Origin of the sequence: Klebsiella sp. 1SOBk5mer, assembly GCF_046603115.1 — a bacterium.
Taxonomy (GTDB): Bacteria; Pseudomonadota; Gammaproteobacteria; order Enterobacterales; family Enterobacteriaceae; genus Klebsiella; species Klebsiella quasipneumoniae.
The window spans coordinates 1-56,302 of sequence record NZ_JBKIUU010000005.1; the positions used below are offsets into that span (position 1 = coordinate 1).

Annotated in this window: 54 protein-coding genes, 1 rRNA gene and 2 pseudogenes (1 of these 57 cut by a window edge); 21 read left to right on the forward strand and 36 right to left on the reverse strand. The window is 59.2% G+C overall.

Annotation, left to right across the window (positions count from 1 at the left end; all coding sequences use genetic code 11):
• From rrf to ACLH1U_RS12855, 3 genes are all read left to right on the forward strand, one after another.
• Positions 1-104: ribosomal RNA gene (gene rrf, locus ACLH1U_RS12845) — 5S ribosomal RNA — on the forward strand; the annotation flags it as partial.
• A gap of 383 nt (positions 105-487) precedes the next feature.
• Positions 488-685, forward strand: a complete 198-nt coding sequence (locus ACLH1U_RS12850) for a DUF2574 family protein (RefSeq protein WP_085551445.1) — start codon at positions 488-490, stop codon at positions 683-685.
• A 322-nt stretch (positions 686-1,007) separates the two neighbouring features.
• Entirely contained in the window at positions 1,008-1,325 is a 318-nt protein-coding gene (locus tag ACLH1U_RS12855; protein WP_004204117.1) for a hypothetical protein, read from the forward strand.
• A 41-nt stretch (positions 1,326-1,366) separates the two neighbouring features.
• On the opposite strand, the gene ACLH1U_RS12860 is transcribed toward ACLH1U_RS12855, so the two are convergent.
• The 4 genes from ACLH1U_RS12860 to trpS form a co-directional block, all read right to left on the reverse strand.
• A complete protein-coding gene (locus ACLH1U_RS12860) occupies positions 1,367-2,491 on the reverse strand; it encodes an ABC transporter permease (RefSeq protein WP_072421087.1) in 1,125 nt (374 codons plus the stop codon).
• Positions 2,491-5,235 carry a ribosome-associated ATPase/putative transporter RbbA gene (rbbA, locus tag ACLH1U_RS12865; protein ID WP_219804034.1) on the reverse strand — a complete coding sequence of 915 codons (2,745 nt, stop codon included), beginning with the start codon at positions 5,233-5,235 and terminating at the stop codon, positions 2,491-2,493. Before rbbA ends, ACLH1U_RS12860 begins: the two co-directional genes overlap by 1 nt.
• Positions 5,232-6,299 (reverse strand): HlyD family secretion protein, encoded by a 1,068-nt coding sequence (locus tag ACLH1U_RS12870; protein WP_072422436.1) that lies wholly within the window; start codon positions 6,297-6,299, stop codon positions 5,232-5,234. Before ACLH1U_RS12870 ends, rbbA begins: the two co-directional genes overlap by 4 nt.
• Before the next feature lie 305 nt (positions 6,300-6,604).
• Positions 6,605-7,612, reverse strand: coding sequence for a tryptophan--tRNA ligase (gene trpS, locus ACLH1U_RS12875; protein ID WP_411299285.1), 1,008 nt, complete (start codon positions 7,610-7,612; stop codon positions 6,605-6,607).
• A 500-nt stretch (positions 7,613-8,112) separates the two neighbouring features.
• Here trpS and ACLH1U_RS12880 point away from each other — a divergent pair, with 500 nt between their 5' ends.
• From ACLH1U_RS12880 to ACLH1U_RS12895, 4 genes are read left to right on the forward strand one after another with little or no spacing between them, the layout of a single operon-like run.
• Entirely contained in the window at positions 8,113-9,096 is a 984-nt protein-coding gene (locus tag ACLH1U_RS12880) for an autoinducer 2 ABC transporter substrate-binding protein (RefSeq protein WP_023291822.1), read from the forward strand.
• Between the two features lie 50 nt (positions 9,097-9,146).
• Positions 9,147-10,631, forward strand: coding sequence for a sugar ABC transporter ATP-binding protein (locus ACLH1U_RS12885; protein ID WP_023291823.1), 1,485 nt, complete (start codon positions 9,147-9,149; stop codon positions 10,629-10,631).
• A complete protein-coding gene (locus tag ACLH1U_RS12890; RefSeq protein ID WP_023291824.1) occupies positions 10,624-11,595 on the forward strand; it encodes an ABC transporter permease in 972 nt (323 codons plus the stop codon). The genes ACLH1U_RS12885 and ACLH1U_RS12890 overlap by 8 nt, the downstream gene beginning before the upstream one ends.
• Positions 11,592-12,548: an ABC transporter permease gene (locus ACLH1U_RS12895; protein ID WP_048296584.1), complete on the forward strand. Its 957-nt coding sequence runs from the start codon at positions 11,592-11,594 to the stop codon at positions 12,546-12,548. The genes ACLH1U_RS12890 and ACLH1U_RS12895 overlap by 4 nt, the downstream gene beginning before the upstream one ends.
• 41 nt (positions 12,549-12,589) lie before the next feature.
• On the opposite strand, the gene ACLH1U_RS12900 is transcribed toward ACLH1U_RS12895, so the two are convergent.
• Positions 12,590-13,372, reverse strand: a complete 783-nt coding sequence (locus ACLH1U_RS12900; RefSeq protein WP_048336338.1) for an NAD(P)H-dependent oxidoreductase — start codon at positions 13,370-13,372, stop codon at positions 12,590-12,592.
• Positions 13,373-13,458: 86 nt separating this feature from the next.
• On the opposite strand from ACLH1U_RS12900, the gene ACLH1U_RS12905 reads away from it, so the two are divergent.
• Positions 13,459-14,367 carry a LysR family transcriptional regulator gene (locus tag ACLH1U_RS12905; RefSeq protein ID WP_411299286.1) on the forward strand — a complete coding sequence of 303 codons (909 nt, stop codon included), beginning with the start codon at positions 13,459-13,461 and terminating at the stop codon, positions 14,365-14,367.
• A complete protein-coding gene (fosA, locus tag ACLH1U_RS12910) occupies positions 14,361-14,780 on the forward strand; it encodes a FosA5 family fosfomycin resistance glutathione transferase (protein WP_104467282.1) in 420 nt (139 codons plus the stop codon). The genes ACLH1U_RS12905 and fosA overlap by 7 nt, the downstream gene beginning before the upstream one ends.
• Positions 14,781-14,790: 10 nt before the next feature.
• On the opposite strand, the gene ACLH1U_RS12915 is transcribed toward fosA, so the two are convergent.
• Both ACLH1U_RS12915 and ACLH1U_RS12920 read right to left on the reverse strand, forming a co-directional pair.
• Positions 14,791-16,641: a UvrD-helicase domain-containing protein gene (locus ACLH1U_RS12915; RefSeq protein ID WP_019724785.1), complete on the reverse strand. Its 1,851-nt coding sequence runs from the start codon at positions 16,639-16,641 to the stop codon at positions 14,791-14,793.
• Positions 16,642-16,946: 305 nt separating this feature from the next.
• Positions 16,947-18,359, reverse strand: coding sequence for a PLP-dependent aminotransferase family protein (locus ACLH1U_RS12920; RefSeq protein WP_023291829.1), 1,413 nt, complete (start codon positions 18,357-18,359; stop codon positions 16,947-16,949).
• Positions 18,360-18,535: 176 nt separating this feature from the next.
• Here ACLH1U_RS12920 and ACLH1U_RS12925 point away from each other — a divergent pair, with 176 nt between their 5' ends.
• The 4 genes from ACLH1U_RS12925 (at position 18,536) to ACLH1U_RS12940 (ending at position 21,457) form a co-directional block, all read left to right on the forward strand.
• Entirely contained in the window at positions 18,536-18,700 is a 165-nt protein-coding gene (locus ACLH1U_RS12925) for a DUF1127 domain-containing protein (RefSeq protein ID WP_023319656.1), read from the forward strand.
• 164 nt (positions 18,701-18,864) lie between these two features.
• Entirely contained in the window at positions 18,865-19,329 is a 465-nt protein-coding gene (locus tag ACLH1U_RS12930; protein WP_023291830.1) for a MarR family winged helix-turn-helix transcriptional regulator, read from the forward strand.
• 6 nt (positions 19,330-19,335) lie between these two features.
• Complete coding sequence (locus ACLH1U_RS12935; RefSeq protein ID WP_023291831.1) at positions 19,336-20,403, forward strand: HlyD family secretion protein; 1,068 nt, start codon at positions 19,336-19,338, stop codon at positions 20,401-20,403.
• Positions 20,393-21,457 (forward strand): DUF2955 domain-containing protein, encoded by a 1,065-nt coding sequence (locus tag ACLH1U_RS12940; protein WP_411299287.1) that lies wholly within the window; start codon positions 20,393-20,395, stop codon positions 21,455-21,457. The genes ACLH1U_RS12935 and ACLH1U_RS12940 overlap by 11 nt, the downstream gene beginning before the upstream one ends.
• On the opposite strand, the gene ACLH1U_RS12945 is transcribed toward ACLH1U_RS12940, so the two are convergent.
• The 8 genes from ACLH1U_RS12945 to ACLH1U_RS12980 form a co-directional block, all read right to left on the reverse strand.
• Positions 21,454-21,708 carry a DUF3343 domain-containing protein gene (locus tag ACLH1U_RS12945; RefSeq protein WP_044525274.1) on the reverse strand — a complete coding sequence of 85 codons (255 nt, stop codon included), beginning with the start codon at positions 21,706-21,708 and terminating at the stop codon, positions 21,454-21,456. The two genes, ACLH1U_RS12940 and ACLH1U_RS12945, sit on opposite strands and share 4 nt — an antisense overlap.
• Positions 21,705-22,472, reverse strand: coding sequence for a putative 2-hydroxyacyl-CoA dehydratase activator YjiL (gene yjiL, locus ACLH1U_RS12950; RefSeq protein WP_023291834.1), 768 nt, complete (start codon positions 22,470-22,472; stop codon positions 21,705-21,707). Before yjiL ends, ACLH1U_RS12945 begins: the two co-directional genes overlap by 4 nt.
• Before the next feature lie 9 nt (positions 22,473-22,481).
• A complete protein-coding gene (locus ACLH1U_RS12955) occupies positions 22,482-23,633 on the reverse strand; it encodes a double-cubane-cluster-containing anaerobic reductase (RefSeq protein WP_032454751.1) in 1,152 nt (383 codons plus the stop codon).
• 97 nt (positions 23,634-23,730) lie between these two features.
• Entirely contained in the window at positions 23,731-23,970 is a 240-nt protein-coding gene (locus tag ACLH1U_RS12960; RefSeq protein ID WP_004204157.1) for a DUF2164 domain-containing protein, read from the reverse strand.
• A 25-nt stretch (positions 23,971-23,995) separates the two neighbouring features.
• Entirely contained in the window at positions 23,996-25,243 is a 1,248-nt protein-coding gene (mdtM, locus tag ACLH1U_RS12965) for a multidrug efflux MFS transporter MdtM (RefSeq protein WP_411299288.1), read from the reverse strand.
• A gap of 53 nt (positions 25,244-25,296) precedes the next feature.
• The gene (locus tag ACLH1U_RS12970; RefSeq protein WP_023291837.1) at positions 25,297-26,589 is read right to left on the reverse strand and encodes a DUF445 domain-containing protein; all 1,293 of its coding nucleotides are present in this window, start codon (positions 26,587-26,589) and stop codon (positions 25,297-25,299) included.
• On the reverse strand, positions 26,582-27,244 hold the full coding sequence (locus tag ACLH1U_RS12975) for a LysE family translocator (protein ID WP_101862310.1): 663 nt from the start codon (positions 27,242-27,244) through the stop codon (positions 26,582-26,584). Before ACLH1U_RS12975 ends, ACLH1U_RS12970 begins: the two co-directional genes overlap by 8 nt.
• A 47-nt stretch (positions 27,245-27,291) precedes the next feature.
• Positions 27,292-28,107 carry an AraC family transcriptional regulator gene (locus ACLH1U_RS12980; RefSeq protein WP_065883234.1) on the reverse strand — a complete coding sequence of 272 codons (816 nt, stop codon included), beginning with the start codon at positions 28,105-28,107 and terminating at the stop codon, positions 27,292-27,294.
• A 215-nt stretch (positions 28,108-28,322) separates the two neighbouring features.
• On the opposite strand from ACLH1U_RS12980, the gene ACLH1U_RS12985 reads away from it, so the two are divergent.
• Both ACLH1U_RS12985 and ACLH1U_RS12990 read left to right on the forward strand, forming a co-directional pair.
• Positions 28,323-29,249 (forward strand): Rpn family recombination-promoting nuclease/putative transposase, encoded by a 927-nt coding sequence (locus ACLH1U_RS12985; protein ID WP_032454754.1) that lies wholly within the window; start codon positions 28,323-28,325, stop codon positions 29,247-29,249.
• A 159-nt stretch (positions 29,250-29,408) separates the two neighbouring features.
• Positions 29,409-30,779, forward strand: a complete 1,371-nt coding sequence (locus ACLH1U_RS12990; protein WP_374014348.1) for an NAD-dependent succinate-semialdehyde dehydrogenase — start codon at positions 29,409-29,411, stop codon at positions 30,777-30,779.
• A gap of 49 nt (positions 30,780-30,828) precedes the next feature.
• Here ACLH1U_RS12990 and ACLH1U_RS12995 read toward each other — a convergent pair.
• The 17 genes and pseudogenes from ACLH1U_RS12995 to ACLH1U_RS13075 all read right to left on the reverse strand — a co-directional run bounded on the left by ACLH1U_RS12995 (position 30,829) and on the right by ACLH1U_RS13075 (position 46,459).
• Positions 30,829-31,149 (reverse strand): annotated as a pseudogene (locus ACLH1U_RS12995) (hypothetical protein).
• Positions 31,149-31,694, reverse strand: a complete 546-nt coding sequence (locus tag ACLH1U_RS13000; protein ID WP_373638428.1) for a YfaZ family outer membrane protein — start codon at positions 31,692-31,694, stop codon at positions 31,149-31,151. The pseudogene ACLH1U_RS12995 and the gene ACLH1U_RS13000 overlap by 1 nt, the downstream one beginning before the upstream one ends.
• Positions 31,695-32,086: 392 nt before the next feature.
• A complete protein-coding gene (gene yjiA / locus ACLH1U_RS13005) occupies positions 32,087-33,043 on the reverse strand; it encodes a GTPase (protein WP_065812847.1) in 957 nt (318 codons plus the stop codon).
• A gap of 11 nt (positions 33,044-33,054) precedes the next feature.
• The gene (locus ACLH1U_RS13010) at positions 33,055-33,258 is read right to left on the reverse strand and encodes a YbdD/YjiX family protein (RefSeq protein ID WP_002887451.1); all 204 of its coding nucleotides are present in this window, start codon (positions 33,256-33,258) and stop codon (positions 33,055-33,057) included.
• 110 nt (positions 33,259-33,368) lie between these two features.
• The gene (gene btsT / locus ACLH1U_RS13015; protein WP_064155471.1) at positions 33,369-35,519 is read right to left on the reverse strand and encodes a pyruvate/proton symporter BtsT; all 2,151 of its coding nucleotides are present in this window, start codon (positions 35,517-35,519) and stop codon (positions 33,369-33,371) included.
• Between the two features lie 295 nt (positions 35,520-35,814).
• Complete coding sequence (locus ACLH1U_RS13020; RefSeq protein ID WP_023291846.1) at positions 35,815-36,327, reverse strand: 4-hydroxyphenylacetate 3-monooxygenase reductase subunit; 513 nt, start codon at positions 36,325-36,327, stop codon at positions 35,815-35,817.
• Positions 36,328-36,346: 19 nt separating this feature from the next.
• Entirely contained in the window at positions 36,347-37,909 is a 1,563-nt protein-coding gene (gene hpaB / locus ACLH1U_RS13025) for a 4-hydroxyphenylacetate 3-monooxygenase, oxygenase component (protein ID WP_020079700.1), read from the reverse strand.
• A gap of 223 nt (positions 37,910-38,132) precedes the next feature.
• Positions 38,133-39,023 carry a 4-hydroxyphenylacetate catabolism regulatory protein HpaA gene (gene hpaA, locus ACLH1U_RS13030; RefSeq protein WP_032454759.1) on the reverse strand — a complete coding sequence of 297 codons (891 nt, stop codon included), beginning with the start codon at positions 39,021-39,023 and terminating at the stop codon, positions 38,133-38,135.
• Between the two features lie 9 nt (positions 39,024-39,032).
• Positions 39,033-40,391 (reverse strand): 4-hydroxyphenylacetate permease, encoded by a 1,359-nt coding sequence (hpaX, locus tag ACLH1U_RS13035; protein ID WP_194859251.1) that lies wholly within the window; start codon positions 40,389-40,391, stop codon positions 39,033-39,035.
• Between the two features lie 21 nt (positions 40,392-40,412).
• The gene (hpaI, locus tag ACLH1U_RS13040; protein ID WP_044525283.1) at positions 40,413-41,210 is read right to left on the reverse strand and encodes a 4-hydroxy-2-oxoheptanedioate aldolase; all 798 of its coding nucleotides are present in this window, start codon (positions 41,208-41,210) and stop codon (positions 40,413-40,415) included.
• Positions 41,211-41,220: 10 nt separating this feature from the next.
• Positions 41,221-42,024 carry a 2-oxo-hept-4-ene-1,7-dioate hydratase gene (gene hpaH / locus ACLH1U_RS13045; RefSeq protein ID WP_002887487.1) on the reverse strand — a complete coding sequence of 268 codons (804 nt, stop codon included), beginning with the start codon at positions 42,022-42,024 and terminating at the stop codon, positions 41,221-41,223.
• 107 nt (positions 42,025-42,131) lie between these two features.
• The gene (locus ACLH1U_RS13050) at positions 42,132-42,512 is read right to left on the reverse strand and encodes a 5-carboxymethyl-2-hydroxymuconate Delta-isomerase (RefSeq protein ID WP_023291850.1); all 381 of its coding nucleotides are present in this window, start codon (positions 42,510-42,512) and stop codon (positions 42,132-42,134) included.
• A gap of 9 nt (positions 42,513-42,521) precedes the next feature.
• Entirely contained in the window at positions 42,522-43,379 is an 858-nt protein-coding gene (gene hpaD, locus ACLH1U_RS13055; RefSeq protein WP_002887492.1) for a 3,4-dihydroxyphenylacetate 2,3-dioxygenase, read from the reverse strand.
• A 1-nt stretch (position 43,380) separates the two neighbouring features.
• Positions 43,381-44,847 (reverse strand): 5-carboxymethyl-2-hydroxymuconate semialdehyde dehydrogenase, encoded by a 1,467-nt coding sequence (gene hpaE / locus ACLH1U_RS13060; protein WP_102003924.1) that lies wholly within the window; start codon positions 44,845-44,847, stop codon positions 43,381-43,383.
• Positions 44,844-45,608, reverse strand: coding sequence for a fumarylacetoacetate hydrolase family protein (locus tag ACLH1U_RS13065; RefSeq protein WP_023291852.1), 765 nt, complete (start codon positions 45,606-45,608; stop codon positions 44,844-44,846). Before ACLH1U_RS13065 ends, hpaE begins: the two co-directional genes overlap by 4 nt.
• Positions 45,605-46,237 (reverse strand): fumarylacetoacetate hydrolase family protein, encoded by a 633-nt coding sequence (locus ACLH1U_RS13070; RefSeq protein ID WP_049014166.1) that lies wholly within the window; start codon positions 46,235-46,237, stop codon positions 45,605-45,607. Before ACLH1U_RS13070 ends, ACLH1U_RS13065 begins: the two co-directional genes overlap by 4 nt.
• Positions 46,238-46,294: 57 nt before the next feature.
• Positions 46,295-46,459, reverse strand: a pseudogene (locus ACLH1U_RS13075) (hypothetical protein).
• 64 nt (positions 46,460-46,523) lie between these two features.
• On the opposite strand from ACLH1U_RS13075, the gene hpaR reads away from it, so the two are divergent.
• The gene (hpaR, locus tag ACLH1U_RS13080; protein WP_002887503.1) at positions 46,524-46,964 is read left to right on the forward strand and encodes a homoprotocatechuate degradation operon regulator HpaR; all 441 of its coding nucleotides are present in this window, start codon (positions 46,524-46,526) and stop codon (positions 46,962-46,964) included.
• A gap of 3 nt (positions 46,965-46,967) precedes the next feature.
• Here the strand turns inward: hpaR and ACLH1U_RS13085 are convergent, their stop codons facing one another.
• Genes ACLH1U_RS13085 through ACLH1U_RS13100 form a run of 4 tightly spaced genes read right to left on the reverse strand, consistent with a single transcriptional unit; the run spans position 46,968 to position 50,524 of the window.
• Positions 46,968-48,230, reverse strand: coding sequence for an FAD-dependent oxidoreductase (locus ACLH1U_RS13085; RefSeq protein ID WP_411299289.1), 1,263 nt, complete (start codon positions 48,228-48,230; stop codon positions 46,968-46,970).
• Positions 48,211-48,474: a (2Fe-2S)-binding protein gene (locus ACLH1U_RS13090; protein WP_032455020.1), complete on the reverse strand. Its 264-nt coding sequence runs from the start codon at positions 48,472-48,474 to the stop codon at positions 48,211-48,213. Before ACLH1U_RS13090 ends, ACLH1U_RS13085 begins: the two co-directional genes overlap by 20 nt.
• Positions 48,471-49,580, reverse strand: coding sequence for an NAD(P)/FAD-dependent oxidoreductase (locus tag ACLH1U_RS13095; protein ID WP_064158448.1), 1,110 nt, complete (start codon positions 49,578-49,580; stop codon positions 48,471-48,473). The genes ACLH1U_RS13090 and ACLH1U_RS13095 overlap by 4 nt, the downstream gene beginning before the upstream one ends.
• Positions 49,577-50,524: a 4-hydroxyproline epimerase gene (locus tag ACLH1U_RS13100; protein ID WP_032455016.1), complete on the reverse strand. Its 948-nt coding sequence runs from the start codon at positions 50,522-50,524 to the stop codon at positions 49,577-49,579. Before ACLH1U_RS13100 ends, ACLH1U_RS13095 begins: the two co-directional genes overlap by 4 nt.
• Before the next feature lie 310 nt (positions 50,525-50,834).
• On the opposite strand from ACLH1U_RS13100, the gene ACLH1U_RS13105 reads away from it, so the two are divergent.
• From ACLH1U_RS13105 to ACLH1U_RS13125, 5 genes are all read left to right on the forward strand, one after another.
• Entirely contained in the window at positions 50,835-51,659 is an 825-nt protein-coding gene (locus tag ACLH1U_RS13105; protein WP_032455015.1) for an AraC family transcriptional regulator, read from the forward strand.
• A gap of 151 nt (positions 51,660-51,810) precedes the next feature.
• On the forward strand, positions 51,811-52,731 hold the full coding sequence (locus ACLH1U_RS13110; protein WP_004204197.1) for a dihydrodipicolinate synthase family protein: 921 nt from the start codon (positions 51,811-51,813) through the stop codon (positions 52,729-52,731).
• A 14-nt stretch (positions 52,732-52,745) separates the two neighbouring features.
• Entirely contained in the window at positions 52,746-54,350 is a 1,605-nt protein-coding gene (locus ACLH1U_RS13115; protein ID WP_411299290.1) for an aldehyde dehydrogenase (NADP(+)), read from the forward strand.
• A 15-nt stretch (positions 54,351-54,365) separates the two neighbouring features.
• Positions 54,366-55,967: an APC family permease gene (locus tag ACLH1U_RS13120; protein WP_044525289.1), complete on the forward strand. Its 1,602-nt coding sequence runs from the start codon at positions 54,366-54,368 to the stop codon at positions 55,965-55,967.
• A gap of 11 nt (positions 55,968-55,978) precedes the next feature.
• Positions 55,979-56,302, forward strand: partial view of an Ldh family oxidoreductase gene (locus ACLH1U_RS13125; protein WP_085551426.1) — the 5' end (the start) only. It continues 693 nt past the right edge of the window; 324 of the gene's 1,017 nt are visible here — the first part of the coding sequence; its start codon is at positions 55,979-55,981; the stop codon falls past the right edge of the window.

Below are 56,302 nucleotides of genomic sequence, written 5' to 3' on the forward strand. Positions count from 1 at the left end.
AGCGCGGTGGTCCCACCTGACCCCATGCCGAACTCAGAAGTGAAACGCCGTAGCGCCGATGGTAGTGTGGGGTCTCCCCATGTGAGAGTAGGGAACTGCCAGGCATCAAATAAAACGAAAGGCTCAGTCGAAAGACTGGGCCTTTTGTTTCGTCTGTTGTCTGTCGGTGAGCGCTCTCCGGAGGAGGACAAATCCGCCGGGAGCGGATTTGAACGTTGCGCAGCAACGGCCCGGAGGGTGGCGGGCAGGACGCCCGCCATAAACTGCCAGGCATCAAATAAAGCAGAAAGCCCGGTCGAAAGACCGGGCTTTTTTGCGTTTTTGTCCTCCGGCGAGGGTGCCGGCATGCTTCCCCCGGTGGCGCTGCGCTTACCGGGGCTACGGATCTGACATGGGGCTACGCCCCTGTGGCGCGGACAAGATATGCAGCACCGACTCAGGAAAAATATCGCCTGAAGTCCTGCTACTGCTTCGCTAATCCGCCAACCTGACGCTCTCCGGGCGGGTGGTGTCAGAAACCTGCAACACGGGTATGGTGAATAAACAATCTCTGCAACGCTGCGGGAAAAATACCTATCTTTTTGCCTCGCAAAATACTGAGAATTACGCGCGTGGTGTGGTCGCTCGTACCGTGAATTTATCCAATGATACGAGTCGAAAAATAATTATCAGTGGCTACGATTAAATATCTCTCTCTATTTCAGCGCTATTATCTTGTGCTCTGCGAAATAATAGCGCTGCTTCTTCTTTCGGAATATTAACGCGTTAGCGAAATTACGAAATTATTTCCGCCGCTGAGGACTTCACTCCCCATTTATTGCAACAATGGGTATGCATCTTGCCGGTTTTTGGGCTTGATCCGCTATATCATTAACACTTTGTTAACTTGATCTGGTTTATATGACAGCAAATTTGATATACAAAGAGGGATGATTGCCTGTATGGATGCTGTCCGACGTACCTTGCGTTATCTGCTCTGGTTATCGGCTGGCGATATGAGAATAGAAATGAAAATCCTGCTTAACTGGTCGCCATTGCGCCGGCTCTTCACTTACCTTCAGGAGCGCTTTACCTTTCTGGTGTTGCTCTGCTGGCCAGCGATAATCTGGCTGTTCTGCCGGGTCGGCGTGTGGCTGACGGATAACCTGTATGAACTGCTGGGGAAATCACCCGCCCAGTCCTTCACTGTCTATCTGCAGCCGTTTATGACCCCCGGCACGCTGCTGCGCATCTCCATCAGCTGGGTGGTGCTGCTGTTCATTCTCTTCAGCATGGCGATGGCCTTCACCTGGGGTCTTCGCCACTTTATGAATCGCCACAAATAAACCATTCGGGCCGCCGGGAGTCGACGGCCCTTCTTAAGCCCTTACGCCATCTGACCAATCGTTTTGCGAAAACGCAGCAGGGCGATAGTAAAGAACACCGCCCCGATAGCCAGCAAGGTTAAGAGCTGCGGCCAGACGATACTGAAGCTGGCGCCGCGGTAGAGAATCGCCTGCGCCAGACTGACGAAGTGGGTGGTCGGCATGGTCAACATGATATCCTGAACCAGCTGCGGCATACTTTCCCGCGGCGTGGAGCCGCCAGAGAGCATCTGTAGCGGCAGCAGCACCAGGATCATCAGCAGCCCCAGCTGCGGCATCGAGCGGGCGAGGGTGCCCATAAAAATGCCGATCGAGGTGGTGGCGAACAGGCTGAGCGCCACCCCCAGCATAAACAGTGGAATCGACCCCTCAATGGGCACCTGCAAAATCCCCTGAACCATCAGCAGCAGCGACAGCCCGGAGACCACCAATACCACAAGCCCCATCGACCAGATCTTGGCCATCATGATCTCAAACGGCGTAACCGGCATCACCAGCAGATGCTCGATGGTACCGTGCTCGCGCTCGCGGATCAGCGCCGAACCGGTGAGGACAATAGCCAGCATGGTGATGTTGTTGATGATCGCCATCACCGCGCCAAAGCGCTCCTGTTCCAGGTTAGGGTTAAAGCGCATTCTTACCGCCAGCTCTACCGGCAGCACGCTGTTCTCCCGGTAGCGGGCAATGAAGCCGTTTACTTCGCCGTTAATAATATTCTGGATATAGCCGTTGCCGGTAAAGGCCTGGCTCATGCGCGTGGCGTCGACGTTGACCTGCACTTCCGGCTGGCGGCCGGCCAGCACATCGCGCTGGAAATTTGGCGGAATATTGATGGCGAAAGTGTAGCGCCCGGCATCCAGGCCGGCGTCCATCTCATCGGCGGTGATCAGCTCCGGTTCGAGAAACCAGGGGCGGTAGAAAGCGTTAATGATGCGTGAAGAGAGCTGCGACTTATCCATATCGGCAACCGCAATCGGCGCCAGGTGCAGCGAGCCGGGCATCACCGTAGCTGAGGAGTACACCGACACGGTAAAAGCAAACACGATCAGCGCCAGCATCGCTTTATCACCCAGCAGGCTGCGCAGCTCTTTGACGCCGAGGTTATAAATATTACGTAATCCGCGCATCACCCCTCCTGTTTCTTCAGCAGCAACACGCTCAGCCCGAGCACCAGCGGCACCGCAATCAGTAGGGGAATAAAGGAGCCCCACAAATCGCTGAGATTCAGCGCCTTGGAGAAGGTGCCGCGGGCGATAGTCAGGAAGTGGCTGGTCGGGTAGATTTGTCCAATCCAGCGCCCGGGGCCTTCCAGCGACGCCACCGGATCGATCATCCCGGAGAACTGGGTCGCCGGGATGAGCGTAATGATGGCGGTGCCGAAGATGGCGGCGATTTGGCTCTTCATAAAGGTTGAGATCAGCAGTCCCAGTCCGGTGGCGATGGTGACATAGAGCAGCGCCGCCAGGCTCAGCGTCAGGAAGCTGCCCTTATGTGATACGCCAAAGACGAAGACCGACAGCGCGCACAGCAAAAAGAAGTTAAACATTCCCAGTACGATGTAAGGCACCTGCTTGCCGAGCAGGAATTCGCTGCGGGTGGTCGGCGTCACGTACAGGTTGATGATCGACCCGAGCTCCTTCTCGCGTACCACGCTCAGGGCGCTGAGCATCGCCGGGATCATCATCAGCAGCAGCGGGATCACCGCCGGGACGATGGCCGGCAGGCTCTTCACGTCCGGATTATAGCGATAGCGGGTCTCAATGGAGATGAGAGAGGTAGCGCGCTGCGGACTGCTCTGCCGGGCGGCCATCTCCTGCAGCCAGGCCAGATGCATGGCCTGCACGTAGCCGCGTACCGTTTCCGCGCGGTTTGGCATTGCGCCATCCACCCAGACACCGATTTGCACCGGCGTGCCGCGGGCGATATCGCGGCCAAAGTTCGGCGGGATCTCTATCGCCACCGCCAGCTCGCCGTCGCGCATCCGCCGGTCGAGCTCATCGTAACTGCGCAGCGGCGCCTGTTCGATAAAGTAGCGTGAGCCAGCGATATTCTGCGACCAGCCCTGACTGCTGAGGGTTTGATCGCGGTCGAGTACCGCAAAGCGCAGATCCTCGACGTCCATGCTGATCCCATAGCCCATGATAAACATCAGGATCACCGTTCCCAGCAGCGCCAGCGTCGAGCGCACCGGATCGCGGCGCAGTTCCAGCGCTTCGCGGCGGCTGTAGCTGAACAGCCGTTGCAGACTGAAGGCCTGGCGCGGGGCCGCGCGTTCTGGATGGGATGCTGCAGCTGGCGCAGGTTCCTCAGGAGCTGCGGCGGTTGGCTGCGCCTCCTGGAGCCAGGCGATAAACGCCTCTTCGAGGCTGGCGGCACCGCGCTGCTCGACCAGCGCCTGCGGCGTATCGCTGGCCAGCACCTTGCCGGCGTGCATCAGCGAGATGCGGTCGCAGCGTTCTGCCTCATTCATAAAGTGGGTGGAAATAAAAATGGTCACTCGATCCTGACGCGCGAGGTCGACCATCAGCTGCCAGAACATATCCCGTGCCACCGGATCGACCCCGGAGGTGGGTTCGTCGAGGATCAGCATTTCCGGGCGATGGATGACCGCCACCGCCAGCGACAGACGCTGACGGATGCCCAGCGGCAGGGCGGTGGGCAGGGCGTCTTCCACTTCGCTGAGCATGAAGCGCTCGCTCATTTCCGCCACCCGCCCGGGGATCTCGCCGTCCGGAATATGAAACAGGCGGGCGTGCAATTCGAGGTTTTGCCGGACGGTCAGTTCGCTATAGAGCGAGAAAGCCTGCGACATATAGCCCACCCGCTGGCGGGTAGCGATATCTTTCGGGTCGACCGGCTGGCCGAACAGCCAGGCTTCGCCTTCGCTGGCGGGCAGCAGGCCGGTGAGCATCTTCATGGTGGTGGATTTGCCGCAGCCGTTGGAGCCGAGGAAGCCGAAGATTTCACCGCGGGCGATGCGGAAGTTAACGTGGTCGACGGCGACGAAGTCGCCAAAGCGCATGGTCAGCCCACGGGCTTCGATGGCGATCTCTTCCTCGCGGTCGTCGCGCGGCGGGATTACCACTGCCTTATGCGCCTGGCGCTGCGCTTCCGGCAGCAGGGCGATAAACGCCTGCTCCAGCGTCTGACTGCCGGTCTGCGCTTTCAGCTCCGCAGCGGTACCGGTCGCCAGCACCTCGCCGGCGTTCATCGCCACCAGCCAGTCAAAGCGCTCAGCCTCTTCCATGTAGGCGGTAGCCACCAGTACGCTCATCTCCGGCTGGCGCTGACGAATGCTGTCGATAAGCTCCCAGAACTGCGCCCGGGAAAGCGGGTCGACGCCGGTGGTGGGTTCATCGAGGATCAGCAGCTGCGGGTCGTGGATAAGGGCGCAACAGAGCCCCAGCTTTTGCTTCATCCCGCCGGAGAGCTTACCCGCCGGGCGATCGCGAAACGGCGCCAGCCCGGTGCTCTGCAGCAGCTCGTTGATACGAGATTCGCGTTCGGCTTTATCGTGGCCAAACAGGCGGGCGAAGAAGTCGACGTTTTCATACACCGAAAGGGTGTGATAGAGGTTTTTCCCCAGCCCCTGCGGCATCCAGGCAATCTTCGGGCACACCTCGCGGCGGTGATGAACGTCGCGCATATCCCCGCCGAGCACCATCACGTTACCCTGCTCAATGGCCCGCGCCCCGGCGATGAGAGAGAGCAGGCTCGATTTGCCGACGCCGTCCGGGCCAATCAGGCCGACCATGCGCCGCGCCGGGATCGCCAGACTGATATCCCGCAGCGCCACGGTGATGCCGAAGCGCTGGCCAACGTTGTCCAGCCGGGCGACGGGAGGCGAAGTATCCTGTGGCGTCAGTATCATTGCGGCAACCTCACCGTCAGGGCTTCAGGCCAGGACTGCTGGTTATCCAGCCGCACGTAAGCCATGCCGGGCAGACCGGTTTTGACATACTCCAGGTGCTGCGCCAGCAGCTCCGGCGGGATACGCGCTTTGACGCGGAACATCAGTTTGAGACGCTCGTCGCGGGTCTCCACCGTTTTCGGCGTGAACTGGGCGACGCTGGCGACAAAGCTGATATTGGCCGGGATCACCAGATCCGGAGCGGCATCGAGGATCAAGCGCGCTTCGCTGCCGAGCGCCAGCAGACCTGCCTGTTCGGTGGGCAGAAAGAAAGTCATATAGACGTCGGCGAGATCGACCATATTCAGCACCCGACCACCGGCGGCCAGCACTTCGCCGGGCTCGGCGACGCGATACTGAATACGGCCGTCGCGGGGCGCCTTCAGCTCGCTATCGTCAATATCGGCCAGGATCCGCCGCTCGGTCGCCTGGGCGGCTTCGACGCGGGTTTGCGCCTGAATAATGCTGGTGCGGGCGGCTTCGATGGCGGCGCGGGCGGCAGAGACCTGGGCTTTCGCCGACTCCAGCGCCGCGCGAGCGCTCTCCGCCGCGGCGCGATCGTCATCCAGCTGCTGAGCGGAGACGGCGCCGCGCTGGGAGAGTGTGTGCGAGCGGACGTGACGTTTCGCCGTGGAGTCGAGCTCCGCCTGACGCTGCTTCACTACCGCTTCGCTGGCGCGCATTTCACTTTGCCGCTGATCGAGCAAGGCTCTGGCGGCCAGGACCGTGCTTTCCGCTTCCTTGATTTGCGCGGCGGCTTCAAGACGCTGCTCGTTCAGTACACGGGTATCCATTCTCGCCAGCACCTCTCCCTGGTGCACGAACTGACCCTCTTTGACCAGAATGGTGTCGATACGCCCGGCGATTTTGCTGGCAATATCCACCTCGGTGGCTTCGATTCGTCCGTTGCTACTGGCAAAACCCTCCGGGAGGCCCGGCGGGCGCAGCAGCCACCATGCTGCGGCGGCGAGTACCACCAGTAAGCCGACAAAATACCCTGTCCAACGTTTCTTTATTTTGTCCATACGCGACTCGCTTGATTCCCTGTGCGAAGTGATACGCGTGTCTTCTCCGGCGGGCGGAGCGTCCTCCTTGCGAAGGACGAATGAGTGGGGAAGGGCCGCTGACGCAGCGCTCTACCGCGTCGATGCGCAGCCGAACGCTGTACTACTTATGTGGTCATCATCAGCGATCCAGGCCTTAATGAAACACGCATAGTGAGAGCTACCGTTAACGCGATAGTAACATTCGCGGCGGTGTTGTCCACATGAAAGGCAGGGTCTTGTCGACGCGTTAACAAAATATCCACTACCGGAAACCTTTCATCACCTCAGAACAGGACTGGCAGCCCCAGACCTCGTTTCACCTCATGCAGCGTCTGCTGCGTCAACTGGTGGGCGCGCTCGCTGCCCTGACGCAACAATTCCAGCAGCATCCCTTTATCCTGAATAAAGGTGGCCCGCCGTTCGCGGATCGGCGCCAGGAGCGCCTGCAGGCAGGTTTCCAGTTCATTTTTACACTGGCGATCGCCCAGCCCGCCGCGCTGATAGTGGGCTTTCATCTCAGCCACCAGTGCCTTATCGCTATGGAAAGCGTCGAGATAGGTGAACACCACGTTGCTGTCGACATGCCCCGGATCGCTGACTCTCAGGTGCGTCGGGTCGGTATACATCGCGCTGACCGCGCGGTGGATCTCCTCTTCACTGGCCGATAACGTCAGCGTATTGCCCAGCGATTTCGACATTTTGGCGTTGCCGTCGACGCCCGGCAGGCGGCTCACTTCGCTGAGTAGCGCCTTGCAGTGGCGCAGCACTGGCGCGCCGGTCAGGCTATTCATCTTGTGGACGATCTCGTTGGTCTGCTCAATCATCGGTAGCTGATCGTCGCCCACTGGCACCAGTTCGGCTTTGAAGGCGGTGATATCGGCCGCCTGGCTAATCGGATAGGCGAGAAAGCCCACCGGCAGCGAACGGGCGAATCCCTTCTGGGCAATCTCATTTTTGACCGTCGGATTACGTTCCACGCGGGCGACGGTGACGATATTCATATACAGCGCGCTGAGCTCCGCCAGCGCGGGCAGGGCGGACTGCAGGCAGAGCGTGGTGAGCCTGGGGTCAATGCCGACGGCCAGATAATCGGCCATCACTTCGAGAATATGATGGCTGATTTTTTGCGGGTTGCTGCCGTTGTCAGTGAGCCCTTGCAGGTCGGCGATCAGGATAAACTGCTGGTGGTCGTGCTGCAGCGCGACGCGCTGGCGCAGCGAGCCGACGTAGTGGCCAAGATGTAGCTGGCCGGTGGGGCGGTCGCCAGTGAGGATGGTTTGCGGATGGTTCATCAGGGACTCCTTATCAGACTGTTCAGCCGAAAGACGTCCTGAAAACACCAAAGCCGCCTTCCGGCGGCTTTGAAAATGGAAACGTGTATCGTGCCGCCTGTTATGCAGGCAGCCACCAACGGCGGGGATAGGTTACGATCGCGTTTCTGTTCATCTTTTTATCGTGCCACGGAATAGGCCAAGAGCGCAATCAAAAACCATATGATTTTTCTGGTATTATTTTTTTGTTGTTTTGCGGTAAATGACCAGACGGGAAAATAGGCTTTCTCATAGACCTGATAATTATTATGGAACAATAAAGTATGTTGCAGGCTTTTTGTGAAAAAGCTCACGTCACAGGATTATAGTATTATTATCCATATTTATAGCTGGATATTACCTGTCTGCTGTTACAGCTTGTGTTTATTCTCTTCTAAATTATTAACATTATTACTATTTATATCTTTTTTCCATTTTGCGTCATACCCCTGTCTGACTACAACGTATTGAGGCTAATTATTATGCATAAACGTCTGGTCGTTAATATTTTTTCATCCTTGCTGTTGGGGGCTGCGCTTATTTCCGCGCCGGTATATGCGGCGGAAAAAACGGTAGTCAATATTTCAAAAGTAGATGGCATGCCATGGTTTAACCGGATGGGTGAAGGGGTAGTCCAGGCTGGGAAAGAGTTTAACCTCAACGCCTCTCAGGTTGGGCCGTCCAGCACCGACGCGCCGCAGCAGGTGAAAATTATTGAGGACCTGATTGCACGTAAAGTGGATGCCATCACTATCGTGCCTAACGATGCCAACGTGCTGGAGCCGGTATTCAAAAAAGCCCGTGACGCCGGCATCGTCGTGCTGACCAACGAATCGCCCGGGCAGCCGAGCGCCAACTGGGATGTGGAGATCATCGATAACGAGAAGTTCGCCGCTGAATATGTGGAGCATATGGCCAAGCGGATGGGTGGCAAAGGCGGCTACGTTATCTATGTAGGTAGTCTTACGGTACCGCAGCACAACCTGTGGGCCGATCTGCTGGTGAAATACCAAAAAGAGCATTATCCGGACATGCATGAAGTCACCCGCCGCATGCCGGTAGCGGAAAGTGTTGATGATTCCCGCCGTACCACGCTCGATCTAATGAAAACTTACCCGGATTTGAAAGCGGTGGTCTCTTTTGGTTCGAATGGTCCGATTGGCGCGGGGCGCGCGGTGAAAGAGAAGCGTGCGAAAAACAAAGTTGCGGTCTACGGGATGATGATCCCATCGCAGGCGGCCTCCCTCATTAAGAGTGGTGATATTACAGAAGGCATTACCTACGATCCGGCGACAGCCGGCTATGCCCTCGCGGCCGTCGCCAGCACCCTGCTGAACGGCAAATCCATTGAGCCAGGATTTGAACTGAAAGAGCTCGGTAAAGCGGATGTCGATAGCGACAAGCATATTATCCGCTTCCATAAAGTGCTGCTGGTAAATAAAGACAATATTGATTCGCTCTACTAATCCATCTTCCGGGGCGCCTGGCGCCCCGGCTTAACCTGCCAGGGGATGCTATGGAACCTTTCCTTTCCCTTCGTCACGTCAGCAAAACCTTCCACGCCAACCGCGCGCTCAATGATATCAGCATCGATTTTATGCCCGGGGAAGTGCACTGCCTGGCCGGGCAGAACGGTTGCGGGAAGTCGACGTTGATCAAAATTATCTCCGGCGTCTATCGCCCGGATGAGGGCGCGGCGATGGAGCTGGGCGGCAAGACGTGGCCCAGACTGACGCCTGCGGCCTCTGTCGCCCATGGGATCCAGGTGATTTATCAGGATCTGTCGCTGTTTCCCAATCTCAGCGTGTGGGAGAACATTGCCATCAACCACTATCACCGCGGCGTGCTGGTAAAGCGCAGCGAACTGCGGCGCAGTGCGGAGCAGGCGATGCGGAGTATTAACGTCTCGCTGCCGCTTGATGCCACCGTTGAGTCGCTCTCCATCGCCCGCTGCCAGCTGGTGGCGATCTGCCGCGCGCTGGCGCAGGACGCCCGGCTTATCATTATGGATGAACCCACGGCCTCATTGACCCATCAGGAAGTGGAGGGACTACTGAATGTCGTGCGCCAGCTACGTGAGAGGGGGATCTGCATCGTCTTCGTTAGCCACCGTCTGGAAGAGGTCATGGCCGTATCGGATCGCATCAGCGTGCTGAAGGATGGCAATCTGGTCGGCACCTTACCGGCAGCAGAGGTGACTACTCGGCGACTCGGTTTTCTGATGACGGGCCAGGAGTTTGATTATCAGGTGCGCGACCTGTGGCAAGGGAAGGGCAGCACGCCGGTACTGGAAGTGCGCAATCTCAGCCGCAAGGGGGAATATCACAACGTCTCTCTGAAGGTCGAAGCCGGAGAAGTGGTGTCGATAGTCGGCCTGCTGGGTGCGGGGCGAACAGAGTTGTGCCTGAGCCTTTTCGGCATGACCCGCCCCGACAGCGGCGAGATCCTGATAAATGGCCAACCGGTGCGGTTGCGTAGCAATCAGGACGCTATCCGCCACGGTATCGGCTATGTCTCTGAGGACCGTATGTCACGCGGCCTGGTGATGAGTCAGTCGATTGAAAATAACATCATCAGCACGGTGTTTCATAAAGTGAAAGGCACTTGCGGACTATTGAGTGACAGTAAAGCTCAGCAACTGGTCACGAGAATGGTCAACGCGTTGACCATTAAAGCGCCGGATACGCATTTGCCGGTGAATACCCTCTCCGGCGGCAATGCCCAACGCGTCTCTATCGCCAAATGGCTGGCGATCGCCCCTAAGCTGCTGATCCTTGATAGCCCGACGGTGGGGGTGGATATCGCAAACAAAGCCGGGATCTATCATATCATCAGCGATTTGGCTGCCCATGGCATCGCCGTGCTGATGATTTGTGACGAGATCGAAGAGGCGTGGTACCAGAGTCATCGCATCCTGGTGATGAAGCAGGGCGAATTGACGCATAGCTTCCTGCCGGACAGCAGTAACCAACAGCAGATAGCGGAGGTGGTTAATGGCTAATCTGTTGAAACAACATGAATTCTGGTTAGGTATGTTTATTATCGCGCTGTGCCTGATGCTGGGCTGGCGCAGTGAGGAATTTTTCACTTTCGGTAATATTTACGACCTCGCTAATAACTACGCGATGCTGACTATCCTCGCCTGTGGCCTGTTCGTGGTGCTGATCGCCGGCGGGATTGATATCTCCTTCCCGGCCATGACCATTATCGCCCAGTACGGCATGGTGGTGATGCTGCAAAAAGTGGGCGGCAACTTCGCGGTGGCCTTTGTGCTTGCCGGCGGTATCGGCGTGCTACTGGGGCTGGTTAACGCGCTGTTGGTCAATCGTCTGCGGGTCCCCTCGATCATTATCACCATTTCCACGCTCAATATTTTCTACGGTTTACTGCTGTGGTTAAGCAAAGGTGTCTGGCTCTATGACTTCCCCCCGTGGTTTGAAAAGGGGGTCATGCTGTTCAAATACACCGATGCCGATGGTTACGATTACGGCCTGGGGCTGCCGCTGCTGACGATGATAGCGGTGGTGTTGTTGACCGCGTTTATCATGAATTTCACCACCGTTGGCCGCAAGATCTATGCCATGGGCGGCAACCGGGAATCCGCCAGCCGCGTCGGCTTCAGTGTGCTCCGCCTGCAGTTGTTCGTTTATGGCTATATGGGGTTGATGTCGGGGGCCGCAGGTGTCGTGCAGGCATGGACAGTGATGACTGTCGCGCCGGATTCATTGCTGGGCTATGAGCTGACGGTGCTGGCCGCGGTGGTGCTGGGCGGTACCAGCCTGATTGGCGGGCGCGGAACCCTCACCGGTACGCTGCTGGGGGTGATTTTACTGGCGGTGATGCAGAACGGCCTGAACCTGCTGGGGGTCTCCTCCTACTGGCAGACCCTGATTACCGGGGCGATCATCGTCGTCAGTATCAGCGTAACGGCCTGGAGCCAGCATCAGAACCGGAGCTTGTTATGAAAAAATCATGGCGCAATAACGTTGAGTTTTACCTGATCGGCCTGCTGCTGCTGACGGTTATCGCTTTTAGCATTGCCATGCCAAACATCTTCTGGTCTGTCACTAATTTCCAGTCGATTGCCTCGCAAATGCCGGTGTTGGGGATCCTGGCGCTGGCGATGGCAATGACCATGCTTTGCGGCGGCATTAATCTGTCAATTATCGCGACCGCCAATGCCTGCTCGCTGGTGATGGCCTGGGTAGCGACAAGCTATCCACCGGGTGCCGCCACTGCGCTGGCGACGCTGCTGGCCGGCGGAGGGGCGGCGATGATCATTGGCCTGTGCAACGGGATACTGATCGCCGGGATCCGTGTTTCGCCGATCCTGGCGACCCTCGGTATGATGACCCTGCTCAAAGGGATAAATATTTTGATCACCGGCGGCAGCGCCATCGCTAACTATCCTCAGTGGGTACTGTGGCTGAATCATGCCCAGTGGTTTGGTATTCCGCTACCAATGTGGCTTTTTGCGGTGGTGGCGATCGGGCTGTGGGTGCTGCTGGAGAAAAGCCCGCTGGGTCGGGCGATCATGTTGATCGGATCCAACGAGCGGGCGACACATTATTCCGGGATCAATACCCGACGGGTGTTGATGTGGGTATATGTCATCTCGGCCCTGCTCTGCGCTGTGGCCGCGTTTCTGATGATGTCGAAGCTGAACTCAGCCAAAGCGTCTTATGGAGAATCGTATCTGTTGGTGTCGATCCTCGCGGCGGTGCTTGGCGGCGTGAATCCGGATGGCGGCAGCGGGCGCATCGTCGGGATGGTGCTAGCGCTGTTCCTGCTGCAGATCATTGAGAGTGGGTTCAATATCCTCGGTATCAGCCCCTATCTGACGATGGCGCTGTGGGGGGGATTGCTGCTGTGCTTTATCCAGGCGCGAGGCATGCTGGGGCTGGAGAGAGTCGGATAAACTACCCATCCTCGGTGGCGAAGACGGGCAGCGTTTGTCTGCTACTCGCTACGCAAATGCACCGCCAGGCCGCTTTGCCCCGGCGCCAGCTCCGGGCGAAGCGTCAGCGATGGGATCAGATAGTCGCCATGATTTTGCCGGCGAAATGGAATGGGCTCCGTTTGCCACAGGGTGTCCAGCCGCCCGGCCAGGGTGGCGCACTGGTCGGCGAACTGCGCGGCATCGGTTTTGTCCGTGCGGTAGAACACCAGCGGCGGAAGCACCTCGAAGCCGGGATAGAACAGCATACCGTGCTGAATGGGGAACAGGATGTCGTCGATGGGGCCATTGATCCCGCGCGGTGAATAGTGTTCCGCCCAGCCGCCGGCGGTGACGATCAGCATTGCCCGCTTGCCGACGAAGGTGCCTTCCCCATAGCGATCGCCCCAGTGGCGGTCGCTATGCTCGCCGACGCCATAGGCAAAACCCCAGGCGTATACCCGATCGATCCAGCCTTTCATGATCGCCGGCATCGAGAACCACCACAGCGGGAACTGAAAAATCACCGTATCGGCCCACAGCAGCTTTTCCTGCTCGGCTGCGATATCCGCGCTTTGAGTTCCTTGCGAAAAGGCCTGTTTTGAATCAAGGGTAGGACGCCAGAACTCGCCGACCGGCGGCGCGCCGCTGTCGTCGGCGTCATACCCGGCCTTCCAGCGCATGGCGTAGAGATCGGACACCTGGACTTCATGACCGGCCTGCTGCAGATGACGGATGGCGAAATCTTTGAGTCCGCCATTGAGGGAGCGCGGTTCCGGATGGGCGTAAATCAGCAGTACTTTCATAACATCACCTCTGAAGTGGGAAGATCTGCAGAGTAGGAAAGCTGGCGCTATAGTAGAAATTAATTACTTCAATCCCAGGTATAGCTGTGATTAATTTACATCGTCTGGATCTCAATCTGCTGCGCACGCTCGACGTGCTGCTCAGTGAAAACAACGTCACCCGGGCGGCGCAGCGGCTGAATCTGTCGCAGCCGTCGGTGAGTATTCAGCTCGCCAGGTTACGGGAGATATTTGCCGACCCGCTGCTGATGCCGGGCCCGCGCGGCATGCAGCCCACCGCCCGCGCCGATGAGCTTCGCCAGCCGCTGCGCGCCGCGTTAGCCGCGCTGGAGCAGGCGGTGGCGCCGGTCAGCCCTTTTGATCCGGCGACGGCGGCGGAGACCTGGCGGGTGGCGGCGACGGACTATATGGCCTCGGCGATCCTCCTGCCGATGCTGGGCAGGCTACGCCTGGCCTCTCCCGGCAGTCGGCTGGCGGTATTTGAGCTCCAGCCGGCGCGTCTGGAGCAGCAGGCGGCCAGCGATGAAGTGGATCTCTGCTTCCATACCCGCGAGGGCGCGCCGCCGGGGCTGCATCAACGCCTGCTGTTTCGCGAGCGCTACGTGCTGGCGGGCCGGGCCGGGCATCCGGCGCTGCGGCAAGGGTTGAGTCTGGAAACGTTCTGTCAGCTGGAGCAAGCGATCGTCTCCCCGGACGGGGGCGGCTTCAGCGCGGCGACCGATACCGCGCTGGCGAACCTTGGCCTGACGCGGCGGGTTGTCCTCTCCGTGCCACATTTCCTGTTTATGCTGGAGACTCTGCGCAACAGCGATTTGGTGGCGATGCTGCCGGAGCGGCTGGTGCGCGGGCAGAGCGGGCTGGCGGTCGTTGAGCCGCCGCTGGCGGTCGCCGGCTTTGAGATGCTGATGCTGTGGCACGAGCGCTGGCACCGCGACCCGGCGCATCAATGGCTGCGCCAGTTCATTGTGAATTCACTGGAGGAACAGACATGCTGAGCGGACTGAATCACCTGACCCTGGCGGTCAGCCAGCTGGCGCCGAGCGTGGCGTTTTATCAGCAGCTGCTGGGTATGACGCTGCACGCCCGCTGGGAGAGCGGCGCCTATCTCTCCTGCGGCGATCTGTGGCTATGCCTGTCGCTGGATCCGCAGCGGCGCATCACCCCGCCGGAGGAGAGCGACTACACCCATTATGCGTTTAGCATTAGCGAGGCGGATTTCGCCTGCTTCGCCGCTCGCCTTGAGGTTGCCGGCGTGGCGGTGTGGAAGCTGAACCGCAGCGAAGGCGCCTCGCACTACTTCCTCGACCCCGACGGCCATAAGCTGGAGCTGCACGTCGGCAACCTCGCCCAGCGTCTGGCCGCCTGCCGCGAACAGCCGTATAAGGGGATGGTGTTTTTTGATGAGTGACAGGGGGCTACTATGCATTGTTATAGATTTGATTATAAGTTGAGGTTAAATGTCTGCTGAGCACATTTTTTTGATGTAAAGTCACAAGCAAATTATTGGTTGCCCGAGTGAAACCAACATATAGTCGCTTGATCTCGTCGCTGAGATCATCGCTATTACCCATTATGTTTGAACTATCTATCACTGCGACTGAATGAAACTCGAGACCTTTGCTACTAGGCAAAGGTATAATAGACAAAAAATCGCTTTGTGGTGAGTAGCGTTTTTTATCTTCCGAGCTTGCTATAAAGTAGTGCGGGATTTTTGAATCCCTTAACTCTTTTACTAATATTGCAGAAAGATGTGCGGTCGAGGGACATAATATAGCCATGTCATTCCAGCTAACACCAGTATGATGTTGTTGCTTTAGCCATTTAATTATATGGATGATTTCTTGTTGGTGGTTATCAAAAACAAGCATGTTTGGAACCTGGCCTTGAAGTCCACCAGCATCTGGTTTATGATATTTAAAGTTATCCTCAATATGATCATTTAAATAATCAAATGCAATGCTGGTAGCAAAGTGGAGAATCTGCTGTGTATTTCGATAATTGATGTCAAGAATAGTTGTACGCCCTTGAGCTTTGATACCAACGCTGGAAAGCGTAAAATCAAGTGAGCTTTTTTTCTGATAAATTGATTGCGCATCGTCATATAGAAATAATAGATAGTTAGTTTCGCTATCAACCATTCCAGAAAGTATTTTTAGCCAATCCTGTTTAAAATCATGCCCCTCATCAATTAATACCGCACTATATTGTTCTGCTGCTATTGTTTTATTTTGAAAACCAGTAATAACAGCTTGCTCAAGGTTTTCTATAAAATTTTGCTTTGAGTTAGGGAGAATATTTTTAATTTTTGCTTGCTTATAACACCATGCATGGAAGTTGGTAATTTCAACCGGAACCGTAAGTTGATGGCTTTTTATTAGAGATTTTAATTTTTGGGCCAGCATTATATTATAACACACGACAAGAATAGGTTTCTTTAAATTATTATCTTTCGCCAGGTGTAGGCAACGATAAAGGAGAATTAAGGTTTTACCTGAGCCGGCGACGCCGTGAATTATCCGATGCCCCTCACCAAGGCTTCTGGCGAGTAATTCTTGCTGAGTATCCATTATTTTTATAATATTCGGCGTTCGGAGTACAGATATTGGTTTGGCAGAACTCTCTGGTTTATCGAGAGCGTGGGTGATGCGAATTTCAGGGTATAAATGCCAACGTATACGATCTACTTGCTTATTACTTATCTCTTTAGAAAATGTATGTTTGACCAAAGAAAATAGGCGTAATGATATTTCTTCAGATGACATAAACTCGGTGATTTCATCTTTACAAATCACGATATCAGAAGGAAAAATATCACTATTGGAAAAGTATTTATCTAACTGCTTACGTGTAATATTACTGAGGTAGACTCCATGACCGTAGGGGGCGCAAAATTGTCCTTTATATTTTTCGTTGTCCTGAAGAAGTTGTGGGTCCCGCTTTAGATAGTTAATTGCGCCGTAAGAATATTGTCTGACCTGTTCTATGGGATGGGTTAGAGAAATGTCACCATCTGATGTTTCATATATCACATGTGTTTTATTAGCGGATTTTATTTTTGAAATATACCAGTCCTTCACTTCAATAAAAAGCAGCCCTCGCTGAGGATCCAGAATGATGAAATCAGGATGTGTTTGTTTTTCGCCAGTAGGAATGTCATACCAACAAGTACAATCGCTACTCAGATTGCTTTCAAAAATTCTCGCAAGACGCTTTTCTCCGGCAGTAATCTTGTTACCGCAGCTTCCGATGGTTGGGATGATCGTTGCCATTTTGCTCTCAGCTAACTGTATGACTACGCTTATACTTTAAAAGTTAATAGTCATGCTTTTTAACGGCATTACTTAAAATGCCACCATGTATTTGTGAATGGGCCAATATATATTGGTATTTATGGTTTTGCACCACAAAAATTGTTATTCAATAATAATGAAATATTGTTTATATGAATTGTTTTGTTTTTCGTATTTGTAAGAGTGATTTTAGAATGTTTAAAGAGCGTATATCTTGCCCGGAGGCGGCGCTTACCGCGCCTTTTCCGGGTTACCGGCTCGCAGATTGTGGGAATGCCGCAGCTTCACTCCATCGCCACCTTCACCGCTTCTCCCAGCTTCACCATCACCGCTTTATGTTTCTCGGTCGGCGGCAGGGCGCAGTTGATCCTGACGCAGTTGCGATACTTGCCCGCCGCGGAAAACAGCGAGCCCGGCGCGACCTGGATCTTCAGCCGGCACAGCTGTTTGGCGACACAGACCATATCCACCTGCTCCGGCAGCTCCACCCACAGCATAAAACCCCCCTTCGGCCGGGTGACGCAGATCCCGCAGGGGAAAAATTCCCGCAGCCAGCAGGTATAGATCTCCATATTGCGCTGATAGATCTGCCGCATCCGCCGCACGTGACGGTGGTAGTGGCCTTCGCGAATAAAGTTACAGGCCGCCAGCTGAGTGGAGGGGACGTTGGTGCCGCTGGCGGCGTACTTCATCTGTAGCAGCTTGTCGTAGTAGCGACCGGGGGCGATCCAGCCGATGCGCAGGCCGGGGGCGATGGTTTTGGTAAAGGAGCTGCAGAGCATCACCCGGCCGTCGATATCCCAGGAGTGAATGGTGCGCGGGCGCGGGTACTCGGTGGCCAGCTCGCCGTAGATATCATCCTCGAAAATAACGATATCGTGGCGCTGGGCCAGGTTCAGCACTGCGCGCTTGCGAGCGTCCGGCATGATAAAGCCCAGCGGGTTGTTGCAGTTCGGCACCAGGATCACCCCTTTGATCGGCCACTGATCCAGCGCCAGCTCCAGGGCCTCGATGCTGATCCCGGTTTCCGGATCGGTGGGGATCTCAATCGTCTTTAATCCCAGTCCGCGCAGCATCTGCATGGTGCCGTAGTAGCAGGGGGATTCCACGGCGATGATGTCCCCTGGCTGGCACACCGACAGCAGGGCCAGCGACAGCGCGCTGTGGCAGCCGCTGGTGAGCACCAGATCGTCGGCAGTCACCACCGATCCGCCGTCGAGCATCAGGCGGGCGATCTGCTCCCGTAGCTCACGGCGCCCGGCCAGTTCGTCATAGTTCAACACCTCAGTGAGGTTGTGCTGGATCGCCCGGCTCAGTTCGCGCCAGATGGGCTTCAGGCTTGGCTGCGTCACGTCCGGCGAGCCGCCGCCGAAGGGGATGATCGTTTTATCGTAGCGGGCGTCGAGCATGGTCAGCACCTGATCCCACTGGGTGATCTCCACCGGGCGCTGCACCGGGCGCGACATCGGCGGCACCGGCGGCTGGGCTTTGCGGGGGGCGACGAAATAGCCCGATCGCGGCTGCGGTACGATCATCTGCTGCTGCTCTAGCAGCTGATAGGCCTGCTGGACGGTGCTGATGCTGACGCCGTGCTCCTGGCTCAGGCTGCGCACCGACGGCAGCTTTTCGCCGTGGCGATACAGGCCCTGTTCAATGCGTTCGGCCAGCAGCGTCGCGAGATGTTGATAGCGGGTCATGTGTATCCTTAATTGCCGCCATACAGATGGAATAACCAGTACAGATGGCCGTAAAAAGTGGGGTCTGCTGTACGTTTTAGCTAATCTGTATGTTAAAGAAAAGTGTTTTGTGAATCTGTATTCCTCACCCCCAAATCCGTGAAGATAAAGCCTCTGGCAAGGTGAGGAGGTAGAGGATGGAATTTCACGAGAACAGGGCAAGACAGCCATTTATCGGTTTCGTACTGCTGGTGCGGTTTGTCAAAAAATGGTGGCTTCAGGAGCAAACGCGCAGAGCTTTGCAGAAAATGAGCGACGAACAGCTGAAAGATATCGGCCTGCGTCGGGATCAGATCAATTAAAAAGTGCGGTTTTTTTCAGACATCATTTCTTCTTTGCCCCGGTAAGCGCTGGCGACGCCGGGGAAACATTCACGAAATTTATCAATTGATGCGACGCGACCTTCCGTTTCTTGATACTTACCCTGATAAGTATTATTTTCTTCTCAACAATGAGAGGAAAAGCTGTGACTGAAGACGAACTGTTTGCCCGCCGCCCGCTGGGGATGCGGATGGCCATGGTGGTGCGCCAGTGGCGCGCGATTATTGACTCCGCTATCACCGATACGGGACTCACCCAGTCCAGCTGGACGGTGCTGATGCAGCTGCATCAGCTGGGAGACAACGTCTCGGTCAGCGAACTGGCGGAGGTGCAGGGGATTGAACTGCCGCCGCTGACGCGCACCCTCTCATTACTGGAAAAGCAGGGCTATCTGTTGCGTTCCACATCGCCATATGACAAACGCATTCGCCTGCTGACGCTGACCGCCGAGGGGCGGGCTATTCTGGAAAAACTGAGCCGCGTGATCGAGACCTATCAGGAGCGCGTAACCCAGACCATCCCGGAGGCCGACCTCGCCACCTTCAGCGCCACGTTAAATCAAATCGCCTGCCGTTTGCGGACTATCCGCGAAGAAGATAACAAGATCTAACACACTATGATGACGCCTGAACAAAAATTTGCCCGCTGGGTACGGGTGAGTATTGCCGCTTTTCTGGGAATATTCGCCTGGTTTATCGTTGCCGATATCTGGATCCCGCTGACGCCGGACTCCACCGTCATGCGCGTGGTGACCCCGGTTTCGTCGCGGGTCTCCGGCTATGTCTCGCACGTCTACGTGCATAACAATAGCCAGGTAAAAAAGGGCGACCTGCTGTATGAGCTCGACCCAACGCCATTCATTAATAAAGTTGAAGCGGCACAGATCGCCCTTGAACAGGCGAAGCTGAGCAACCAGCAGCTGGACGCGCAAATCGCCGCCGCCCGCGCCAACCTGCGCACCGCGCAGTACACCGCCCGTAACGATAAGGTCACGCTCGATCGCTATCAGCGCCTGAGCACCATGCAGAACGTCTCGCAGTCCGATCTCGACAAGGTGCGGACCACCTGGCAGACCAGCGAGCAGTCGGTCTCGGCGCTGAACGCGCAGATCCAGAACCTGCTGATCCAGCGCGGCGAGCGCGACGATAAGCGCAACGTCACCCTGCAGAAATACCGCAACGCGCTGGAGGAGGCGCAGCTGAACCTGGCCTGGACCAAAGTGCGTGCGGAAACTGACGGCATGGTCAGCAACCTGCAGCTTAACCCTGGGATCTACGCCACCGCGGCGACGGCCGTGCTGGCGCTGGTCAACAACAATACCGATATCGTCGCTGACTTCCGTGAGAAGAGCCTGCGCCACACCGCTGTAAACACCGATGCGGCGGTGGTCTTTGACGCCCTGCCGGGGGAAGTCTTCCCGGCGCATGTCACCAGCAGCGATGCCGGGATTCTGGCGGGGCAGGAGGCGGTTAACGGTCAGCTGTCGCAGCCGGAACAGTCCACCCGCTGGGTGCGCGACGCCCAGCGAATGCGCATTCACGTCGCGCTGGATCAGCCGCTGGAGAAACCGCTGCCGACCGGCGCCCGCGCCACGGTGCAGCTGTACAATAGCGAGGGACCTTTCGCCCGCACCTTCGCCGGCCTGCAGATCCATCTGGTGAGCTGGTTGCACTATGTCTATTAATACCCTGGCGCACGTCTTTACCCCGCACGACAATATCGTCTACACGGCGAATGATTTTCGCCAGACGGTGCGTATCGCCGTGGCCGGGACCATTGCCCTCAGCATCTCCACCTTCTACGACGTGCAGTACGGCGTATTTTTTGTGGTTTATCCGCTGATGCTGATGTCGCTGGTGCCGGTGTTCAACCGCCATGTCGCCCGCCAGTTTGTATTCAGCGCGGCGGTGAACTGCGTCGAAATGGTATTGATCGTTGGCTATCTGTCGCAGTGGCCGGTGATCATGACGCTGGTGGTGTTCGCCCTGTACGTGATGCGTTTTCGCTTTATGAGCCAGGGGCCGCTGTTTCTGCTGGGGTCGATGGGGGTGGTGTGTCAGAGCACGATGCTCAACTTTATGAGCTACCCGACCAGCAACTGGCACACCCTGATGTTCTCCAACATGGAAGCGTGCGTGCTGGCGGTGGCGCTAAGCGCGCTGCTGCATTACCTGATCCCGGACGTCGAGCCGCGCAAGCCGCCGCCGCGCCTTGAAAAAGACGCCGCCCGCATCCGCCACGAGTCGCTGCTCTCCGGCACGGTGGCGACGATCATCTTCGTGGTGTTTCAGATCTGCGATCTCAGCGACTCGCTGTCAGCGCTGATGGCCGGGATCCTGATCCTGTTCCCGATGCACTATCGCGGGGCAGTGATCAGCTCGATCTGGCGCGTGGCGGGGGTGGTGCTGGCCTGTCTCTATATTCTGGTGGTGCAGTTGATTATCTATGACTTCAGCAACCACATGGTCCTGATGATGCCGCTGATTGGCCTCGGGCTGGCCTTCAGCGCCCGTCTGCACGTGATGGAGAAAGTGGGCGCCGGGGTGGGCTTCGCCAGCATCACCACCATCGGCATTATGTTTGGCCAGAATCTGCATCCCTATCAGGATCTGGTATTCAGCGATCTGTACCGCATCACCTCGGTGACGGTCTCGCTGGTGGTGACGCTGACCCTGGTCTTTCTGATGCACCGCCTGCTGAACTGCTTCGCGGCGACGCGCTTTGTGGTAAGCGATTAACCTGCCGATGGGAAGGTGGCGAGACAGCGCCACGCTTCCCCGTCCTGCTGATACAACGCCGCCGTCAGCTCCGGCAGGATCCAGCTTCGCGCATCGGCTTCCGTCCCTTCCAGCAGGATGCACAGCCCGCAGCCGCTGCGCAGCTGGCGGGGAATATCTTTGACCTCGAAGGTCATTCCCGCCGCCTGCAGGGCTTTGCGCGTGCGCACCACTCCCACCGTGGAATGAAATAAAAACAGAAAGGTTGTCATCCGCGCCTCCGCTGACGCTGGCCGATCAGCGCCGCGCCGATCGCCCCGGCATACTGGGCGTCGGGATGGGTTGTCACCGCCATGCCGACATGGCTTTCCAGCATGCGGGCAAAGGCGGCGCAGTGGCTGACGCCGCCGGTAAACAGCAGCGGTCCCTGCGCCGATAAGCGGCCGATAAAGTTCGCGCTGCGCCGGGCCATGGCGTTAATCACCCCCGCCAGAATCGCCTCCGGCGCGACCCCGGCCGACCGCAGGCTGATGACTTCCGATTCGGCGAATACCGTACACATGCTGGTGATGGCGTGCGGTTCCACGCCGTCGGTAATGACGTCCAGCTGTTCGACGCTGGCGCCGAGGGTTCGTGAAATGACCTCCAGAAAACGGCCGGTACCGGCGGCGCATTTGTCATTCATCAGAAAGTCGCTGAGGTTGCCCCCGGCATCCAGCTGGATAACCTTGCTGTCCTGGCCGCCGATATCAATCACCGTGCGGGTGTCCGGCGCCAGCAGGCGGGCGCCGAGGCCATGACAGGAAATCTCCGTCACCTGTTTATCGGCAAAATCCACCAGCTGGCGGCCATAGCCGGTGAGGGTTAAAAAGGGCGTTTCCGCGAGGCCAGCGCGCAGCGTCTCCCAGGCCTCATGGATGGCGTCGGCAGGGCGAAAGGGGGTCGGGCAGAGGAAACGACGCGTAATCACCCCGTCCGCCAGCAGGATGCCTTTCGTGGCGGTGGAGCCGGAATCAATACCAACCGTGTAGATCACGCGTGCTCCTTACAGCATTTCGATAAAGGCGGCGACGCGGGTGCTGAGCTGGCCGAGGTCCGCTGTCGAATAGTCGGTTTCAATCGCCATATAAGGAAGGTCGTGCTGCTGGCGCAGATGGCGTTTAATGGCCAGCGATTCCACGGCATAGGTATGGCAGGCCTGCAGGATGACGTCGATTACCCCGTCGGCCTGGTACTCCTCCACCATCTGGCTCAGCAGCTGCAGGCGCTGATCGTTAGGGGAAATACAGGAGCAGCCGATGGCGAGATATTTATCGGTTAAGGCATCGTAGACGTCGCCCTCTTCCGCCACGCAGCGCTCGGTCGCCTTCGCGCCGGTGCAGTTTTCATAGCCCACCACCCAGCCGCCGTTTTCTTCGATGGCGCGAACCACTTTCTCCGCCGCCCCGCCGATCGGGCAGCCGGTGATCAGAATGCGCGGGCGTGAGGCCAGTCGTTTACCCTGCCGCCACTCCTGACGGATGCGCTCCGCCATGGCGTTGAGCTCGTCAATCAGCGCGGTTTTGTCGAAGCGGAAGGTGGCGCCATACACCACTTTCAGGATGTCGCCGCCGCTGAGCGCCGGCGGATTGAGCTGCCCGAGACGATAAAAGTGGGCCAGCGCCCGGCGTTCGCGGTTTTTCAGCACGATGGCCTCGCGCAGCGCCGCCTCGCTAATCGGCGCGCCAAACTGCGCCTCAATCACCTGCTGCAGGCGCAGGATCTCCGCTTTCCACAGGGCGCGGGAGGCCGCGTCGCTGGCGCTGTTCGGCAACTGCATCACGTGGACCGCCTTGAACTCGGCCATGTACTCGTACATTTTCTTTTTACCGTCGCAGGTGGTTTCCCCAACCACCAGGTCAGAGAAATAGAAGTAGGGGCATTTATCGGTTTTGCCGAAGCCGTAGCTGCTTTTGATTAACGGACAGAGGTTGCGCGGCAGATCTTTTTCCGCTTCCTCGATGGTTTCATCGGAGGTAGAGCACAGCGAGACCACCACGGCCCCCGCCGCCATGGCGATCTCCTGAGGCATAAAGGTGCAGTAGGTGCCCACCAGCGGCACGTTCTGCTCTTTAAGATCCATGACGGTGAGAAAGCCCTTCTGGCGAGCTTCCGAGAACTGGTCAAAAATGGCGGGTAGATCGGTGATAAGCGACATGGTTTTCCTTCCCCGTACACGGGAGATGCTGAAAGAGTCGCCATTATAACCCTGTTGTTTGTATGCTTTTATTGATCTCCTGCGTCTGCGCGCGGCGTTAATAGACCTTCTTTAAATCCATCTCTTCCTGGATCCGCTCGCTCCATGCCAGGTGGGTGCGGATAGCCTCTTCGATACCGGCGTTGTAGAACAGCGGCCCCAGCTCCTGGGCGATAAAGTCGACAAAAAATTCAGCGTCAAACTGCTCCAGTTCGAGGTTAAACGTCTCTTCGCAGTACTTGCTGAGCCTGTCGCGCAGCAGGTCGCGCTGCGCCGGGCTGAGTTCAATCTCACTCATGATAGGGCTTTCTCCGTAAAAGGGGTCACGACTGCCGGGCTTCAATGACCGCTTGTGCACACTGGCGCTGGTGGCGTAACAGTCCGGCGAGGCAGCAGGCGGCGGCGAGCCCCGCGACCACCGCCAACAGGTGGAAGGGCAGTCTCCCGCCATGGAACCACAGCCAGCGCGCGCCTTCAATCGATAAGGCGCTGACGCTGAGGATCACGATATTCAGCGAGGCGGAGACCGTGCCTTTCGGCAGGTCGTTGGAAAAGAGGGTAAAGCGGAACAGCGTCGGGAAAATCAGCCCGATGCCGAAGGCGTAGAAGCAAGTGCCGAGCACCGACCACAGCCAGACGTGCGGCCAGGCCAGATTCCCCACGATCAGGATGGCCAGGCCGAGCATCTGTACCGGCACCGCGCTCAGCACAAAGCGCGGACGGGTGGGATCTTTTACCCAGCGCGCCACCGACAGGTTGGCAATGATGACGGCGCTGAAGACCGGCACCTGGCTCCAGGCGAACTCGCTGGTGGTCAGCCCGCCGGCGTCCATTAAAATCACCGGCGATACCGCCACCCAGCTCATCAGCGGAATATAGCTCATCGACAGCGTGGCGGCGCCGAGCAAAAAGATGCGGTTGCGAAAGACGTTGCGAAAATCGCGCAGCACGCCCAGGGGGCAGAACGGCACATCGCCGCGGCGCACCGTCTCCGGCATGGTCAACAGCAGCCCCAGCCAGGCCACCAGCCCCATGGCGGCGATAATGCCGAACAGCGCTTTCCAGTGGATAAAATGCATCAGCGCCGCGCCGGAGAGCGGGCCGACGATCGGCGCCACCAGCACGACGGAGGTGATCACCGCCATCAGCCTGATCGACCTTTTTTCCTCAAAGGCTTCCTGTACGGTGACGTAGCCGACGGTGGCGATAAAGCAGATGCTGGTGCCCTGCACGAAGCGGGCGATCAGGAACTGGGTCATGGAGGTGGTGAACAGCGTCGCCAGGCAGGCGAGGGTGAAAATCAGCGCGCCGGTGAGCAGTACCGGACGCCGTCCGATCCGGTCAGAGAGCGGCCCCAGCAGCCACTGCAGCGCCATGCCGCCGGCCATATATAGGCTCACCGAGGCTGGAGCCAGCGCCACATCGGCGTTGAAATCCCGCACCACGTGCAGGATCCCCGGCTGGATCAGGTCGGTGGTGAGATAGGCGGAAAAATCATACAGAATGAGCGCCGCCGGGAAGAACAGCGCGGCGGCGTGCCGGGTTAGCCAGCGGATCATCCGGTGCATCATCTCGCCCTCCCTGTGGAATATTTTTCAGCGCTATTGTTCAGATAGTATCATTGCTAACCAATATGCAGATGCAGCAGCGACGGTATCTGCGAGAGCAGCCACAACAACAGGCCGATGGTTCCCCCGACCAGGGTGCCGTTGATGCGGATGAACTGCAGATCTTTACCGATATTAAGCTCGATCTGCCGCGACATATCGCGGGCGTCCCAGCTCTTCACCGTGTCGCTGATATGCCGAGTGAGGAAGGCGGCGAACTCCGGCGCCACCCGGTGCGCCGCCTGCTCCAGGTGTTCGTTAAGCGATTCGCGCAGCGCGTCGTCGCGGAGTAAGGTTTCACCGAACCACTGGCCAGCCTCGGCGATGCGCTGCTTGATACGCGAGTCGTCGCTGCTGATATCGTTTTTTACCCAACCGCGCAGGTCGCCCCACACTTCGCCCAGATAGCGGTTGAAGGTCTCATCATTTTTCAGCCAGGCTTTGATGTTATCGGCCTTCTGCGCCAGTTCCGGGTCGGACTTCAGGTTATCGATTAGCTTTTGCGTCGCGCGGTCAAAGGTCTGGCGGATCTGATGGGTGCGATCGTGAGTGACCTCGTCCAGCAGGGTATTCACGGCGTCGGTGACCATCTCGGCGCTGTGCTCGCCGAGCCACTCGGTGGGTAATAGCCTGGCCTTCAGCGGGTGTTCGGTCTCCAGCCAGCGCACGATGCCGCGGGCGATAAAGGCGCGGGAGCTGTCGCGCTGCAGCAGGGCGATCAGCTGATTTATCAGCGAATCCAGCAGCTTTTGATGGCGGTTGTCGCGGGTCAGCCCCTCCAGCATCATGGCGCTGGTCTGCGTCAGGTCGACCTTATCGATCGCCTTATGCACCGCGCGCCGCAGCAGACGCTGAATGCGGGCGTCATCGGTCAGTTCGAGAAAACCGCTCATCACCTGCAGCAGGTGCTGGCCGACCCGCCGGGCGTTCTCCGGCTGGCTGAACCAGTTGCCGAGCATCAGGGCTGGTTGATAGCGGCGGATCAGCGCCACCAGCGACGGGGTATCGAGGAACTTCTCTTCCACAAAGCGGCCGAGGTTGTCGGCGATGCGATCTTTGTTGCGCGGGATAATCGCGGTATGGCGGGCGACAAAGGGCAGCGGAATACGACGAAACAGGGCCACCACCGCAAACCAGTCGGCCAGCGCCCCGACCATCGCCGCTTCGGAAATGGCCTTCAGCGCGCTGACCCATGGCGTCGGCGGCAGCAGCAGGGTGGTGATAAATAGCGCGGCGGCGATCAGCAGCAGCGACAGCGCCAGCAGTTTGGCGCGTTTCAGTTCAGCGAGTTTTTCCATAAACTTAAGCATATAACCTGACGGCGAGGTCGTGCAAAAATCGCCAGATAATCCACAGACCGAACATCATCAGGATCGCCCCCGCCGCCCGCTCGACCCGCCAGACGATGGCGCTCAGGCGGTGCTGCACCAGCGGCAGCGCAATCGCGCTCACCAGCAGTAAATCCCAGAAGAACACCACGCTGACCATCCACAGGCCACTTACCGTTTGCTGCAGCAAGGTAACCGCCGGCCCCAGCAGGGAGGTCATCAGCGCCAGATAAAACAGCGCGTTCTTCGGGTTGAGCAGCGATGACCCCAGCCCCAGCAGCAGCTGCTTGCCGAACCCCGGACACGATGCGCGAACGCTCTCCACCGCCAGCGCCGCGGGACGGCTGCGAATCAGCAGGCTGCCAATCCACAGTAAATAGCCTGCGCCCAGCAGCTCGATGAGCAAAAACAGCAGCGGCGCCTGGCGCAGAAGCCCCCAGCCAACGATGGCCAGGACAATATACAACGCATTCCCGGCGGCGATGCCGAGACACAGTCCGAGGCTGCCGCGGATCCGGTAGCGTACAGCGTAACCGACCAGCAGAAAAAAATCGGGGCCCGGGCTGAGCAGAGCGACAAAGTGGGACAGGGCTAACGCCGGAAAGGCGGCGGGGAAGAGAGTCGATAAGGTATTCATAGTGGCCTCGATAATGGTGCTGAGGCCACCCTACGTCAGGTGGAAAATTACTTATTGTCGGAAATTGATCGGCTTTGCGCATACTGCCGCGGCGTGGCGGCGGTATAGCTGACGAAGGTTTTATGGAAATGGCTCTGATCGGCAAAGCCGGCCTGATAGCCGACGTCGGCAATAGGGTCCCCGGCACGTAAGCGCGTTTTCGCATATTCAATGCGCGCCATATTGATCAAACTGGCGGGCGTCAGGCCGGTATCCTGTTTCACGGCGCGGATAACGGTCTCTTTACGTAGCGCGCTGTCGTGGGCCAGCTTATCCAGCGATGGCGGCGCCGGCAGATCTGTCGCCAGGCGCTGAAACAGCAGGGCGCTGGCGTGATGTGGCGCCTGCGGCGCGGCGGCGCACAGCGGCAGCGCGTGCAGGAGCTGCGCCAGCCGGGCGGGCAGTTGCTCAATGCGGCCGCGGCTCATCAGGGCGACAATCTGCTGGAAGCAGGCAAAGAGAGGGCTGTCGCGCAGCAGCGGCTGCGGCGAGGTGATACTGGCGCCAGGGGGAATATCCGGACGCTGCGCATGGCACCATGCCGCCTCCAGATACAGCATATGATAGCTGCGCGGCCGGTCACGCAGCGGATTACAGCTATGCGGCGCGTGCGGCGGGATCACGATCAGATCCCCGGGCTGCAGGAGATATTCCTGACCATTGCACAGGCAGCGCGTTTCACCATCGATAATCGCCCCCACCGAGAGCTGCGGGTGGCTGTGGCGCTTATAGGCCTGACGGCTGCGCCAGGTGCTGCGCAGCTCCAGCCACGGCAGGCGATCGTCTCGCCAGAAGGTTTGGGGAATATCTCGGGTATGGTTCACCGCATCGACCTTTGCTGAGGGGATAAATCGTTTATAGCATGCTGCGCCGAGGCTGTCGCCCGCCGGGATTTGCGTACCGCGTCGAAAAAGGATGTCACGCTTGCAGTCCGGGGAAATATGTTTTCGTCGCGGAATGTAAAATCCCGGTTTCCGGGGTGTCAGCGACATTCATGGGAGGTAGAGTCCCTGCAGGATAAGCAGGCAGGGATGAGCCGATGGCAAAGGGCACCACCTCGACGCCGCATGATGCGGTGTTTAAACAGTTTCTCACTCAGGCCGACATCGCGCGTGATTTCCTGGCGATCCATCTACCGCCTGCGCTGCGTCAGCGCTGCGACCTCGATACCTTACAGCTGGAGTCGGCAAGCTTTATCGAGGAGAGCCTGCGGGCCTGGTACTCCGATGTGCTGTGGTCACTCAAAACCGCGTCTGGCAAGGGATACATTTATGTGGTTATCGAACATCAGAGCTCGCCGGACGTGCAAATGGCTTTTCGCCTGATGCGCTACGCCATCGCCGCGATGCAGCGCCATCTGGATAGCGGTCATACCAGACTGCCGCTGGTGGTGCCGATGCTGTTTTATCACGGAGCGACCACGCCATACCCGTGGTCGCTCAGCTGGCTGGACTGCTTTGCCGATCCACAGCTGGCGAGGGAGCTTTATGCCTCGCCCTTTCCGCTGGTGGATATCACGGTGATCCCCGACGATGAGATCGTTCGTCACCGGCGGGTGGCATTACTCGAGCTGATACAGAAGCATATTCGCCAGCGCGATTTAATGGCGATTGTTGAGCAGCTGACGACGATTTTACTTAGCGGTGACGCTAATGACAGGCAGATAAAAACGCTGTTTAATTATCTACTGCAGACTGGCAACGCGCGTCGCTTTGGCCGGTTTATCCAGGAAGTGGCGCAACGGGTTCCTCAGCACAGGGAGAGATTGATGACCATCGCCGAACGATTACAGGAAGTGTGGCGCAGAAAAGGCAAACGGGAAGGCCGGCTTGAAGGATGGCAAGAAGGACAGCATGCCGAGGCGCTGCGCATTGCCCAGAGGATGCTGGCCGACGGCATTGCCCGCGAGACGGTGGTGAAAATCACCGGCCTGACCGTCGATGAGATCGCCGCGCTGGCGCATTGATAACGCCGGGACGGCCTGACGGTCGCCCCGGTTAGCCACCGTTATGGAATATTCCGGATATACCTAACTTTACCCGCATCGCCAGCCATCTCGACTACCCTTAATATCCTTAACGGCATTTTTGACTGCCTTAATAGCGATAACAAGGAGACATGCGATATGGCCTATCAGACGGTGAATCCTGCGAACAATCAGCTTATTAAAACGTACCCGGCGCACAGCGATGCGGACGTGGAGGCGGCGCTGCGGCAGGCGGATGCGCTCTATCATTCGGCCTGGGCGAAAGGCAATATTGAACCGCGTCTGGCGGTGCTGCATAAGCTGGCGGATCTGATCGACAGCCGGGCGGAAGATCTGGCGAAAATCGCCAGCGAGGAGATGGGGAAACTCATTAAGCAGAGCCGCGGCGAAGTGAAACTGTGCGCGCAAATCGCCCGCTATTACGCCGATAACGCCAAATCGATGCTGGCGCCGGTGAAATACCCCACCGAACTCGGCGACGCCTGGGTTGAACACCATCCCATCGGCGTATTAGTGGCGGTGGAACCGTGGAACTTCCCCTATTACCAGCTGATGCGCGTCCTGGCGCCAAACCTGGCGGCCGGGAACCCGGTTATCGCCAAACACGCCAGCATTGTGCCGCACTGCGCGGAAACCTTTGCTCATCTGGTGCGCGAGGCCGGCGCACCAGATGGGGCGTGGACCAATCTGTTTATCTCCCAGGATCAGGTGGCGAAGATTATCGCCGACGATCGTGTGCAGGGCGCGGCGCTGACCGGGTCGGAAAAAGCTGGCAGCGTAGTGGCGGCGCAGGCGGCGAAGCATATTAAAAAATCGACCCTGGAACTCGGCGGCAACGATGTGTTTGTGGTGCTCGACGATGCCGACCTTGATCGCGCGGTGAAAATCGGCGTCCAGGCGCGGCTGAACAACGCCGGCCAGGTGTGTACTGCCGCCAAGCGGATTATCCTGCATGAGAACATCGCTGAGTCGTTTCTGACGAAATTTAGCGAGGCGTTTCGCCAGGTAAAAATAGGCGATCCGCTGGATGAAAGCACCACGCTGGGGCCGCTCTCCTCTAAAGATGCGCTGGAAACCTTAAGCAAGCAGGTTGACGAGGCGGTCAAAAACGGCGCCACGCTGCATCTGGGCGGCAAGCCCGTGGCGCGAGACGGCAACTTCTTTGAACCCACTATCCTGACCGGTATCACCCGCGACAACCCGGCGTACTTCGAAGAGTTCTTTGGCCCGGTGGCGCAGATCTACGTGGTGAAAAACGATGAGGAGGCGATTGCGCTTGCCAACGATTCTCACTATGGCCTGGGCGGCGCGGTGTTCAGTCAGGATATCGAACGCGCTAAACGGATGGCATCCGCCATTGAAACCGGGATGGTCTATATCAACTGGCTGACCGATACCGCGCCCGAACTGCCGTTTGGCGGCGTGAAGCGTTCCGGTTATGGCCGGGAGCTCTCCGATCTCGGCATCAAAGAGTTTGTGAACCAAAAGCTGGTGGTGGTTCGCCGCTAAGCCCGACCATAAAAAAACCTGCCATCCGGCAGGTTTTTTTATAATAGATTTATTGCACTTCGACTTTATCCCAGCCGCTTTTGAACATACAGCTGTCGACTAAGGTCTCCCGCTGATATTCATTCGCGTCTTCTACCGTATAACTTGTTTCAACATCCTGTTTCTTATGCTTTTTGTCGGTTTTTTCTGAACTGGACCCGGTCACCACGTTATCCGGAGGGAGATCGACCAGGGCCTGCGCTTCACATTCGGTGAGCTTTTTATGCATCTCGGCATCGCTTAAACCCGGCTTCACCTAGGTATACTGAGTGCAGCCGGTGAGCAGCAACGCCAGGCTCAGCGCAGAGAGCGCGGCGAGACGTGATTTCATCAGAAGGAGAGCCCGCCGCCCACGTAGGCGCCATCAATCAGGGTGTGGTTAGGACGGCCCTCTTTACCGTCAACGCTCACGTGACGGTAACCCACTTTCAGCGTTAATGGGCCAATTGGGGACCAGCTCACGCCGCCGTTCGCTTCAACATAGTTTTTCACGCTGTTGTTCAGGCCGTCCGGCGCGACATACCCTTCGCCAAACATATTGATGCTGTCAGTCAGGGCCACGTTCACCCCGCCGCCGACCGGAAACGCGACGCCGTTATCGCCTTTTTTCGGTCCCAGATAGATAGCTTTCGCGCCAGCGTTGAGCATCACCGGGCCAACTTCCAGATTGTAACCCGCGCCAACGCCGCCGGTCTGGCTACCATCATCGGTATTCTTCAGCCAGTGGCTTTCGACATACAGACCGGAAGAAGATTTACCCATTTCCATATTCAGGTTGGTAAAATTCTTTCCTTGTTCAACGGTATACCCCATTGCCATGGCGGAACCAGAGACCGCGGTCAGGGCAGCAACAATCAGGATGTTAAGCTTTTTCATGGTTTGCTCCTCGTCATTAAATTTGTCTGAGGGCACCTTAACAATCGATGTTTACCTCTGCAAATGTGACTTGCGTCGATTTTTTATGCTGTATTTGTCAGGGGAGTGTTTTGAAAATGTTGTAATGACGTTGAGTTATGGCGAGGTCAATCATCAAATTTGGTCTGTTTAGCCGCAGTTTAATGGGTGGGCTAAACAGAAACTGAACAGGGTGGGCATTAATTATTAAGCATCCTATTCATTGAATTTCTTATTATTTCCAAAAGTGTTTCTGCTGTTACTTATAAAAACGTTGATTTACATTTTTCGACGCGATGACGACGTGTTATCCCTGTCTTTGACGATGTACGGGGAGAGAAGAGGGCCTGCGCCTTAGCGCGCAGGCGGGCAAATTAGCGTCGTAGCCCGGCAAATGCCGCGCGAATCTCCTCTTCCGGCAACTGAATGCCGATAAACACCAGCGTGCTGTGCGGCGTTTCATCGCCCCACGGGCGATCCCAGTCGGCGCTGTAGAGGCGCTGCACGCCCTGGAACAGCAGGCGATTTGGCTCGCCGTCGATCCACAGCATCCCTTTATAGCGCATCAATTGCTCGGCGAAGGAGAGCAGCAGGTTTTCCATTACTCGCGACACTTCGCTGATATCCACCGGGTAATCCATCTCAACCACGATTGATGACACGTCGTTTTGCTTCTCTGCCATAAAGTGGAAACGCGGTTTGCTGTTTACGACGTTCTCTTCCAGCATAAAGCCGCTGGTGTTAAACAGCTGGCTAAGATCGATATCGCCGTGAATGACGGTATAAATCGGCGCCCGGGCATTAATGCGCGCCAGCCGTTCGCGCAATTTTTCGGTGTCGCCGGCAACATCAGTTTTGGTCAGCAAAATGCGGTCTGCGTAGCCTGCCTGCGACTGGGCGATGGTGAACTGATCCATCTGCTGGTCGGCATGGACCGCATCCACCAGGGCGATCACGCCATCCAGCAGATAGCGCTCGCAAAGCACCTCGTGGGAGAAAAAGGTCTGGATAATCGGCCCCGGGTCGGCCATGCCGGTGCATTCAATCACCAGCCGGTCGAACTCGATTTCACCGCGGTCGCGGCTGTCGAGCAGATCGAGCAGGGCGTCTTCCAGTTCGTTGGAGCGCGTACAGCAGATGCAGCCGTTGGTCAGGGTTTTAATCTGCGTGGCGCGGTCGCCGATCAGCTGATCGTCAACGGCGACTTCGCCAAATTCATTTTCAATCACGGCGATTTTAAAGCCGTGCTGTTCGTTGAGAATATGGCGCAACAGGGTGGTTTTACCTGCGCCGAGAAAACCGGTGAGTAGGGTGACTGCAATCGGTGCCATTATTGCCTCCATTAACAGCAGCGGACGCCGCCTTTGCCGTCGCCGCCGTAGCGGGCCTGCTGGCGTTCGCGGAAGAATTCTTCATAAGTCATGTACGGCTGATCCGGATGGTTGGTTTGCATATGGGTGACGTAGTTGTCGTAATCCGGAATGCCAATCAGCATTTTCGCTGCCTGACCGAGATATTTTTTTGCCTGACCTAAGTTACCAAACATTGTAAGTTCCAGATAACGAATAAAGCCGGATGGCGACTAGCGCCTTCTCCGGCCTACGTTGATGCGCTTTTTTGTAGGCCGGATAAGCGTAGCGCCATCCGGCATCGGGGTTAATGATGTGACGAGGTCTTCACGCCGCCTTCCGGTACCGGCACGTACGGGGTCTCTTTGTCGGTACGCACTTTATTGTTGCGGACAGTGAGCCAGGTTTTGATGCCGTAGAAGATGATGCTGTACACCACTACCAGGAACAGGATGCTCAGGCCGGCGTTGGTGTAGTTGTTGACCACGATATGGTTCATGTTGGCCACCTGCTGGGCGGTCAGCTCGCCACCGGCGGCGATCTTCTCTTTATACTGCTGAGCCATAAAGAAGAAGCCTTCCATCTGCGGGTTGGTGCTGAACAGTTTCAGGCCCAGCGCCCAGGTGGTGCACAGCAGCAGCCATGCAGCCGGGATCACGGTGACCCAGATATATTTGGTGCGCTGCATTTTGACCAGCACCACGGTGCCAAGCACCAGCGCCACCGCGGCCAGCATCTGGTTAGAGATACCGAACAGCGGCCACAGGCTCTTCACGCCGCCCAGCGGGTCGACCACGCCCTGATACAGCAGGTAGCCCCACAGCCCGACGCAGCCGGCGGTACCGATAATCCCGGCGACCAGCGAGTCGGTTTTTTTCAGGAACGGCACGAAGTTACCCAGCAGATCCTGCAGCATAAAGCGGCCTGCGCGGGTCCCCGCATCCAGCGCGGTGAGGATAAACAGCGCTTCAAACAGGATACCGAAGTGGTACCAGAAGCCCATATCCGCCATCGGGATGATTTTGTGGAACACATGAGCGATACCCACGGCCAGCGTCGGCGCGCCGCCCGCGCGGTTCAGTACGGAAGGTTCGCCGATATCTTTCGCGGTTTGCAGGATTTGCTCAGGTGAGATCACGAAGCCCCAGGAGCTGACGGTCGCTGCCGCGTGAGCGGTGACATCCCTCAGCTGGGCGGCAATCAGCGCCGCGTTTTCACCGCCCATTTCGTGCAGGTTCGGCATGGTGATGCCCAGACCCGCCGGCGGGGTGTTCATTGCGAAGTAGAGGCCCGGTTCGATAATTGAGGCCGCTACCAGCGCCATCACCGCCACGAAGGACTCCATCAGCATTGCGCCGTAGCCGATAAAGCGGGCGTCGGTTTCGTTGGCCAGCAGCTTCGGCGTGGTGCCGGAGGCGATCAGAGCGTGGAAGCCGGATACCGCGCCGCAGGCAATAGTGATAAACAGGAACGGGAACAGGGCGCCTTTCCACAGCGGACCGGTACCGTCAATGTACTGGGTCACCGCCGGCATTTTCAGGTCCGGGTTAAGGATCACGATACCCAGCGCCAGGCCAACGATGACGCCGATTTTCAGGAAGGTCGCCAGGTAGTCGCGCGGCGCCAGAATCAGCCATACCGGCAGCAGAGCCGAGATAAACGCGTAGCCAATCAGGGTAAAGGTGATGGTGGTGTCTTTAAAGGTCAGCGCCGGGCCCCAGTACGGGTCGTGGGCAATCACGCCGCCGAAGTAAATAGACGCCACCAGCAGGACGATACCGATGACCGATACTTCGCCTACGCGGCCCGGGCGCAGGAAGCGCATGTAGATCCCCATAAACAGGGCAATTGGCACCGTCGAGCAGACGGTGAAGACGCCCCACGGGCTTTCCGCCAGCGCTTTCACCACGATCAGCGCCAGCACCGCGAGGATGATGATCATTATCAGGAAGCAGCCGAACAGCGCGATGGAGCCCGGTACGGGACCCATCTCCTGTTTGATCATCTCGCCCAGCGAGGCGCCGTTACGCCGCGAGGAGATAAACAGCACCATAAAGTCCTGTACCGCGCCTGCCAGCACGACGCCCGCCAGCAGCCACAGGGTACCCGGCAGGTAGCCCATCTGCGCGGCGAGCACCGGGCCCACCAGCGGACCGGCGCCGGCAATCGCGGCAAAGTGGTGGCCAAACAGCACGTAGCGGTTGGTCGGCACATAGTTCAGGCCATCGTTATTAATGACCGCCGGCGTGGAGCGCGTCGGGTCAAGCTTCATCACCTTCTGCGCGATATACAGGCTGTAATAACGGTAGGCGACGAGATACACGGAAACCGACGCCACCACGATCCACAGGGCACTGACGTGCTCACCGCGGCGCAGGGCGACGACTGAGAGGCAAAATGCCCCGATGATCCCGAGAATCACCCAGGGTATGTGCTTGAATAGTTTTTTGGTATCCATAGTAAAACCTGGCGTTAATGAGATGAATAATTGGCCGAAGCCGTCTGGTTTTAAGTAAGAGTTGATGGAGGTATTGATTAGCTAGGCTGCCTGCGATCTTGCCAGACCGGCGCGCGCGTAAAGATGAGTAAATGGGTGAGTGGTTGTATAGGAGGTTAAGCGGTTACTGGAAGGGGTAAGCGGTTGGCTACGAAGTGAACAGGGCGGGATTATGTGATTGTGATCACAGGAGATTGTGGCCTGCGACGCTGTGGGTTAACGCTCCTCCCCAACCGGGGAGGAGCAGACAAGGCGATTACACTGCGACTTCCATTTCCATCATTACCGGGTGGAAGCGGCGCTTAAAGTAGATCAGCCCGTGGCCCTGCTGGCTCAGGGTTATGTTCCTGATTTCTACCAGATAGACCAGGTGGGTGCCGATGGTTTGTACCTGGCTAATCTCCCCTTCGAGACTGGCCAGCGACCCCTTCAGCACCGGCTGCCCGAGCGCGCCCTGCTGCCAGCCGCTGAGGGCAAAACGCTCTTCCATCGTCACCCCGGTCATCCCGGCGAAATGACGGGCCATGATTTCCTGTTCATGGTTCAGCACGTTGATGCACAACTTGCCGTTGCCCTGAAACACCGGGTTCATCGCGCTGTTGGCGTTGATACACACCATCACCGAGGGCGGCGTATCCGTCACCGAGCACACCGCCGTGGCGGTAATCCCGCAGCGGCCGGCTTCGCCTGCGGTGGTGACCACGTTAACCGCCGCCGACAGGCTGGCCATGGCATCGCGAAAACGCAGGCGTTGTTCATCTAATTGCATTATGACCTCCCGCTGCGAATTACTTCAGCAGCTTATCCAACATGTTGATATCAGTGTTATTGTGCAGATGCGGCACCGTCCAGCCGTTCTGGTCGTACTCGGACAGGCAGCGGTCGACCATCGCCATCATCTTGTCCATATTGCCGGAGCTCTGCGCCTGGCGCAGACACTGCAGGCGAATCTCATCCTGGCTACCGGAGTAGTTGATTTCATACAGCTCGTGGCGGCCGCCGAACTCGCTGCCGATGGCGTCCCACATCAGTTTGAGGATCTTGATACGTTCAACGTGATCCATACCGTTGGAGCCGCGCACATACTTCGCCAGATACTGGTCAATCTGCGGGTTGTTCAGATCGCGGGCGCTGGACGGCAGATAAATCAGGCCGCTGGTGACGTTGCGCTCGATGATGTTCTTGATCTTGGCGTAGGCCATCGGGGCCATCACGCGATAGGTCTGCAGCGCGGCGTGATCCGGCAGCCATGCGCCGTTGACCCACGGCGTCGCTTCCGAGCACATGGAATCGCTCAGCGCCCAGAACATGTTGCGCCATGCCACCACTTCGCCGAGGTCGGCCTGCACGCCGCGGAACTCGAGGGTGCCGGTACATTCCAGCGAGCGCTTCAGCAGGGCGGTGATAAAGTCCAGTTTTACCGCCAGACGTACGCAGGCCTGCAGCGGGTACATGCGGGCGAACCCCCCTTCCATGGTCCAGCGGCGGCAGCGGTCGAAGTCGCGATAAATCAGCACGTTCTCCCATGGGATCAGCACCTTATCCATTACCAGAATCGCGTCGTTCTCGTCGAAACGGCTGGAGAGCGGATAGTCGTACGGGGAGCCGGTCGCGCCGGCGACCATCTCATAGGAGGCGCGGGAGATCAGCTTGACGCCTTCGGCGTCCATCGGCGCGACGAACATCAGCGCGAAGTCCGGGTTTTCGCCCATCACCTGCGCGGAGCCGAAGCCGATCATGTTGTAGTGGGTCAGCGCCGAGTTGGTGGCGACCACTTTCGCGCCGCTGACGATGATCCCGGCATCGGTCTCTTTTTCCAGCTTGATGTAGACATCCTTCACTTCATCGGCCGGCTTGTGGCGGTCGATCGGCGGGTTGACGATCGCATGGTTAAAGTACAGGCCGGTTTCCTGAATGCGGGTGTACCAGTTGCGGGCGTTCTGCTCGAACTGGCCGTAAAACGCCGGGTTGGCGCCCAGCGCGCAGCCGAAGGCGGCTTTGTAGTCCGGGGTGCGGCCCATCCAGCCGTAGCTTAGGCGCGACCACTCGGCGATGGCGTCGCGCTGCTGGCGCAGATCGTCGGCGCTTTTCGCCACGCGAAAGAATTTATGGGTGTAGCCGCCGCTGCCGGTATCGGTGCCCCAGCACAGGGAATCCTGCATCTCCGGTTTGTGCAGCGCATCGTACAGTTGAGCGACGGAGGCCGCGGCGTTACGGAAGGCCGGGTGGGTGGTGACATCCTTCACGCGCTCGCCATAGATATAAATTTCGCGGCCATCCTGCAGGCTTTTTAAATACTCTTCGCCAGTTAACGGGCGTTTCGCGTCGGCGCGGAAATCTTCAGGTTTCATAGGGGCCTCTTCAGTATTTATCGGAAAATGATGTTAAATATATGTTTTGTTTTTGTTGTTCAATTGAAGCGGTTATTGCGCTTGTCGTGAAGGGACGTTTGCGACAACGACGGGTACTTTTCAGGCGGGAGTGAATTTTGTGATCTCTGCAGCGTTTACCGGCTGGCGCGGCGCTGAACCGACCTGTGGACTATCGCCCGGCAGGCGCAGCGCCAGCGGGGAATTACGATACCGGTACTTTTTGCGCCCGGTAGCTGCTGGGCGAGCAGCCGACCTGGCGGCTAAAAAAGCGCGCAAAATAAGCGGGGTCTTTAAACCCCAGCTGCCAGGCTATCTCATTGACGGCGCTATCGGAGAACAACAGCAGGCGCTTCGCCTCGCGCAGCTGGCGGTCGAATATCAGCCGTTTGGGCGAACGGTTGGCAAAGCGGCGACAGATATCGGTCAGCCGCGATTCGGTCAGGTGCAGCTCCCTGGCGTAATCCGGTACCGTCCAGTGCTGATGGTAGTGGCTGTCGATCATCTGGTTAAAGCGCTGGAATAGTTTCAGCTCGCCGCGCATGCCGCTGGCGGCGTGATCGTCGAGCTTTGCGTTACGCAATAGCAGGGTAAAGACCGCCTGCGCCAGCAGCGCCAGGGTGTGCTCGCGCCCCGGCAACTGGGCGGTGGATTCCCGGCGGATCAGCTGCCAGTAGTGGGTCAGCGCCGCCAGCTCGTCGGGTTTATCCGCCAGCGACAGGCAGATCCCCGGCAGGCCGAAGGTCTCCCGCGTGCCGGGATAGAGCACCTCCAGCAGCGGCCAGATGAGTTCTTCGTGCACCGTCAGCACATGGCCATCGCTATCGGACTCGGTAATAAAGGCGTGCGGCACCGAGGGCGGCGTTAACACAAACAATGGCGCCTGCACCGAATAGCGATGGTCATCAAGCTGCAGCTCAATCTGCCCGGTATCAAGATAGTGCATCTGGAAATAGCGGTCGTGGCGATGCGCCTGCATGTCGCGGCCAAAAAAGGCCGCCATGCGGGAAAACGACTGATAGTGCACCTCCTCGGTGCCCAGGCTCTCGTCGTAATCTTTATTGATATCGATATTGGCGATGGAATGCTGGCACATACCCGCTCCTTAGTGGCCTTTCTGCGCCGCTAAGTCCGGCGCGGCGGCGGCGTCCTCACGCTGGCTCATTGGAATGCGGGTGAGCACCAGCGCGCCGACAATCAGCAGCCCGGCGACAAACCACAGCCCGGAGCTAAAGCTGCCGGTGGTATCGCGCAAAATGCCGATCAACAGCGGGCTGACGGCAGAGCCGACGTTGCCGATGGCGTTGATTACCGCCAGCGCCACCGCGCGCGACTGCAGGCTGATCACCCGATCCGGGGTGGTCCAGAAAATGGCCATCGCGGTAAAGGATCCCACCGAAGCCATAATAATGCCGATCAGCTGGATCAGGCTGTGGTGAGTGGCCGAAGCCAGCAGCCAACCCGCCGCGGCGAACAGGTAGGGCAGGATGGTATGCATCTTGCGCTCTTTGCGCCGGTCGGAGCGGCGGCTCCACCAGATCATGCCGAAAATAGTGCAGAACTGCGGGATCGCCGCCAGCAGGCCAATCATGATGTTGCTACTGCCGGTGTTGAAGCTCTGCAGGATCTGCGGCGTCCAGATATTTATGGCGCTCAGGGTATTGGTCAGGCAGAAGTAGGCCAGGGTATACATCAGCACCGCTGGCGTCAGGACTTCGCGCAGCGTGGAACGCGGCGAAGCCGGAACGACCGCCGCATTTTCCCGTTCACGATCGATCATCGCCTTCAGCGCCTGTTTTTCTTCGCTATCGAGCCAGTTGGCTTTATCCGGCGTGTCGTTGAGGAAGAACCAGGTGACGACGCCGAGCACCACCGACGGCAGGCCTTCCAGCAGAAACAGCCACTGCCAGCCCTTCAGGTTCCACAGGCCGTCGAGCGCCAGAATATAGCCGGAAAGTATCGAGCCGAGCATCATGGTCACCGGCATGGCGATCATAAACAGGGCGTTGGCGCGGGCGCGATGGTAGGCCGGGAACCACCAGGTCAGATAGACGAGGATCCCCGGTAGAAAACCAGCCTCGGCGATGCCGACCAGCATGCGCAGGATGTACAGCGTATGCGGGCTGGTGGCGAACATGGTGCAGGTCGAGGCGATCCCCCAGACCACCATAATTCCGGCGATCCAACGGCGCGCGCCGACTTTCGCCAGCATGATATTGCTGGGGATCCCGCACAGCACGTAGGTGACGTAGAACAGCGTCGCCGCCAGGCCGAACATGGTGGAGGTCAGGCCGAGGTCTTTGCCCATCGTCAGGCCGGCGAAGCCGATATTAATGCGGTCCAAAAATGAGAAAACAAAGAGAACAAACAGGAAGGTAATCAGGCGGCGGAACAGCTTTTTGATCACCCGGTTTTCTACTTCAACGGCTTTATTATCATTGTGTTGCAGGGTAGAGGTAGTCATGTTGCGCTCCACATTATCCGTTCAATAGACGGATTTATTGTTATCGGTTGTGGTCGTTGCGGTGTGGGTAAAACGGGCCGCCAGCGCTTCTGCGCCGCGCGCCAGCAGGGTGGTATCGACGCCGACGGCGACGAACAGCGCGCCCAGTTCGAGATAGCGCTTCGCCAGCGCTTCATTGGCCATCAGGATCCCCGGCGCCTTACCGGCCTGACGGATTTGCTGGATGGCCTGTTCAATGGCGGCCTGCACTTCCGGGTGCTGCGGATTACCGCCATGGCCCATATCGGCGCTGAGGTCCGCCGGGCCGATAAACACGCCATCCACCCCGTCGACATCGAGGATCTGCGGCAGATTTTTCAGCGCTTCGCGGGTTTCAATCTGTACCAGGACGCACATGGCGTCGTTGGCCTGGTGAAGATAATCCGGCACCCGATTCCAGCGCGAGGCGCGGGCCAGCGCGCTGCCGACGCCGCGAATGCCGGCGGGCGGGTAGCGGGTGGCTCTGACCGCCAGCCGCGCTTCGTCGGCGTTCTGCACCATGGGCACCAGCAGGGTTTGCGCGCCGATATCCAGCAGCTGTTTGATCTGCACCGGGTCGTTCCACGACGGGCGGACCACCGGCTGGCTGGGGTAGGGGGCGATGGCCTGAAGCTGGGTCAGCACCGTTTGCACATTGTTGGGCGCGTGTTCGCCGTCGATCAGCAGCCAGTCGAAGCCGGCGCCGGCCAGCAGTTCGGCGCTGTAGCTACTGCACAGCCCCAGCCACAGGCCGATTTGCGGGCGCCCGGCCTTGAGCGCCGCTTTAAAAGCGTTGTTCATGTTGCTCTCCTCAGACAAAGCGGCAGCTGATGGCGCCCATGTTGCCGTAGTCGACGTGGAAGGTATCGCCCTTGCGCGCCGGGACCGGACGGGTGAAGGAGCCGCCGAGGATGATTTGCCCGGCTTCGAGCTGGACATCGTACGGCGCCAGTTTGTTGGCCAGCCAGGCCACGCCGTTGGCCGGGTGATTGAGCACCCCCGCGGCGACGCCGGTCTCCTCAATCACGCCGTTGCGATACAGCAGGGCGGAGATCCAGCGCAGATCCAGCTCGTCGGGCTTGATCGGGCGGCCGCCGAGGATCACCCCGGCGTTGGCGGCGTTATCGGAAATGGTGTCGAACACTTTACGCGGGCGCTGGGTTTCCGGGTCGATGTTGTGGCAGCGGGCGTCAATCAGCTCCAGCGCCGGGATCACATAGTCGGTGGCGTTGTAGACGTCAAACAGGGTGCAGTTCGGGCCGCGCAGCGGTTTGGCCAGCACGAACGCCAGCTCGACTTCGATACGCGGAACGATAAAGCGGTCGGTGGGGATATCGCTGCCGTCGTGGAAGAACATATCGTCAAGCAGCGCGCCGTAGTCCGGCTCGCTGATCTGCGAGCTGGCCTGCATGGCTTTTGAGGTCAGGCCGATCTTGTGGCCTTTGAGTACGCGGCCTTCGGCGATCTTCATCTCGACCCACTCGCGCTGGACGGCGTAGGCGTCCTCAATGGTGATCGACGGATAATCCAGCGAGATCGCGCGGATCTGTTCACGCTGTTTTTCGGCCTGATTCAGCCGCTGGGCAATCAGGGTTCGGGTCTGTTTATCGAGCATAGTGATTCCTGTGGCATTGTATTGCCGGATGGCGCTTCGCTTATCCGGCCTACAATTCATGGCCGCTGTAGGCCCGGTAAGCGCAGCGCCGCCGGGCAATTTGCACGTTATTTAAATAAAGCGTGCACGTTGTTCTGTTTGTAGTTCAGCGTCGGATCGAGCTCTTCCATGGCGAACGACAGCGCCAGGTAGCGGCTCTCCATCAGCGCCGCGAAGTGGGATTTGATCAGCGCGAACAGCATATCTCCCACGTCCTGACGGCTCTCCAGGCTGCGCCCGGCACCGATCTTCAGCGTCATATGGACAAAGGCGTAATCCTGCCTGCCGTCGGCCATCTGCCAGGTATCCAGCCAGTGGGCACGGCTGCGGATCCCGCCGATCGGAAAGATGCCGGTAGCGGCCAGCGCCTCGTTGACTTTGGCGAACAGCCCAGGCAGATCGGCCTGCTCGCGGATGTTGTCGGTACATTCGGCGATAAAATGCGGCATGGGGCCTCCTTACGCCTGCGCCGGCAGCGGGAACACGGCGTTAACCTGGCCGGTGCCGGAGCTGGCGAACAGCTCGGTGATAAACTCCACCTTGCCGTCGTATTTATCCCAGCCCAGCAGGCCAAGCAGCATCACCGTGTCGTGCATGTTGCCTTCGCCGTAGCAGTAGTCGGCGTACTCCGGCAGCATGGTGCAGAACTCTTTAAATTTGCCCTCGCGCCACAGCTTCACCACCCGCTCATCCATCTGATGATCGAACTCGCGGGTGTAGCTATTCATCCCCTCTTCGGCGCGCTGATCGTCGATAAAGCGGTGCGACAGCGAGCCGCTGGCCAGCACCGCCACGGTGCCGTCATATTTCTCAATGGCTTTGAGGATCGCTTCGCCCAGTCTGCGGCTGTCGGCAAAGTCGTGAACGGTACAGAAGGCGGAAATGGACACCACCTTGAAGTGCTTATCGCTATTCATGTAGCGCATCGGCACCAGGGTGCCGTACTCCAGCTTCAGGCTTGGAATATTGTGCGCTTTGGCGCGCACCCCGAGCTTCACCGCCTCGTCGGCGATGAGCTGACCCAGCTCCGGGTTGCCGTCATAGTCGTAGGTCATGTCGCGAATAAAGTGCGGCAGTTCGTTACTGGTGTAGACGCCCTGGAAATGGTCGGCGCAGTTGATGTGGTAGGCGCTGTTGACCAGCCAGTGGGTATCGAACACGATGATGGTATCGACGCCCATTTCCCGGCAGCGCTTGCCAATTTCTTTATGCCCGTCGATAGCGCCCTGGCGGCAGCCGTGGTTTTTCCCCGGCAGCTCAGACAGGTACATCGACGGCACGTGAGTGATTTTTGCTGCTAACGCTAACTTACCCATATCAGACTCCCCATTTCGGGATCGGATGGTCGCCCATCGAGATGCAGACGTTTTTCATTTCGGCGAACACTTCAAAGCTGTACTCGCCGCCTTCGCGGCCGGTGCCGGAGGCCTTCACGCCGCCGAACGGCTGACGCAGGTCGCGGACGTTCTGGGTGTTGACGAACACCATCCCGGCTTCAATACCGCGCGCCAGACGCAGCACTTTGCTGACGTCCTGGGTCCAGATATACGACGCCAGGCCGTATTCCACATCGTTGGCCAGGCGCAGCCCTTCCGCCTCGTCTTTAAAAGGCAGCAGACATGCTACCGGGCCGAAAATCTCTTCCTGCGCGACGCGCATGCGGTTGTCGACATCCGCCAGCACCGTCGGGCGCAGGAAATTGCCGTTTCTCAGATGGGCAGGCAGATCGGCGGGCTTATCCGCGCCGCCGGCTAGCAGGGTCGCCCCTTCTTCAATGCCGAGGCGGATATAGCCGGAGACTTTCTCCCAGTGCTGCTGGCTAATCAGCGCGCCGACCTGGGTGTTCGGGTCGGTTGGATCGCCGACGCGCAGGCGGTTAGCGCGCTCGGCGAAGCGTTTAACGAACTCGGGGTAGATGCTCTGCTGAATGAAAATGCGCGAGCCGGCGGTGCAGCGTTCGCCGTTGATCGAGAAGATGGTGAACAGCGCGGCGTCGAGGGCGCGCTCAATATCGGCGTCTTCGAAAATCAGCACCGGCGATTTGCCGCCCAGCTCCATGGAGTACTTTTTCAGCCCGGCATTTTTCATGATGTTGCGCCCGGTGGCGGTACCGCCGGTAAACGATACCGCGCGCACGTCATGGTGGCGTACCAGCGCATCGCCCGCCGTCGCGCCGTAGCCCTGCACCACGTTCAGTACCCCCGCCGGAATACCCGCTTCCAGCGCCAGTTCGCCCAGACGGTCGGCGGTCAGCGGCGACAGCTCGGACATCTTCAGCACCGCGGTATTCCCCAACGCCAGGCACGGCGCCACCTTCCAGGTGGCGGTCATAAACGGCACGTTCCACGGCGACACCAGCGCGCAGACGCCCACCGGCTGCACCAGGGTGTAGTTCAGCATCTTGTCGTCGACGGGATAGGTCTTACCGTTCATCTGCTGGCACACTTCGGCGAAAAACTCGAAATTGTGGGAGGCGCGCGGGATCAGCACGTTTTTGGTCTGGTGGATAGGCAGACCGGTATCGGCGGTTTCCATCGCCGCGATCTCCGGGACGTTCTGGTCGATCAGATCCCCGAGGCGGCGCATCAGACGCGCGCGCTCTTTCATCGGCAGGTTAGCCCACTTCGGGAAGGCCGCTTTCGCCGCCGCTACCGCCTGATGGACTTCGGCTTCTCCGCCGGCGGCGACTTCCGCCAGCACTTCGCCGGTGGCCGGGTTGGTGGTATGAAAATAGTCTGCGCCGGCAACGTTTTTACCGTTGATCCAATGGTTAATCTTTTTCATGACAGTGTCTCCTCATACGCTTGCTGGCTGATGATATGGTTGGCCAGGCGGCCCACGCCCTCGACTTCAACGATCACCTCGTCGCCTGGCACCACGTCGGACAGCCCTTTCGGCGTGCCGGTGGCGATCATGTCGCCCGGTTGCAGGGTCATAAATTCGCTTAAGTAAGCGATGAGAAACGGGATGCTGAAGATCAGATCGGCGGTGGTGCCCTGCTGGCGCAGCTCGCCGTTGACCCAGGTGCGCAGGGCCAGATTATGCGGATCCGGGATCGCCTCTTTGCCGACGATCCACGGGCCGATCGGCGTCAGGGTGTCGCGGCTTTTCACCCGCAGGTTTGGCCGGTAGTAGTTTTCCAGATAGTCGCGGATCGCGTAGTCGTTGCAGACGGTATAGCCGGCGACATAGTCCATGGCCTCGGCTTCGCTGACGCGGCGGGCGGTTTTACCGATCACCACCACCAGCTCGGCTTCGTAGTGCATGTATTCCACGTTATCCGGGCGTACCGACTGCTGCTGGTGGCCAGTAAAGGTGTTTGGCGCTTTGATAAACACCAACGGCTCGGTTGGCGGCTTAAACGCCAGCTCGCTGGCGTGGTCGGCGTAGTTCAGCCCCAGCGCGAACAGCGTGCCGTCGGCGGGCGGCAGCCAGCGGAATTCACCTTCTTTCAATACCGTGCCATCGTCCAGGCGCACCTGGTCGCGTTCATCGACCACCGCATCGCGTACCTGTCCCTGCCATTCAATACGTGCCTGTTTCATGCCAGCTCTCCTTCTGCGACAACCGGGTTTTCCAGCGCCGGGAAGCCCTCGGCGAGAATACGTACGCGATCGCCGGGACGCAGCGTAACGCGGGAGTGGGGCGTACCGATGAGGATCGCGTCGCCGGGATTGAGGGTGGCGAACTCGCTCAAGGCGCTCAGCAGCTGCGCGGCGTTACGCTGCAGATCGCCGGTATGCCAGCTGTCCGCTTCGCGGCCGTTGATTTCGGTGATGATGGTCAGGTTATCGACGTTGCGCACCGGCGACAGCGCGCCGACGGGGCAGAAACCATCGCGGCACTTGGCCTTGATCGCCGGGCGATAAAAACTCTCTTCCGGCAGGCTGACGTCGTTCGCCAGCGCGTAGCCGGCGATATAGTTCGCCGCCTCTTCCGCCGCCACCTTGCGCGCGGTTTTGCCGACAATCAGCGCCACGGTGGCGCCGCTTTGCACGGTTTCGCCCTGCGGATAGGGGATCGCCTCGCCATCGCCAATCACGGTATTGCGCGGCTTGATAAACCAGACCGCGGTTTTCGGCGGCGTTTTGTAGGGGGCCTGTTGAAACGCCTCGCGCCAGGCGTCGAGCTGGCTGCGATGATTGAGCGCAACGGCGAAGATGGTACCTTTCATTCACCACTCCTCTGGGACTGATTTTGGTTCAAAGGGATTTCGTTAATATATTAATGATCATCTTTTATGCTTTGCGATGAGGTTTAGCAACTGGAAGTGAATGTTTTGTGATCGGATTAACACAATATTTACACTTCAATAACTTATTCGTTATTAATCAAATGGTTGAATATTTTTCTGGGAAAGGCTGGTACTTTTCAGGTGCAGAAACCGGTTGTACATGGCAGGATTAAAGCTAATTATTAAGTTGTTAATAAGTTTTAGATGAGGCCGTTGAGGGGATACTATGCATGATTCATTAACCATTGCCTTGTTGCAGGCGCGTGAAGCGGCGATGGCCTACTTTCGACCGATCGTCAAACGACACAATCTCACCGAACAGCAGTGGCGGATCGTGCGTATCCTCGCCGAACGTCCGTCGATGGACTTTCACGATCTGGCTTTTCGCGCCTGTATTCTGCGCCCCAGTCTGACCGGGATTTTGACGCGCATGGAGCGGGATGGACTGGTGCTGCGGCTGAAGCCGGTTAACGATCAGCGCAAGCTGTACGTCTCGCTGACGCCTGCCGGAACCGCGCTGTACGAAAGCGCCCAGGCGGAGGTGGAAGAAACCTATCGCCTGCTGGAGGCTCAGTTCACTACGGAAAAGCTGCAGCAACTGACCTCGTTGCTGGAGGAGTTTATTGCGCTTGGCGTCCCTGCCGGGCGCGGTGATGAAGAAGAGTAGCGGTTATGGCTCGGCGCTCAGCCTGGCGAGGGCAATAAGCGTTTCCGCGCGGGCGGGGGACAGCGGCTCTCTCGGCTGCGGCAGCGGCCAGCCATACAGCCAGCGGGCGCTGGCGGCGCAGGTGCGCCCCTGACAGGCGCCCATTCCGCAGCGCTGAGTAAGCTTGGCCTGTAGCCAGTCGTCGGCGGCTGCCACATCGCCGCAGCGCACATCTTCGCAACGGCACAGCAGGCTCTCCGGCGTCGCCGCGTTTTTCAACGACTCCGCCAGCCGGAAGGTGCGGTTGATGGCCGTGGCGAAGCGCTGCCAGCGGGCGCGACGGGCAAATAACGCCTGGGCCTGCTGGCTGGCCCCGGCGGCGGCATACCCGGCGATTTCGCCCTCCGCCAGCGCCAGCTCGCTCCCGCCGAAACCGGTGCACTCCCCGGCGGCGTAAATATCCGCGAGGCTGGTCTGCTGCCAGCGGTTAACCTGGATCGCCTCCTGCGCTGCGGCGCAACCGAACAGCTGCCCCGTCTCGATATTGGGCACCAGCCCGTAGCCGATAGCCAGCCGATCGCAGGCGACAGTCCGCTCGACGCCGCGCTGGCGCAGCGTCACGGCTTCCAGCCGCGTTGCGCCGTGGGCGCGGATCGCCTGGGCGCCGCTAAGATAGCCTTTCGGAGCCAGCGTCGCTAACTGGCGCAGCTTCTGCGGCCAGCGCCACAGCCCGCTGGCGAAGCGCAGCAGCGCCGGGAGCGGCGCTTGCTCAACGATATTCGTTACCTGGCCTCCGGCCTTGTTCACCGTATCCGCCACCGCCAGCAGCAGCGGGCCGCTGCCGGCAATCACCACTTTTTCGCCTTTCAGCGACAGGCCATGTTTGATCTGCGCCTGCAGGCCGCCCGCGCTGGTCACGCCGGGTAAGGTCCAGCCGGGAAAGGGCAGCGACAGCTCGCGCGCGCCGCAGCAGAGGATCAGTTTCTGCCAGTAAACCACGCCACCGCCGTCGGCGGTTTCAAACAGCATGCTGCGCGCGGAGGGGCGGGCAATCAGCCGCGCGCCGTTCACCACCCGGATGGCGGCAGACGCGGCGATGGCGTCGCGGTAGCGCCGGGCCAGGGCGGGCAGCGTCGCCTGCGGGCCGGCGCGCCAGATTTGCCCTCCGGGGGCGGGGTTATCGTCGAGAATAATGACCTGTTTATCGCAGGCGGCGGCAGCGAGGGCTGCCGCCATGCCGGCGGGGCCGGCGCCGAGGATTAAAATGTCACAGCGCAGCGTGTACATAGCGGCTCCTTTCTATTTGCATACCGGCCCGGCACAGGGTCTGGCAGGCCAGCACCCGCCGGCCGTCGACGGTGATCCGGCACTCCTGGCAGACCCCCATGCCGCAAAACGGCGCGCGGGGGTCGCCGTTAACCGCCTGGCGGGTGGTGGGATCGCCGGTCAACGCCAGCGCTGCCGCCACGCTGATACCTTCCGGCACCGTCAGCGCTTCGCCATCGACAGTGATATTGAGCGTGCTATTCATGCGATCGCCTCCTGATGGTACAGACGGGCCGGGAGCCAGGCCTCAGGCGCCAGCGGGCAGCGTTCGCCGAGGATCTGCGCCGCCAGCAGCTCAGCCGTCGCCGGGGCGGTGGTGACCCCCAGTCCTTCATGGCCCAGCGCCAGCCATACACCGCGGCGCGTGGGGTGCGGGCCGATCAGCGGATTGCCATCCTGCGAGGCGGCGCGCAGGCCGCTCCAGCAGCGGATGATATTCAGCGTCGCCAGCGCCGGCACAAAATGGCGGGCGCGGTCGAGCATCTGCCCCAGCAAGGGGAGATCCAGCTGGCGCTCGCGATTATCGAACTGGCGCGAAGAGCCAATCAGCAGCTGGCCAGTGGGCCGCGGCTGCAGGTTAAACGCTACCGAGGTACCGCCGCCGTGGGCGCTGGCGCCGTAGCCCAGCTCAACCAGCTGGTGATGCACCCGCGGCCCGTAGCGATCGGTAATTGCCAGCTGACCCTTCCTGGGCCGCAGCCAGTTTTCCGCCAACAGCGTATTGGCCTCCAGGCCGCAGGCCACCACGATGGCCCGCGCCTGTAGCCGTTTGCCGCTGGCGAGCAGCACCTCCGGTTCGGTAATCGCCTGCGCGCTGTCGTGCAGGCAGGTTAGATGGTCTCCGGCATCGGCCATCAGCCAGCGGGCGACGTTTGGCGCGTAGACGATGCTGTCGCCTGGTACCCATAGCCCGCCGGCCAGCCCGCTGCGCAGCAGCGGCTCGCGCCCGGCGATCTGCTGTGGGGTCTGCAGTTCGCTGTGGATCTGATAGCCAGCCAGCCGCCGCTGTTTTTCACCCGCGACGGCCATCTCTTCTTCGCTTTCCGCCAGCCACAGCGTGCCGCAGCCGCGCCAGGCGCAAGTGGCGGGCATCCGCGGGGTGATGGCGCGCCAGCGCGCCAGCGACCACGCCGACAGCGCCAGTTCGGCGGGGTCGTCATCCATACACACCAGATGGCCCATACCCGCCGCCGTGGCGCCGGGTTGACCGTCATCGATAAGCGTCACTTTCTGCCCCCGCTTCGCCAGCTGCCACGCGCAGGCGGCGCCGATGATCCCGGCGCCGATCACGATGACATCGCACGGCTTCACGGCGCGATCCCCCAGCAGAAGGGATCGTCCGGGTTGAGGATCAACTGGTTATCGCCGCACACCCAGGCTTCGCCGCGGATCGTTGGAATGATGCCTGCGGCGGCGCGCTGGTAGCTGGCGGTAAACTGGCTGCCGATGATGCTGGCCTGGCGCCAGATCGCTCCCGGCTGGAGTTTGCCATCCTGCGCCAGGCAGGCCAGCTTGGCGCTGGTGCCGGTGCCGCACGGCGAACGATCCCAGGCCTTTCCCGGACAGAGTACAAAGCTACGGCTGTCGGCGGCATCGTCATCGGCGAACAGCTCGATATGGTCGATAACGCCGCCGTCGTCGCCGCGGATCCCCGCGGCCTCCAGCCCCTCGCGCACCGCCCAGGCGTAGTCGGTGAGCTGTGGAATGTGCGCCGGGGTAATGGCGAACGGGTGATCGTTAATCAGGAAAAACCAGTTGCCGCCCCAGGCAATATCGCCGATGACGGGACCCCGCGCGGTCTCCACGCGGACCTGCTTTTTCCAGCGGCGGGCCGGGACGTTTTGCACCGATACGCTGCCATCGTCGTGCAACGTGGCGCTTACGTCGCCGACCGGGGTTTCAATCAGATGAACGCCTGGCTGGATACGGCCAAGCCACGCCAGCGAGGCGATAAGCCCGATGGTGCCGTGGCCGCACATATTTAGAAAACCGGCGTTGTTGAAGAAAATGACGCCAGCGGTGGCCGCCGCCGAGACCGGTTTGCAAAGCAGCGCGCCGACCAGCACATCGCTGCCGCGCGGTTCGAGAATCACCGCCTGACGCCAGCGATCGAAGTCACGGGCGAAACGGTCGCGACGCTCCGCCATGCTGCCGCCGCCGAGGTCGGGGAAGCCGTCAACGATCAGGCGGGTGGGTTCGCCGCCGGTGTGTGAATCAATGGCTCTCAGCGCAATAGGGGGGCGTGGCGCGGTCATTCTGCTCTCCGGAAGTTAACAACATGTTTCATCATGCTGGCGCAACCCGTGACGGGCGGCTTGAACGCTTTCGGCAGAGATAATGACGAAATCGGCATAATAGCGCCGGGGGGATGTTCATGTGATGCATAATTATTTCTTATTAATCACTCTGTTAATGGCGTGGTAAACCGAAAGTGGCGATTGCGCCAGTGGATAAACCAGGGGAAGGCGTAAAGCGGATCCAGGATCGCAAAACCGGCGGTTGCCGCTTGAGGTGTTAACAGGAAGTGAATAAATATCCTTCGGTCACTTACCATGAGGAAGCCCTATGATCGGTGTGTCTGAAGCGGCGCCGCCGCGCGCTGTCAATCAACCGGAGCTGGCGGTCGATGAGCTGAGCCAGATCTGCGAAGGGCTGGCGCGCCAGCGGCCGGAGAATATGGCGGCGCTGCTCAATGCCCTGGCGCTGATCGCCCCCCTGCTCAATGCCATCCCCAACGTGGTCTTTTTTATCAAAGACAGCGAAGCGCGTTATCTGCTGGCGAATCTGACGCTGGCCCGCCGCTGCGGTTTTAAAACCGTCTCCTCGCTGCTGGGGAAAACCTCCGCCGACGTCTTTCCTTCCGCGCTGGGTCAGGGTTACACCGAACAGGATCTTCGGGTATTGCGGGAGGGCGTGACCCTGCGCGACCAGCTGGAAATGCATCTCTACAATGGCCGGGAACGCGGCTGGTGCCTGACGCAGAAGCTGGCGCTGCGCGATGTCCGCGGACAGGTGATCGGCATGGCCGGGATCTCTCACGATCTGCAGGAGGCCCACGCCCGTCATCCGGCGTGGCAGCGGCTGGCGATCGTCGACGATCATATCCGCCGCCACTATCACCGTCCGATCGCCATGGAAGAGCTGACCGCCTTGAGCGGGATGTCGATTGCGCAGATCGAGCGCTACTGCAAACGGATCTTTCATCTCACGCCGCGGCAGATGATCCACAAAGTGCGTCTGGAAAAAGCCACCGAATTGCTGGCCGGCGATACGCCGATTACCGATATCGCCTTGCAGTGCGGCTATACCGATCACAGCGCCTTCAGCCGCCAGTTCAAAGCGATGACCGGCTCGACGCCGCGCGATTTTCGCCTGACGCTGCAGGGATAACGGCTGGCTCACACTTTTGTCGACTGTGCTAATTTCGTCATCGGATTAAGGGAAAACCGACAAGCCGCCGGTTCCGCGACGCGTCAATCTGTCAGTGAATATTCACCAATCATTCACCTCGACTTAACAAAATGACGACAAGGAACCGAGCATGAGCAATAAAGCGATTCACTGGAGCGGCGTATTCCCGGCGGTGAGCACGCAGTTTCGTAGCGATTACTCCCTCGATTTAGACGCCACCCACGCGGTGATGAAAAACCTGGTCAAAGATGGCGTTTCCGGGCTGGTGGTGTGCGGCAGCGTAGGGGAGAACACCTCCCTGAGCACTGATGAAAAATTGCAGATTATCGAGGTGGCGAAAGATGCCGCCGGCGGCAAAATTCCGGTGATCGCCGGGGTGGCCGAGTTCACCACCGCCTTTGCCCAGAAGATGGCGAAAGAGGCGGAGCGCGTCGGCGTCGACGGGATCATGGTGATGCCGGCGCTGGTCTACTCCTCAAAACCGCATGAAACCGCCGCCCACTTCCGCAGCGTGGCCACCGCCACCGACCTGCCGATCATGGTCTACAACAACCCGCCGATTTACAAAAACGACGTGACGCCGGACATTCTCGCCACCCTGACCGATTGCGACAACATCGTCTGCTTTAAAGACTCCTCTGGCGATACCCGCCGCTTTATCGACCTGCGTAACACCGTTGGCGACCGCTTCGTGCTGTTTGCCGGGCTGGATGACGTGGTGGTGGAAAGCATCGCCGTCGGCGCGGAAGGGTGGATCTCCGGAATGTCAAACGCCTTCCCGCGCGAAGGGGAAACGCTGTTCCGTCTCGCCCGCCAGCAGCGTTACGAAGAAGCGATGGCGCTGTACCGCTGGTTCATGCCGTTGCTGCATCTCGATGCGCGTCCGGATCTGGTGCAGTGCATCAAGCTGTGCGAAGAGCTACTCGGACGCGGCAGCGCTGTGACTCGTCCGCCGCGTCTGGCGCTGGAAGGCGAAACGCGCCAGCAGGTGGTGGCGATCGTGGAACAGGCGCTGGCGACTCGTCCTGCCCTGCCGGACGTTGGCCTCTGAGCACAGGAGTCAATATGAATGCATCTCAAACCACGGCGGGACGGCAGTTTATCGCCGGACGCCGCGTTGCCAGCGGCGAAGCGACGCTATTGAGCCTGCGGGCGGTGGATGGCGAGTCCACCGGCCATCGCTTTTATCCGGCTTCCCGCGCGGAGGCTGCCCAGGCCGCGGAGGCGGCGCAGCAGGCGTTTGCCGTTTATTCACAGACCGCGCCGCAGCAGCGGGCGCACTTTCTCTGCGCCATTGCCGATGAACTGGACGCGCTGGGGGAGGCGTTTTTTGCTATCGCCGAACAGGAGACCGCGCTGCCGCTGGCGCGGCTGCAGGGCGAGCGGGCGCGAACCAGCGGCCAGCTGCGGATGTTTGCTGGCGTGATCCTGCGCGGGGATACCTTCGCCGCCCGTATTGATACCGCCTTAGCCTACCGTCAGCCGCTGCCGCGCCCGGACCTGCGTCAATATCAGCAGGCGTTAGGGCCGGTGGCGGTGTTTGGCGCCAGCAACTTTCCGTTGGCCTTTTCCACCGCTGGCGGCGATACCGCCTCGGCGCTGGCGGCTGGCTGCCCGGTGGTGGTGAAGGCCCATGCGGGCCATATGGCCACCGCCGAGCTGACCGCTGATGCGATCGTCCGGGCGGTCGCGCGGTGTGGGTTACCCGGCGGCGTATTCAATATGATTTTCGGGACGGATATCGGCGCCGAATTAGTCCGCCATCCAGCGATTCAGGCCGTTGGCTTTACCGGCTCGCTGGCCGGCGGTAAGGCGCTATATCAGCTGGCGCAGCAGCGCCCACAGCCAATCCCGCTGTTTGCTGAAATGTCGGCGATTAACCCGCTGATTATTCTGCCGCAGGCGCTGCAGACGCGGGCCGAGGCGCTGGCGAACGAGCTGGTGGCGTCATTTACCCTCGGCGGCGGCCAGTTCTGTACCCGTCCGGGGCTGATTCTGGCGCTGCGCGGCGCCGGACTGGAACGCTTTAAGTCGGCGCTGTGCGCGGCGGTAGCGGGCTGCGCGCCGCAGGTGTTGCTCAATGCGCCGACCCTTCAGCACTACCGCCAGGGCGTGGCGGCGCTGGCGGCGCATCCGCGTATCGAGAGGCTGGCGAGCGGCCTCGCCGCCGACGCCGGGGAGGCGCAAACCCAGCTGTGGCAGGCTCAGGTCGAGGATCTGCTGGCGCAGGATACGCTGCTGCAGACCGAAGTTTTCGGCCCGCTATCGTTGCTGGTGGAAGTGGACGACGCGGCCCAGCTGCAGGCGGTGGTGAAAGCGCTGCAAGGACAGCTCACCGCGACGCTGCACGCGGAAGCGGACGACGGCCCGCTGGCGGCGAGTCTGCTACCGCTGCTGTGTGAGAAGGCCGGACGGGTGCTGTTTAACGGTTATCCCACCGGCGTGGAAGTGTGCGATGCGATGGTCCACGGCGGCCCATGGCCGGCGACGACCGATGCGCGCGGGACGTCGGTCGGCAGCCGGGCGATTGAGCGTTTTCTGCGCCCGGTCTGCCTGCAGAATGCGCCGGCCGCCCTGTTACCGCCGGCGCTGCAGGATGCGAACCCTTTAAACCTGCTGCGCCTGGTCAACGGCCAGTGGACCCGGGAAGCGATTTCCTCCTCTCATTGACGCAAGGGCATCACCATGACCATTCACACTACGCATAACAGTCAAACCCGCGTTGCGGAGTCGGGTAAGTTTAAAAAACAGCTGACCCTGACCGACCTCACCTTTATCGGCCTGGGGGCGATCTTCGGCTCCGGATGGTTATTCGCCGCCAGCCATGTGGCATCCATTGCCGGTCCGGCCGGTATCGCGTCGTGGGTGATCGGCGGCTTTGCGGTGCTGCTGCTGGGGATTGTCTACTGCGAGCTGGGGGCGGCGCTGCCGCGCGCCGGCGGCATTATTCGTTACCCGGTCTTTTCCCACGGTGAGCTGATGGGTTATCTGCTGGGGTTCATCACCCTGATCGCCTTCTCCAGCCTGATCTCGATAGAAATTGTCGCCGCCCGGCAATATGCCGCGGCCTGGTTTCCGGCGCTGACCCAGCCGGGCTCCAGCTCGCCGACGCTGCTGGGGTGGGGGGTGCAGTTCCTGCTGCTCTGTTTCTTCTTCGCGCTGAACTACTACAGCGTCAAGACCTTCGCCCGCTCGAACAACTTCATCAGCGTGCTCAAGTTTCTGGTGCCGCTGCTGGTGGTGGTCACGCTGTTCGCCTTCTTTAAACCTGAGAACCTGCATGCTCAGGGCATTGCGCCGTTTGGTATGTCCGGGGTGGAAGCGGCGATCAGCGCCGGGGGAATTATCTTCGCCTATCTGGGACTGACGCCGATTATCTCGGTGGCCAGCGAAGTACAAAAGCCACAGCGGACTATCCCTATCGCGTTGATTTTATCAGTGGTGCTGTCGACGATTATCTACGTGCTGCTGCAGTTGGCGTTCCTTGGCAGTATTCCCACCGAGATGCTGAACGGCGGTTGGGCCGAAGTGAGCAAACAGTTCTCGCTGCCGTATCGCGATATCGCCATTACCCTCGGCATGGGCTGGCTGGCCTTTATGGTGATAAGCGATGCGATCATCTCCCCGAGCGGCACCGGCAATATCTATATGAACGCGACGCCGCGGGTGATCTACGGCTGGGCGAAGGCGGGTACTTTCTTTAAAGCCTTTACCCATATTGATAAAGCGTCCGGTATTCCGCGCCCGGCGCTGTGGCTGACCTTTGGGCTGTCGATTTTCTGGACGCTGCCGTTCCCCTCCTGGGAACAGCTGATAAGCGTGGTGTCGGCGGCCCTGGTGCTGAGCTACGCCATCGCCCCGGTGACCGCCGCCGGGCTGCGCCGCAACGCCCCGGATCTGCCGCGGCCGTTCCGCGTGCGCGCCTTCGGCATCATCGGCCCGGTGTCGTTTATGGTCTCGGCGCTGATCGTCTACTGGTCCGGCTGGAATACGCTCTCGTGGCTGCTGGGGCTGCAGATCGTGATGTTTGTGGTGTATGTGATGTGCAAAGGCAAGGTGCCGGAACATACCGTGAGTCTGGCGCAGCAGGTGAAGTCTTCGCTGTGGCTGATCGCTTTTTATGCGTTGATTATCCTCTTTTCCTGGCTGGGCAGCTTCGGCGGGCTTAATGTTATTGGTCACCCCTGGGATACGGTGCTGGTGGCGGCGATGTCGCTGGGGATTTATTACTGGGGCGCGCGCAGCTGTCTGCCGCAGGCTAATTTTAGCGGAGACGAAGAAGAGTAAAGGAGAACAGTATGGGGTCGGTAACTCTATCGTTACCAGAAGCTTATGACCTGGCGCTGGCGGTGCTCAGCGCCAATGGATTCAGCGCCGACCACGCGGCGGCCATCGCCCGTAACGTGGCTGCCGGGGAGCGCGACGGCTGCGCTTCCCACGGCCTGTGGCGGCTGTTGGGCATTGTCGATACCTTGCGTAAAGGTAAGGTTTCGCCTGATGCCGAGCCGCAGATCCACGACCAGGCGCCGGCGATTGTGCGGGCGGATGCCGGGGGCGCCTTTTCGCTGCTGGCCTACGAACGCGCGCTGCCGCTGCTGCTGGAGAAAGCGCGGCACAGCGGT

Coding starts and splice junctions, on each gene's coding strand:
- ACLH1U_RS12855 (WP_004204117.1), top strand. CDS start 1,008: ATGAAAATCCTGCTTAACTGGTCGCCATTGCGCCGGCTCTTCACTTAC.
- ACLH1U_RS12860 (WP_072421087.1), bottom strand. CDS start 2,491: ATGCGCGGATTACGTAATATTTATAACCTCGGCGTCAAAGAGCTGCGC.
- rbbA (WP_219804034.1), bottom strand. CDS start 5,235: ATGATACTGACGCCACAGGATACTTCGCCTCCCGTCGCCCGGCTGGAC.
- ACLH1U_RS12870 (WP_072422436.1), bottom strand. CDS start 6,299: ATGGACAAAATAAAGAAACGTTGGACAGGGTATTTTGTCGGCTTACTG.
- trpS (WP_411299285.1), bottom strand. CDS start 7,612: ATGAACCATCCGCAAACCATCCTCACTGGCGACCGCCCCACCGGCCAG.
- ACLH1U_RS12880 (WP_023291822.1), top strand. CDS start 8,113: ATGCATAAACGTCTGGTCGTTAATATTTTTTCATCCTTGCTGTTGGGG.
- ACLH1U_RS12885 (WP_023291823.1), top strand. CDS start 9,147: ATGGAACCTTTCCTTTCCCTTCGTCACGTCAGCAAAACCTTCCACGCC.
- ACLH1U_RS12890 (WP_023291824.1), top strand. CDS start 10,624: ATGGCTAATCTGTTGAAACAACATGAATTCTGGTTAGGTATGTTTATT.
- ACLH1U_RS12895 (WP_048296584.1), top strand. CDS start 11,592: ATGAAAAAATCATGGCGCAATAACGTTGAGTTTTACCTGATCGGCCTG.
- ACLH1U_RS12900 (WP_048336338.1), bottom strand. CDS start 13,372: ATGAAAGTACTGCTGATTTACGCCCATCCGGAACCGCGCTCCCTCAAT.
- fosA (WP_104467282.1), top strand. CDS start 14,361: ATGCTGAGCGGACTGAATCACCTGACCCTGGCGGTCAGCCAGCTGGCG.
- ACLH1U_RS12915 (WP_019724785.1), bottom strand. CDS start 16,641: ATGGCAACGATCATCCCAACCATCGGAAGCTGCGGTAACAAGATTACT.
- ACLH1U_RS12920 (WP_023291829.1), bottom strand. CDS start 18,359: ATGACCCGCTATCAACATCTCGCGACGCTGCTGGCCGAACGCATTGAA.
- ACLH1U_RS12925 (WP_023319656.1), top strand. CDS start 18,536: ATGGAATTTCACGAGAACAGGGCAAGACAGCCATTTATCGGTTTCGTA.
- ACLH1U_RS12935 (WP_023291831.1), top strand. CDS start 19,336: ATGATGACGCCTGAACAAAAATTTGCCCGCTGGGTACGGGTGAGTATT.
- ACLH1U_RS12940 (WP_411299287.1), top strand. CDS start 20,393: ATGTCTATTAATACCCTGGCGCACGTCTTTACCCCGCACGACAATATC.
- ACLH1U_RS12945 (WP_044525274.1), bottom strand. CDS start 21,708: ATGACAACCTTTCTGTTTTTATTTCATTCCACGGTGGGAGTGGTGCGC.
- ACLH1U_RS12955 (WP_032454751.1), bottom strand. CDS start 23,633: ATGTCGCTTATCACCGATCTACCCGCCATTTTTGACCAGTTCTCGGAA.
- ACLH1U_RS12960 (WP_004204157.1), bottom strand. CDS start 23,970: ATGAGTGAGATTGAACTCAGCCCGGCGCAGCGCGACCTGCTGCGCGAC.
- mdtM (WP_411299288.1), bottom strand. CDS start 25,243: ATGATGCACCGGATGATCCGCTGGCTAACCCGGCACGCCGCCGCGCTG.
- ACLH1U_RS12970 (WP_023291837.1), bottom strand. CDS start 26,589: ATGCTTAAGTTTATGGAAAAACTCGCTGAACTGAAACGCGCCAAACTG.
- ACLH1U_RS12975 (WP_101862310.1), bottom strand. CDS start 27,244: ATGAATACCTTATCGACTCTCTTCCCCGCCGCCTTTCCGGCGTTAGCC.
- ACLH1U_RS12985 (WP_032454754.1), top strand. CDS start 28,323: ATGGCAAAGGGCACCACCTCGACGCCGCATGATGCGGTGTTTAAACAG.
- ACLH1U_RS12990 (WP_374014348.1), top strand. CDS start 29,409: ATGGCCTATCAGACGGTGAATCCTGCGAACAATCAGCTTATTAAAACG.
- ACLH1U_RS13000 (WP_373638428.1), bottom strand. CDS start 31,694: ATGAAAAAGCTTAACATCCTGATTGTTGCTGCCCTGACCGCGGTCTCT.
- yjiA (WP_065812847.1), bottom strand. CDS start 33,043: ATGGCACCGATTGCAGTCACCCTACTCACCGGTTTTCTCGGCGCAGGT.
- ACLH1U_RS13010 (WP_002887451.1), bottom strand. CDS start 33,258: ATGTTTGGTAACTTAGGTCAGGCAAAAAAATATCTCGGTCAGGCAGCG.
- btsT (WP_064155471.1), bottom strand. CDS start 35,519: ATGGATACCAAAAAACTATTCAAGCACATACCCTGGGTGATTCTCGGG.
- ACLH1U_RS13020 (WP_023291846.1), bottom strand. CDS start 36,327: ATGCAATTAGATGAACAACGCCTGCGTTTTCGCGATGCCATGGCCAGC.
- hpaB (WP_020079700.1), bottom strand. CDS start 37,909: ATGAAACCTGAAGATTTCCGCGCCGACGCGAAACGCCCGTTAACTGGC.
- hpaA (WP_032454759.1), bottom strand. CDS start 39,023: ATGTGCCAGCATTCCATCGCCAATATCGATATCAATAAAGATTACGAC.
- hpaX (WP_194859251.1), bottom strand. CDS start 40,391: ATGACTACCTCTACCCTGCAACACAATGATAATAAAGCCGTTGAAGTA.
- hpaI (WP_044525283.1), bottom strand. CDS start 41,210: ATGAACAACGCTTTTAAAGCGGCGCTCAAGGCCGGGCGCCCGCAAATC.
- hpaH (WP_002887487.1), bottom strand. CDS start 42,024: ATGCTCGATAAACAGACCCGAACCCTGATTGCCCAGCGGCTGAATCAG.
- ACLH1U_RS13050 (WP_023291850.1), bottom strand. CDS start 42,512: ATGCCGCATTTTATCGCCGAATGTACCGACAACATCCGCGAGCAGGCC.
- hpaD (WP_002887492.1), bottom strand. CDS start 43,379: ATGGGTAAGTTAGCGTTAGCAGCAAAAATCACTCACGTGCCGTCGATG.
- hpaE (WP_102003924.1), bottom strand. CDS start 44,847: ATGAAAAAGATTAACCATTGGATCAACGGTAAAAACGTTGCCGGCGCA.
- ACLH1U_RS13065 (WP_023291852.1), bottom strand. CDS start 45,608: ATGAAACAGGCACGTATTGAATGGCAGGGACAGGTACGCGATGCGGTG.
- ACLH1U_RS13070 (WP_049014166.1), bottom strand. CDS start 46,237: ATGAAAGGTACCATCTTCGCCGTTGCGCTCAATCATCGCAGCCAGCTC.
- hpaR (WP_002887503.1), top strand. CDS start 46,524: ATGCATGATTCATTAACCATTGCCTTGTTGCAGGCGCGTGAAGCGGCG.
- ACLH1U_RS13085 (WP_411299289.1), bottom strand. CDS start 48,230: ATGTACACGCTGCGCTGTGACATTTTAATCCTCGGCGCCGGCCCCGCC.
- ACLH1U_RS13090 (WP_032455020.1), bottom strand. CDS start 48,474: ATGAATAGCACGCTCAATATCACTGTCGATGGCGAAGCGCTGACGGTG.
- ACLH1U_RS13100 (WP_032455016.1), bottom strand. CDS start 50,524: ATGACCGCGCCACGCCCCCCTATTGCGCTGAGAGCCATTGATTCACAC.
- ACLH1U_RS13105 (WP_032455015.1), top strand. CDS start 50,835: ATGATCGGTGTGTCTGAAGCGGCGCCGCCGCGCGCTGTCAATCAACCG.
- ACLH1U_RS13110 (WP_004204197.1), top strand. CDS start 51,811: ATGAGCAATAAAGCGATTCACTGGAGCGGCGTATTCCCGGCGGTGAGC.
- ACLH1U_RS13115 (WP_411299290.1), top strand. CDS start 52,746: ATGAATGCATCTCAAACCACGGCGGGACGGCAGTTTATCGCCGGACGC.
- ACLH1U_RS13120 (WP_044525289.1), top strand. CDS start 54,366: ATGACCATTCACACTACGCATAACAGTCAAACCCGCGTTGCGGAGTCG.